We start from the raw sequence: 57671 nt of genomic DNA, 5'->3' as shown, positions 1-57671 counted from the left end.
TATCATCTCCATCAATAATGGCATGAGACATATGGCGTATATTCTGAACGACAGAGCGATATCGCTTGTTATCTTGCTCTCGAAAGGATCGTTCGTAATCGTCGCCTTCCTTTACGGTATAGCCATACAATTTGAGCTCTTCTTTCCAATTTATCATGTTTGTCATGGTAGCCCCCAAAAAAACTAATTGCATTATTTTAACACATTTCATGTTCTAAAACCAGACTCTCTGAGCGATAATTTAGTGAGTTGTAAGCCAACTTTACGAACTAAGGAAAATAACCCAAGACTATCTTTTGATAAGATCTTGAGTGGACTGTCTCTGTAGAGCTTGCAAAGACAAGCTTTTATGCATTAAATATTGGCTTTGACTGATTTAATTTGGTACAATAAGAGATAAATTTTATCTTTGTTGATTGCTCCTGGAGAAAAAAATGACCAATTCTGTATCAGGTGATGGTTCAGACAATACAAATAACGCACAAGGTATTGCTGCTGATCAAGGGTATAAAAATCTTATTGATATGCTATCCAGCCTGGAAAAAAGGGAGCAGCAATTTATTACTGCTAATTATTTGAGCCAAATTAAAGGAAGATTAGAGCGATTGCTGGCCTTTGTAAAACCAGAAAATAAACCGGCAGCAGAGCAAGCATTAGCTAAGTTCAAGGAAAAATATAATATTGTAGATCAAGCGCCTGAGGAGAAAAAAACCGAAGCAGAAGAGCCGGTAGCCAACAACCCGGAGCAACAACCTGCCGCTCAAGCTGAGGAAAAGAAAACACCACAGCCCATTATGCCAAATGCTCTGCCCAATGTTGAGCCAGAGCCTGATGAATCTTATAAAAATTTTCTTGCTATGATTGAGGTTTGTAAAAATCAGGATAAGGACTACATTCAACTGATTTATTCTCCCATACTCCAAAAAGTTCTGAATCAGGCACTTTCGAATGTAAGCGTACCTAATAGACCTACTGCGTTCAGAGCTTTGATTGACTTTAAACAAAGCATTCCCAGGCCATCCAGGAATGATGATATGGCTGCAGTCGCTGCTGACGAGCACAACGAACCTTCTTCAAATCAACAAGCTGAACCCTCAACTGAACAAACCCGGGCAGATAAGCAGCGCGTTTCTGAAACAGAGAATTTCTATACGGCAATATATAATATTTACACGACTTGTGAAATATTAAAAAATGAACCAACTGATTCTCTAAATGCAATAAGTCATGCTCGGGATGAATACATAAGCAGCCGCATTGGTTTCGATGAATTTTCAGCAAAGGTAAGTTCAGTTATTGGTAATTTAAAGCAGGATTTTATAACCGCTCATCAGCAAGGCAGCGATCGCCGCTTAACAGAATGGATTAAAAACATATTAGAAAATCCGGAATCGGGAAATATTATAAAGGATGCTTATGATGAGCACGCTGCAAAAACAATTGATTTTGCTGAATTTTTAGCAAAAATCAGACCAGCTATTGAGCAATATGAACAGGATCAATGGAACACATTAGATACCCAAATAGATAACCTTAAAGCTCATTTCAATATTATCAAAAATCCTGCTACCAATCGCTATGGTCAGGCAGCGCAAGACAGACGTTCAGATGAAATTATGGCTATTGTTGCTGACCTGAACACGGTCAAGGCAAATATCACCGACCAGGCGGTTATTAATCCTCTGGAAGATATTAATAATGAATATATTTCAGGCAATATCGATAGGGATCGTTATGCTGAGAGAGTCAGAGAGCTTGCGGTCAACCTGTCAGAGGCCGGGGTTGATGGTGCAGTTTCTCTTATTGAGCAAATCGATATCTTTAATAATCTTCAGGCCGCACAACAACAGGTGAGGGTGGAGGAAAATCCATTCGATGATGGCGCCGGAGTAGGCGGTTTTTTAGAAGATGACCTCGCAAGAGCAATTGAGTTAAGCCTTGAGGAAGGAACGCCGCCACGATCACAATTACCATCATTTTCTACTACGCCTGCTTACACTGAGCAACCAGTAATCCCTGTTGATGAGCCAAGAGCAGGACTGTATTCGTCCAAAAATCTGGGTAATATGATCCAGGAATTAATGAATAGAATAGCTAACAAAGAATCAGGCCGTAAGACTTCAGGGCTGAACTCCCCTAAGTGGAAGGCCTTCAATAGTATTAAAAATGCGGTAAACGCGCACCAGGGTGATTTCGATCCTGCTACCTTGCAGGGCTATTTATCCAATATTGAAGAATTGTGCACTGAAAAAAGGCATTTCTGGCATTTCTGGGCAGTACCTCATAGTGTTAATGACTTCACGGAACTGAAACAGCGGTATCACTATGATCAGCTGCCCCCGGCTGCGCCTTCGATTTAATTATAACTTTGTTATCCCCGCTTACCTAATGGAGTGTTGGGTTGTAAAGCCCATCACTCCATTCCTCAAGCGGAAAATGCACCAGGCCTCGATACAAGTATATAGCGCTTTTTCCCAATTCAGGTTACAATTTGCTGCTTTTACCGCCATAATTTATTAGGTCATGACAAGTCATACTCCAACCAAAACCCGCTTGCTATACTGGCGGCTCTTAAGCTATGTCAAGCCATTCTGGTCTGTTTTACTGCTTGGGATATTTGCCAACATTCTCTACTCCATGATTGACGCCGGTTTTACTTACATGATGCGTCCTTTTCTGGATAAGGGATTTATCGATATTGATATGGAGTTTGTCAAACGTATACCGGTAATTGTGTTAATCGGGATTACTATCCGCGGCCTGGTGAGTTCGATGGCCAGCTATTGCATGACCTGGGTTGCGCGGGCAGTGGTTAAAGTGCTGCGCCAGCGCGTGTTTGCCCATATTGTCAAATTGCCTTCGGATTATTACGATCAGGCGACTTCCGGTCAGTTGTTATCCAAAATTATCTATGATGTTGAACAGGTTGCTCAGGTCAGTGCTGACGCGTTGACTGATTTTGTGCAAAACCTGTGTCTGGTCATTGGCTTATTGTCAGTCATGATGATTATTTGCTGGCAGCTTTCGTTGATGTTTTTACTGACCATTCCCTTTGTCGGAATAATCGTTAACTATACCAACAAACGCGTGCGCCGGATTAGTCATAAGGTTCAGCACTCCATGGGGCAGGTGACCGAGATTGCCGCGGAAGCCATTGAAGGCTATCGGGTGGTGAGAATTTTCGGCGGTGAGCAGTATGAGATTGATAAATTTGATCAGGCTACTGAAACCTCACGCCTGAATGACATGAAGGTTGCGATCAGTAAAGCAATTAATGTGTCGGGCGTGCAATTTGTGATTGCCATCGGGATTGCGGTAATTATTTTTTCAGCGATTAAACTGTCTACTGTCATTACGATTACCGCAGGCTCTTTTCTCGCAATTATTGCAGCAATGCTGCAGCTGATTAAACCTATCAAGACCTTAACCACCCTGAACGCAGTTATCCAGCGCGGGCTTGCCGGTGCAGAAAGCGTGTTTAATCTGCTGGATATGCCGATAGAAGATAAACAGGGTAAAGCGCTTACCGGCAGAGTAAAAGGCCAGATTGCTTTTGAGAAAGTGAACTACGCTTACCGCCAGGGACAGCCAGTATTGCATGATGTCAGTTTTACGATTAATGCCGGTGAAACCGTGGCGCTGGTTGGTCACTCAGGCAGTGGAAAAACCACTATTGCAAGCCTGATTCCTCGGTTTTATGAAGTGCTAAGCGGACATATACGGCTTGATGGCAAACCGATTAACGCGATTGCACTTGACAGCCTTAGAGAGCAGATTGCTCTGGTTGGCCAGCAAGTGACATTATTTAACGATACCTTGGCCAATAATATTGCTTACGGACGTTTTGACATAAGCCGTGATCAAATTATCAGAGCTGCAGAGCAGGCTTTTGCCGATGAATTTATTGCCCGCCTGCCTAATGGTTATGACACCAAAGTAGGGGAAAACGGCATCTTGTTATCAGGCGGGCAGCGGCAGCGGTTGGCTATCGCCCGCGCTATTCTGAAAGACGCGCCGGTCCTGATTCTTGATGAAGCGACTTCCGCTTTGGATAGTGAATCTGAACGTTATATTCAGGCGGCGCTTGATCAGATTATGCAAAACAGGACAACCCTGGTTATTGCTCACCGTTTATCGACTATCAAAAAAGCCGATAAAATTATTGTGCTTAATCATGGACGAGTGGTAGAGCAGGGATCGCATCAGGCACTATTAAACCTTGATGGTTATTATGCGCAACTTTATAATGCGCAGAAGCTTGGTGTTGATGAAAGACAACCGCAAGAAGAAGTGATGGCGTGATGCAACGGGCAATACAAAAGCTGTGGTACAGCCAGAGCAATTGGCGCTGGCTGCTATGGCCTTTTGCTCGGGTTTATCAAAGCATTGTCGGTATACGCCGTGTTATCCTGGAGAAATATTACCAACAGCATTTTCCTGTTCCGGTAATTATTGTAGGTAATATTACTGTAGGCGGTGTGGGAAAAACGCCTCTGGTAATTGCTTTAGTACAAGCCTTGCAGCGCAAGGGAATCAGGGTAGGGGTAGTCAGCCGGGGTTATGGTTCCCGCGTTGCGCATTATCCTTATCTGGTAAAAAAAGAGGATGATGCCCGTAAAACCGGTGATGAACCGTTATTAATAGTCCAGAAAACCGGTTGTGATCTGGTAATTGCCCCAAAACGTGCTGTTGCGGTGCAATATTTATTGGATAACTGCCAAAGCCAGATTATTATTAGTGATGATGGCCTGCAACATTATGCGATGGGGCGGGCGATTGAAATTGCGGTTATCGATGGTCAAAGAGGTTTGGGTAATCAGCTATGTCTGCCGGCAGGGCCATTACGGGAACATAAAGCGCGGTTACGGCAGGTTGACTTTGTTGTAGTAAATAGCGGTAATTGGCCTGATGCTTATGCAATGCAATTAAAACCTGGCCCGATTACTCAATTAAAAACCGGCTATACTGTTAATACTGACAGCCTTGGCGGCTCAATCGCCGCTGTTGCTGCCATAGGTCATCCCCAGCGTTTTTATGCAACATTAAACACACTGGGAGTAAATTTTAAACCTTACTCGTTTGCTGATCATCATGCGTTTTGCCCAGATGATCTTGCTGTTGCCGAACAAACGGTAATTATGACGGAAAAGGATGCTGTTAAATGCCATAGTTTTGCCAAATCTTCCTGGTATTGTTTACCGGTTGAAGCGGAACTCGAACCTGCTTTCTGGCAGGCGCTATGGTCGCATGAACAATTAAAAGGTTTAGTTTGACATGAAGCAAATCTGGCTATCTCTCGTTTTGTTTTCTTCCCTGTTGGCTGGCGTTGGCCATGCAGAAACTGTTGATCCACAGGATAATGCTGAAATACCGCCATTGCAGAATATGCCCTCGTTACAGGCAGAGCAGGCAAACTGGGTATTTTCCGGTATGGTCAGCAATGAAAACAACGAAAAATATCATTATTATTTTCAGATTAACCATAATGGCAATCAGTATCATGGCATTGCTGCTTTATTTGATAGTCAGAACAAAGCGGTATTACTCTATGAAGAAAGCAATACCCTGATTGAAAATCCTGAGCAGACTCACTGGCAGGTTGGCAATCTGTTTTTACGCTTTAACCCGATTAATAATAGCTGGGTATTCGGAGTAAAAAACAAAGGGCAAAAAGGGTTTAACTTCAAAGTCGATATGCTGGGTTTAGCCGGAAACCCGCCTAAACAGCTGGATTTACGAAATGGCGTTGAATTACTGATAAGTCAGACTGGCCGGCTTAATGGTCATTTTCAGGCTGGCGATGGCGGCAAAGAGCAATTTGTAACCGCCAAAAAAGCCTGGTTCAAACAAATCTGGGTCAGCAAACCGCAACAGGCGAAGCATCCTTTAACGGCCGTTTTGTGTGAGTTTAATGACGGCAGCGCTTTTTATTCCGTGAATCTGGAAGAAGCCGACGCCTTGAGAGGCGCAATAGCCGGCTGGCGCGATACCAATGGCACACCGGTTTCGATGTCGCAGTTTGTTAATATCAAAGCGGAGCAGGACGGTATATGGCAAATCAAAATCCACTCGCCCAAAGTCACTTTATCATTACAGGACGCACTGGACAAAATCAACGACAACCACCAACTAATAGCCGGAACAATCAGCGGCGCCATGCCAGGCTTCTGCGCAATAAGCCAAAGCGAAATTTATCCCCCAATCTCCCAGGCAGAAGAAAAATCAACAGCACTAGCCTGATAACAAGAGTGGAGTGTTGGCTTGGAAATAAAAAAAACGTAGGTTGGGCTGTAAAGCCCAACACTCCTTAAAATATATTTGCAAACCCTCCAATAAACCGCTATAACCACCCTCAAAGGAAATAACCCAGTCCAACTTTATGTATTACAGAAGAGCCCTTATTCCGGGTGCAACCTATTTTTTTACTCTGACTTTAGAAAACAGAAACAGCGATCAATTAACCCGTCATCATGAGGCTTTAAAATTCGCATTCAAACATGTTCAAAGAAATCACCCCTTTCAAATCGATGCAATTGTAGTTTTGCCAGAGCATTGCCATTTGATAATGACCTTACCTGTAGATGATGCAGATTATTCAAGGCGGCTAAGCCTTATTAAAGGAACATTTTCAAGGCAGCTTAAAACTCATGAACCAATATCACTTTCCCGGCAAAAGAAACGTGAAAGAGGGATCTGGCAACGCAGGTTTTGGGAGCATATGATACGGAACCTCATTGATTACGAAAATCATGTTAATTATATTCATTACAATCCAGTGAAGCATGGTTATGTCAGTAAACCTTCAGACTGGCAATACTCGAGTATTCACAGGTTCATTAATAAGGGTATATTAACCCCAAATTGGGGGAGTGGTGTGGAAGTGGAGATGGGGAAGTATGGAGAGTAGAAAAGGAGTGTTGGGCTTTACAGCCCAACCTACGCGGAAATAAAAAAAACGTAGGTTGGGCTGTAAAGCCCAACACTTCTTTCACTCCTGCTTTTTCTCAGGTAAAGCCAGTGCCAACAGGCTTGCTACTACCAGCGCCGCCGGCACAGTGGTTAATGCCCACTGATAATCATATACACTATAACCCTGTCCGGGCTCCTTCAAATAATCAAGCAACAACCCAATCAGTGGTTGCATTAACGGTGCAGTGAGCATTGCCAGAGTATTGGTAAAGCCAGTGCAGGTTGAAACCGCGTCTGGCGGCGATAACTCATTGGCTACCGTATAGGTAAGCATATAAGCGCCGCAGCAAATACCCATGGCAAATAATATCAGCGCCATCATTTGGATGCTGCTAATCGTGGCAAACAAGGCAACCAGCATAAGCACAGCCGTTGATAGCGCTGAGCCGACCATTAAAGGGCGTCTTCTAAAATGATTGGTCAGATAACCATACGAAGGGCAACTGATAGCAGCGCCGCAAAATAACATCGCATCGACCAGACTGGCTTCTTTCAGGCTGCAGTTTAATTTCAACTGTAAAAAGGGAATTGCCCATAATGCACCAAACACAGTGATTATGGTAAAGCACAGGCCGACATATAACCCATTTGCCCACAGTCGGGCGGAGAGCGCTATTTGTTTAAGCTGCTGCAGTGTTGAATGAGAAACCGGTTTGGTATTTTTTTTGTTAGCAGGAATAACACAAAAACATAATATCGAAATGACGATCCCGGCTACTCCGGCACCATTTACAAATGATCTCCAGCCCAAGTGGCTAATAAAAGCGCCCAAGCCGATAATACCGGCTACTGTTATCATAAAGCCCAGAGTTTCCGAGAGGCCGAACATAAACGCAAAACGATTCAGCGGAAAATGTTCGCGCAGCAAATGAGAAAGGCCGACAAACGCAAATGAAGCGCCAGCGCCAATCAATAGCCGGGCAATAAAAAACAGTAGCACATTATGACTGTGCGCAAATAAAAAACAACCAAAGCTGCAAATCAGAGCCGTGCTGCCTAACAATAAACGAGTGCTTCGGCGATCAAACAAAATCCCGACCGGGATTTGCATAGTTGTGTAAACATAGTAAAAGGCACTGCTCAGCAAGCCGGCAACAAGCGCGGTGAGCTGCATTTCCCGCATAATGTAATCAAGCACTACTCCGGAGGATAACTGGATAAAAAACTGAAATAACACAAAAGAAACACCGGTTAGCCAGATGCTGACGGCAGAAAATGAGGCTTGATAGGGAATACTTGCAGAGGACATGGGGCTCATGGGCAAAAAGGGTGAATATATCCTTTTTACTGGCTGTGTTGCAAGTTTTGCGTCAAAGGAGTGTTGGGCTGCACTTTGTTTAGCCCAACATTCTGTTTCTAACCAGGTAGCCTACACATCCTCAGCCAATGCAAACCACTCCTCCTCGGCCTGATTTAACGCCTGCCGTAATTTTTCCTGTTCTTCAAGCAGACGCTTGAGTTTATCATGCTGGGTTTGCTCATATAAGGCAGAATCTGCCAGCGCGGACTCCAGGTCGGCGAGTTTTTTCTGGTGGCTGTCAATTATCTGCTCCAGTTTTTTCATCCGGTTTTGCTGGACTTTACGTTCTTTATAATTCACCGCATTAGCCGAACTGGCTTCGAGTTTTTCAGTTTGATTTTGCCTGGTCAGGAGCCAATTGTAGTAGTCGTTCAAATCACCGCTAAACGGTTGTACCTGCTGTTGATAAACCAGATAAAAATCATCGACGGTGGTACGCAGTAAATGCCTGTCGTGAGAAATCAGAATCAACGCGCCTTCATAGCTCTGTAAAGCGATTTCAATCGCTGCTCGCATTCCCAGATCCAGGTGGTTAGTCGGCTCGTCAAGTAAAAGTAAGTTCGGTTTTTGCCAGACCAGTTTAGCCAGCGCAAGTCTTGCTTTTTCACCACCTGAAAAATAGGTAATCGGATTAACCGCCATATCCCCGATAAAATTAAACCCGCCGAGATAATCGCGAATCGTCTGCTCGCGGGCGTCAGGCGAGAGAGCCTGTATAGTCTGCAGAGGGCTTAAGTTATTATCGAGTTCCTCCAGTTGATGCTGGGCATAATAGCCAATTTTCAAATGTGGCGAGCGGTGAATGATGCCTGAAATCGGCTTAATTGTTCCGGTCAGTGTTTTGATGAGGGTTGATTTACCTTCACCATTTGGACCCAACAAGGCCAGCCTGCTGCCAGGGTTTAAAACCAGATTCATTTTCTTTAATATGGGCTTGTCAGAATCATAACCGCAGAAAACCTGTTCACACTGAAGCAATGGATTACCGGCGCGAGGGCAGGGATAAAATTCAAATGAAAACGGCGAGTCAACCTGAGCCTGAGCTACCACCTCCATTCTGGCAATAGCCTTTAATCGGCTCTGTGCTTGCTTGGCTTTTGACGCTTTAGCGCTAAAGCGTTTGACAAAAGACATTAAATGACCAATTTTCTGCTGCTGCTTTTCATAGGTTGCCTGTTGCAAGGTCAGCTGTTGTGCACGTGCCAGTTCGAAGCGGGTATAATCACCGGTGTATAAATTCATTGACTGTTGTTCAATATGCAGAATATGGGTCACAAACGCGTCAAGAAACTCGCGGTCATGCGAAATCAGCAACACACTGGCTGGTGTTTGTTTTAACCATTTCTCCAGCCAGAAAATAGCTTCCATATCCAGATGGTTAGTCGGTTCGTCAAGCAGCAACAGATCAGCCGGTTTCATCAGACACCGAGCCAGACTTAACCGCATCCGCCAACCGCCTGAAAAACTGTTAACCGGATTAGTTTGCTGGGAGGCCTTAAAACCAAGACCGGACATAATCGTAGCCGCCAGAGCAGGTTTACTGTAACCGCCGGTTTGGTTTAAACGCTCATGGCACTGGACAACCAGTTCATGATTACCGTCCTGCTCCGCTTTGATCAAAGTCCGCTGCAGATGGGCATATTCGTCATCCCCTGCAAGTACAAAATCCAGTGCCGGTTCTTCGCTGTCTGGTAATTGCTGCGACAAATAACTGATGCGGAGCTGCGGGTTTAGCTGGCACTCGCCTGTATCGGCAATCAACTGTCCCAGGATTAAACCAAAAAGGCTGGATTTACCGCAGCCATTATGGCCGACCAATCCCACCTTTTGCTTTTCAAATAAAGTGACCGAGGCGTCTTTAAGGAGAACTTTATTACCACGGGAAAGCGTAATCTGGCGGAGGGTTAGCATGATGGTTACTGGCTGTTAAAAGCCGATATGATATCATAACGGCTTTTACCGGGCTACGTTAAATAGCGGGTATAAAATTTGCGAAATAGCCGTTATAATATCTGCAATTGATTAGCCAGGCTGTTTAATGAAGAAGCAAGATTTTTATTTCGATTTACCACAGGAATTAATTGCCCAATATCCTCTCGCTAACCGCAGCGATTCGCGTCTGTTAAGCTATAACCGCAAGACAGGGCAATATGGTCATTACCAATTCCGGCAATTGTCAGAATTGCTGGAGCCAAATGATTTGCTGGTTATGAACAACAGCAAAGTAATTCCTGCCCGGTTTTATGGTACCAAGCCCACTGGCGGTAAAGTGGAATTTCTGATTGAGCGGCTGCAGCAGAATAATACTTTTCTTGCCCACATCAAAGCCAGTAAAGCGCCAAAATCGGGGATGATTATCGATCTGGAGCAGGGCTGGCAGATTGAAGTGCTGGCGAAGCTGGATGATTTATATCATTGCCGCACTCTGGGCGATACGGAAGCCATGCTGGAAGACATTGGCCATATTCCATTACCCCTCTATATCGAGCGCGGTGATGAAACCAGCGATCATGAACGCTACCAGACTATCTATGCCATGCACAAAGGTTCGGTTGCCGCCCCCACCGCCGGCTTGCATTTTGATGATTTTGTGTTTGCTCAGCTGCAGGAAAAAGGGATTGGCATTGCCTATACCACCTTGCATGTTGGCGCAGGAACATTCAGGCCGGTGCGCTGCGACAATATTTTAGAACATAAAATGCACAAAGAGCAGTGCGTGGTCAGCCAGGCGTTATGTGATGCGGTTGCTGAAACTCGTAAGAAGGGGGGCAGAGTCATTGCAGTCGGTACTACCGCGATGCGGACACTTGAAAGCGCGGCAACAACCGATGGCCAATTAATTGCTGGAACTATGGATACTGATATCTTCATATATCCTGGCTACCAGTTTAAATTATGTGATGGCCTGCTTACCAACTTCCACCTGCCGGAATCAACGCTGCTAATGCTGGTTTCAGCGTTTATAGGCCATCCGGAAGCAATGGCCCTGTATCAGGAAGCCATTACCCGGCGTTACCGATTCTTCAGTTATGGCGATGCCAGTCTGTTGCTTTAAGGATATCTATGTCACAACATAAACAAAATCAAATTGCTGTACCGGTTTCTACCACAGCGGGAAGCTGCCTGACCTGGGATAATTTGGCTCAGGCAAAGGCTGAAACCATAGTACTGGCTCTGGATGAAATGCTGATGAAGCCCGGTATTGATGTATTGAAACAGCTGGTCAGTCTGAAAGATTATTACCATTGGCAGGGCAGGGTAGTGATTGACGCCTCATTGCTGCCATTGCCAAACCGGGAAGGGGTTTACTCTATCAAATCCCGTTATGAAGGGAATGTGATCCGGATTGCAACCGAAGATTTATGCCGGTTACTGCGCTCTCTGGCGCCGGATATCCTGATTTTACCTGCCAGTAAAAATAGTATGACGCTAAAAATCTGGCAGGATTTGCCGGAAACAATTTCCTGCTACACCACTGATGGCAACTATGAATTAAGCGGTAATTTTGCAGGATATTGCCTGTATTTTGATGATCAGCAAAGCGGATTTACCGATTTTGTGGAAACAATTAACTTAAGCGCCAGCCCCCTTTACCTCAAAGGCAATTTCACCTCAGAGCAATTGGCCCAGGTAGTGGAGTCTGGTCATATCGTTGAATCCAACCGGCCTGCAGAAGATGGCATGTCCGGAATTATTTATACTGCAGAAGGCGACTGCAATATCCTGGATAGCACCAGAGCCAATGAGCATACCCTGCTCGACAAGTCTTGCACCTGTCCCGTATGCAGCCAGCAATTAACCCGTGCGTATTTTCATCATTTGCTGCAGCAAACACCATTACTTGCCCAACGCTTTTTGATTTTACACAACCTTTTTTACAGCCTGAACCACTCTGTTCATTTACGTAAGCCTTAAATGTCGCTATGATGTGACGCTTTATGATAAAACAGCGGATTTAGGAGAGTAGGTATGAGTTTTTTTATAAATAGCGCTATGGCTGCCACAACAACAGCGGCTCCAGCTGCACAGGCTGATGGTACAATTTCGCTGGTGATGATCGTTGCCATTTTCGTTGTGTTTTATTTCATGCTGATAAGACCACAGAACAAACGGGCCAAAGAGCACAAAGAATTAATGAATAATCTGAAAAAAGGTGATGAGGTTCTGACAGCAGGCGGTATTTTAGCCAAAATTGTTAATCTGGATGAACAATTCATCAAAGTAGCCGTTGCTGAAGGCGTTGAGTTGAGTGTACAGCGCAGCGCTGTCAGTGCAGTTCTACCCAAAGGCACTTTAAAATCCCTTTAAGTCTGATTTAGAGACATGGAAAATGCATAATAAATATCCGATGTGGAAAAATGTGGCCCTTATCCTCCTTGCGGTGGTAGGGCTTATCTACGCGCTTCCTAACCTTTATAGTGAAGATCCGGCAATCCAGATATCTTCTGAGAAACCAATTGATATCAATCAACTGTCTGAGCAGGTCGGCACTCTGCTCGATGACGACGGCATAAACTACGATTCAATACAGACTGCCAAAGAAAGCGTCGAAATCCGTTTTGCATCGACAGATACTCAGCTTAAGGCTCAGGATGTGCTTAAAAACGGCCTGGGGCAAGGCTATACTGTTGCGTTGAATCTCGCTCCCGCTACACCGTCCTGGTTTAGCAAAATTGGCGCCGAGCCGATGAAACAGGGGTTGGATTTGCGCGGAGGCGTTCATTTCCTGCTGGAAGTAGATGTTGACAGCGTAATCAACCGCCGTTATGAAGGATTGATGAAAGGGATAGGCCAGAACTTGCGTGAAGAGGGTATTCGCTATGCCGGTATCCGTTTTCTGAATGACAAGGGGATTAACATCCGTTTCCGCAGCGGTGATGAAATGGACAAGGCTGCTGAAAAAATTCAGGAAAATTATCCTAATCTGGTAATTGCTAAAACCGCAGAAAGCAATTCATTAACAGCAACGCTTTCGCCTGTCGAACTCAATAGCATTCGTCAGACTACTATTGAACAGACCATGAGCATTTTGCGTAATCGAGTTAATGAATTGGGTGTAGGCGAAGCCGTTGTTCAGCAACAGGGCGCTACCCGGGTTGCGGTTGATTTGCCCGGTATACAGGATGCGGCGCGCGCCAAACAAATCCTTGGCGGTACTGCGACTCTGCAATTCTATCTGGTTGACCAGGAGAGTGATCCGGTATTGGCAAAACAAACTGGCGCAGTACCGGTAAACAGCAAATTATACATGATGGAAGGTCAGCCTATCCTGCTTAAACGCCAAATCGTTTTAAGCGGTGATTCCATTACCAGTGCTGTTTCAAGTTTTGATCAGCAGACTGCAACGCCTGCAGTGCAGGTTCAGCTTGGCGGAGGCGGTGAGGCTTTGTTTACCAAAGTAACCCGTGAAAACATCGGCAAGCGTATGGCCATCGTTTTTGTAGAAACCAAATCGTACCTGCAAACAGCTGGCGATGAAACGAAACGTGTGACTAAACGTGAAGAACGCGTTATCAGTGCGCCCGTGATTCAGAATGCCCTGGGTAACAACTTCCAGATTACTGGTTTGTCTGACAGTAAGGAAGCCGGCAACCTGGCGTTATTGTTACGCGCCGGTGCGTTGCCTGCGGTGATCTACCCGGTTGAAGAACGGACTGTCGGGCCTTCGCTTGGTAAAGAGAATATCCATCGCGGTATCGTTTCGCTTGAAGTCGGTATGGGTTTAATTCTGATCCTGATGCTGGTCTATTATCGTTTCTTTGGTCTGGTTGCCAATATCGCGCTGTTCCTGAACCTGATTTTATTAAGCGCCTTGTTGTCGATCATAGGTACAACACTGACTTTACCGGGTATAGCGGGTTTCGTACTGACCGTTGGTATGGCGGTTGACGCGAACGTGTTGATTTATGAACGGATACGGGAAGAGCTCCGAGCAGGCATGCCGCCCCAATCTGCAATTTATGCCGGTTATGATCGCGCATTTGCGACAATTCTTGATGCTAACATAACAACGTTAATTGTCGGTATTGTCCTGTTTGCAGTAGGAACCGGTCCGGTTCGCGGGTTTGCGGTTATTCTGTCCCTTGGACTGATTACCTCCATGTTGACCAGCGTTACTTACACGCGTGCGATTGTAAACTGGTACTATGGCGGCAGAACCGTTAAAAAACTCTCTATTGGTATTTAAAACGAGGCTGAGATGGAATTTTTTAATCCAAATTCTAAAATTGATTTCATGGGGGCAAGGAGATGGACTGCCATATTCTCAGCCCTGATATTTATTATTTCCATAGCGGCGCTCTGTGTTAATGGCCTGAAATGGGGGCTTGATTTTACGGGAGGTACCCAAATCGAGGTATCTTTTCCGCAAGCTGCGGATCTCGATAAAATCCGGGAAAATCTCTATAACGTGGGTTTTAAAGAGGCTCAGGTAATCAGCTACGGTACTTCCAGAGATGTATTGATTAGCATTGCGCCGCATGATGATATAGAGCAAGGGGTATTGGTTGACAAAGTAATGTCGCAGCTGCCTGGTGCGCAGAAACAGCGAGTCGATTTTGTCGGGCCGCAGGTGGGCGAGGAGCTGGCAACCAAAGGTGCGCTTGCTATCATTGTATCACTGTTGGCTACCATGATTTATATTGCCATGCGTTTTGAATACCGCCTTGCTGTCAGTTCGGCGGTGGCTCTGATTCACGACCCGGTATTAATTCTTGGTATATTTGCCATGTTCGGCATTGAGTTTGACTTGAAAGCATTGGCTGGCCTGCTGGCTGTTATCGGGTATTCGCTTAACGATACCATCGTAGTATTCGACCGCGTTCGTGAGAACTTCGTTAAAATAAGAAGAGCCACTCCGCTGGAAATCATGAATACCTCGATTAACCAGACTTTATCAAGAACCATCATGACGTCAGTACTGACTCTGTTTGTAGTTGTTGCCTTGTTTGTATATGGCGGTGAAACAATCCGTGGTTTCTCGTTAGCGTTGATTATCGGTATCGTAATAGGTACCTATTCGTCAATCTATGTTGCCGGTGCGTTAGCTGTAGTTATGGGACTGGATAGAAAAGACTTCCTGCCATCGCAACGCAAAGAGATCGACGAACGTCCCTGAAAATCTCATTCATGTAGTTGGGCTGTAAAGCCCAACATTTCGATTATAAATCAAACCATACACTGTTGAAATTCGTGTAAGCAACGTCCCTGGAGTTTTTTTAAACAAGATTTAATTTTGAATTGAGATAGATTTTTCAATCTCACTTCGATATGCCCCCTCTCCCGCGTAGAAGCTTTGATAGTATGCTGATACCTTTCGTGGGAGAGGGTTGGGGAGAGGGAATGTCACAGATGGTCATTGATGATGAAGTACGGCCTCACTGACTCGAATATTAGAATAGTGTTTTTAAAGCAGGCAAACAATGTGAATTCTCCTTGCTGCCTGAGCAGAAAAACTAATTTATAAAATTCCGAATTAACGTACATTTACGAAGAAAATGCTTTCCTAAAAACATTAAAAATAATTGAGCTAAACTGTCAGCTTGTTCTCCAATTAAAAAGCCATTTCCATTACAAATTTCACGGAGTTTTTTTACTGGTACATCTAGCATTGAAGCAAGTTGATTAATATCCATGTCGCTATACTTGGCCAAAACATCAATTAAAATTTTCTGTTTATTTCCTTTACTACAAAAGTCAATTTTTACTGATGATTCTGGGAATTCTAATGTACAACTCATTTAGCTGTTCTCCTCAATTCAAGTTAATTTATTTTTGCAAAACCCTACCTGATTAAATTGACGTGGTCTAATAGAAGCGACCAACCCAGTTAAGCTATAATGACTTAACTGGAGAAGAAAATGGCTTAATGGCCATGACAATGTACTCAGCTTTATATTCAAGCGATTCGATGTTATGAAAAATCTGGGTTTGAACAAGCAGATTATAGTGAAAATGAAGCCTACTGTATCATGCTAAAGAGCATGGAAAAGAGATGATTTATGGATATTAAAATAGTTTATTTAAAAGAGCACCCTGAAGTAATTCCAACACTTGCAAAAATTTGGCATGAAGTCTTAGGAAGGATTTGGGTTCCTGATATTTCCATTGAGCGGGTTGAGCAACGATTTCATGATCATTTAAACGATAATTTACTACCACTTACCTTTGTCGCATTAAAAGGTACCCAAGCAATTGGGGCTGTATCTTTACGAGACAATGATGGAATAAGACCTGATCTAAAACCGTGGCTAGGATCGCTCATTGTCGATAAGGTCTATCAAAATCAAGGTGTAGGGAAAATATTAGTCGAGAAAATAAGACAAAAAGCGCTTGATTTGAATTTTAAAAAACTTTACCTTTTTACATTCGATCCAGCTCTTCCCGACTACTATGAAAAGCTAGGTTTTAAAATCATTGGATTAGATACGTTCAAAGATCATAATGTTACTGTGATGGAAACATGTTTATGAATCTACCTATAGATTTTTTAGATCAGCCATTAGCAATCACATGGGCAATAAATCACCTTAGAGAAAATGGCTATGAATTAGAAGGTACCTTTATACCTGTCAGAATTATGCCGTGGTCACAAGTTTATTGTATTACTACATCGCAGGGAACAATATATTTAAAACAAACAACTGCCGTTTTTTCTATTGAAGTGGGTTTACTATCCTACCTGACTATATCGTTTCCTCAAATATTGCCCAAGTTAATAGGTTGTAACAATAATTTACATTGTCTCTTGATGTGTGATGGCGGGACTCCTCTTAGAAATTTTTTACAAACCACCTATCAACCGGAGCTTGCAAATAAAGGGCTCAATATTTACTGTAAACTTCAGCAAGAAACTTCGAATAAAATAGACACACTTCTAGCTTTAGGCGTTCCTGACTGGAGGTTAAAACTACTTCCCTCGCTTTATTTAAAATTACTAAGTGAAGGGACTTTCTTAAAAAATGACGGCTTAAAGCAAATTGAAATAGATAATCTAAAAAAACTGTATTCACAAGTTCAGGAACTCTGTCATAGCTTATCTCAATATTCTATTCCAGAAACCATTGAACATGGTGATTTTCATGACAATAATATGTTGCTTAATAATGAGAATACTCTAATTATTAATGATTGGGGTGATACTGTAATAACGCATCCCTTTTTTTCAATGACTTCTTTTTTAGATAGCCTTTCTCGTAATCATAATATTAATGCCGATGATCCTGTAGCGCAAAATTTAACCGAAAATTACTTAAATTTCTGGCTGAAATACGAATCAATATCAAATTTGAAAATAGCGTTTGAACTTGCCAGGCGGTTAAATAATATTAAATTTGCATTGAGTTTTTTTCGCATAGCCCAATGTCCAGGGATGGAAGATTTAGGTCAATATAAAGGTATGATTGCTAAAGCGTTAATTGAGTTTGGACAAAATGAGCGGAATCAATGAATTATCTCCTATCGCATTCTAGTCTAATAAATTCAAAAAAATTACTGTCTCGATAACAACCCGTTTTTGATAGAAAAATATCAGTATTCATCGGTGTTTAAAAACACGCCCTAGCTTGTTGATGATTATTTATCTATTAGAAACCCATATTTTAATCATACTATTAAAAATTCAATAACAATTAAGGTAATTAAGAAATATCAAATTTAAAAAACTATTTAAGTTGCAGTTTGTGATATCGTTGAGCCGTTATTACAGACAGTATCTTCATCGATAACGAGATCAAAAAAGCCAACTCTAACAGCTTTATTTTTTTCGTCTGTTTTTTCCAATGCTCTTTGGGCGACAAAGGCGTTAATCAATTCCAGTCCTATGAAATTATTAGCCAATTTAGCTGCTGCTTTTGCTTGCTCCAAAACATCGTCGAGTATTGTAGGCATCCGTATAAATAAAATGTTACATAATAATATTCTGGTCAATTCAATTTGATTGGGTTGTGCTGCGGAATTAATTAAGGCCTCTTGATAATTACAGGTATCAAGAATTTCCTGTTTTATTTTTCTATCAATGCAATCCAAAGTTTCTATAAGACTGTCTATGCAGTGCAACTGAAGGTGCTGAAAGAGGAAAGAGTCGTTAAGCTCCCGCAAAATCCATTTTTGCTCAGAAATACTAACTTTGGATGTAAAATTAAAAGGATTATTAGTTTTGCTTATCCCATTTGGAAAAATTTTATTTTGCCAGGGATCAGCAACAATAATTGCTTCATTATCTAAAAATAATTCGGCATCGACAGTTATAGCATCTAAGTCGATATCGAAGATATCGCTTTGAAGTAATTTATTGAGACGTGGAATAATAAGCACAAACCCATGATTAACCAGTTCGCTTTCAAACGCTGCATAGAAAACTCTATAGCGTTTAGCTAAGTAAGGTGTATTGGCTAGCAGAGCAGATAAATAAGTTGCTTGATCCCCACAGTCGCCAATGCGATATTGGAGCATTAAACGAATGCAAGCGTATGAGTCTTGTTGGGAGGCAAAAGCCTCAATTGTATTGTATATTAAATTTTGCTTATTTCCCATTTTTTTATAGAGACCAAATTCACCTCTATCAATATTATTCAAAGTGCCACTTACAGAATAATCTATTTGTGATGCGATGAATCTGCAATAAAGTTCCACATAAAATAAAGCTCCGTTTTTCATTTAATTTCCTTTTTTTAGAAAAGAATATTGCCTAAATAGCTATGGAATAACTATCCAGTTCCTATGGAAGGAGAGCCAAGCTGGGAGGTTTATCTTGGCGTTTGGGCATTTGTTCCATTCAACCCTATTAAGCGGCATTATCAATATCAACTACCAAACGTAATCCTTCTCGGTTAAGCATATCTTGCAAACATAGGCGCACAAATTGTTTTTCAGAGTATCCTAATTTACTTGCAAATAAAGCAGCCATCTTAGGACTTATAAATCGTCTATTGCGTTCAATGTCACATAAGTTATGGCGGGAAATACCAAGCAATTTAGCAAAGTCAACTTGGGTCATCTCTTCACCTTGACGTATCGCTAATAAGTAATCCCCTAGCGTTGGCTTTTTCCCCAATAAAGACTCTAAAAAATCTAATGCTTCTTTTGATTGATTAGTAATCATGTTTATTTACCTCAATAATTTCGACAATTTCCATATTGCCTCTTTGTTCATTTCATAAATTGCCCGATAGCCTTTACTTAAACGAATAGAGCGCTGTCCTTTCTTTTTCCTTGAAGGGGCTCATCATGAAAGCCCGGAATTTTTCTAACCTCTAATAAACCATCATGGGTTACTGCTTCAATCCACTCATATAATTTAATGGCAATGTAAGGAGGCACCTTCATTAAATCTTTTTGCGCACCCTTTTGAATAACCACTTTATATTTATTCATTGCTTATTATTATTTTACTTTATACATATATTGTACTCAATCGTTGGGAACATTTCAAGTTTGTGAAGGGAATAACGAAAACGAGAAGTTTATATACTCCCTGAATGGTCGCCTAATAACTGGTTTTACTGTATAATATAAAACCACAAGCTTCGTGGAATAAATTATGTTTACAGAGCAACAAATTAAAATGGCTAAAAAAGCAGGCATTGAATTTCCAACAGCAAAACCGTTATTTGATGTAGCTCCCATTAGTGGAAATCAGCAAAGGTGGTTAGAAAAACATAATAATGCGCCTATAAGGCAATCTATTGCTAAAAAAATAATTGATAATATTAACTATATTTCCTTTGCTACCTTTCTCGAACAATTAAAAAAAGTAGTTGCTGCGTTTAATTCAACCTGTAATGAACCCTATGTTTTATGGATTGGGGGAGGGTACCAAAAAATACAAGAAGGATGTAGTAATTTATGGGTTACAAGTTTAGCGCTTGAACATTGTCAGTTACGTTGGCCTGAGGCAATTTTGGCCGGTACGCCTGCTTTACTTACCTATTTAAAAGCTAACCCTAAGGCTCATATTTTATATTTGGATGATGCTTCTTATACTGGCACCCAACTGAAAAACAATTTTTTTGATTTACTGTCATTAGTAAAAGATGAAAACCAATATCAACTGAATCTATATCTAGGCATACCTTATCTATCGTCAATAGCAATTGCCAGTATTGAATCTATAAAATCCAGACTTAATTATTTTTTAGATAACAGTATCACTTTATTGCCTCATGAAAATATTCCCTTAATGATGCAGCTGTTCACGGACGAAGAAAAAAATTACCTTACAGAACATCAATATTTCCGAGCGAATGATATTAGCCTAAGCTATTTTCAGCATAGATTTCCAGATGAAGTTTCCACCTTCCAAAATCTTATCACCGGTAGCAAAATAGAAGAAAGAGGGGCTGTTAGTATGCCTGACAATGCGCTTCCGTTAGTACCGCCTTATATTATCTCTCCCTATAAATTTCATACTTGCTCTGCAAAAAGCAAGCTAGCTTCGCTACCGCATCGGCCAGACTTTTTTGGAAAACGTAACGATGAGTTCATACCAGAACGTTACCCCGAAATAAAAGATTTAACCGATGCGTTTAAAATTTTACTAGATACTATTGCTAAGGAAGATTGGAAGTTGGGTTATTTTTGTGGCTTTTTTACCGGTTTAGGTGGAAAGAATGTGACTATTAATAACAAACAAATTAAAGTGCCTCATCGTATTGCTGATATCATTGAGTATGTTCAAAATGCTATTGCCACGGGCGAAAACGATAAAGCTCAAATTTGGCAGAAAGTTCATGAAATTAGAAATCAGGCTTTATCAATAAAAACTTATAGTCGCAGTAAAGATACTCAGACATTTTATAAAGAGCGAATAAATAGCCTTTCTCAGTGGAGTATTTAATGTAAAATAGGATAGTTTTGTAATTATTATGGCCAACATTAAGATAGATCAGTCATTTGCTTGCCGATTGGGCTCAAAAGCACCAAATAACACTATTGTTTACCCAGACGGGCAATCCACAACAAAATGCTTATGTTGAGCGATATAACCGAACAGTAAGGTACGACTGGCTTAATCAGTATTTATTTAGTACGACTGCTGAAGTGCAGGAGTTTGCCACTCGATGGCTTTGGTCTTATAATGATGAAAGACCCGATATGGCTATCGGTGGTATTACACCACAGCAGAAACTGGCTTTAATAGCTGCTTAATTCTCTATTTTTGATGTCAGTTAAAAATGGGGGATTACCGATTATTGTCAATTTTATAATTTTCTTTTTCGCCATTGTATAAGGATATTTTCTATGAGGTTGTTTGCTATATTTCGTTGTGTTATTTTTATTATCAATTTCATGGGATTTATGGCTATAGCCCAAGCTGGAATTCCTGTGTGGGAATTCGTAACCAATCCGGTTTTCCCACCTCAAGTTACAGTCAACCATAATGCAACAGTTACTGTCCAATACACACTGATTAACCATTCTAAAAAGCCTCACCGTCTGCTAATGCAGCCGATAACTGGCATTTACCAGCTCTACCCATGCGTAGCCCAAGGGGGAGGGACCTGCGAATTGGTTTTAAATATCGTTGGTAGTGAATTACCTGCTACAGGCTGGGCAGGAGGCCCCGTTCTCTGCGAAGCAGGTGATACCACTACCCCAAATGCCAACCAGTGTTATCAGCCAAGCCCTGATAATAGCTTACTAATTACAGTTGCAACTGAGCCGCCGGTTGTATTAGCTTCTATTACAGTCTCTGGTTCACCTTTAAGTATGTATATTGGCTATCCCTCAGTTAGTGCACCTGCAAGGTCTTTAACTATTACTAATACATCGTTTAGTAGCGACTGCTTTAAATGTAACAGCAACATTACCTGCCGATTGGTCTGATGTTATCCAGGATTCTTCTCAGTGCTTAAGCTTACCGCCAGGGGCCAGTTGCCAGTTATTGTTTACCGCTGGCAGTACCGCACATGAGTATACAGCTGTGCCTATTTCTGGCAGTAATACTAATACAATAAATGCAAATCTGGCAGTAACCAACTCTTGGATAGCTGATCCTAGTGATGTACAGATAATTGTGCCAGATTTAGATAATAATCTGATTTATTTAGGCGGCAATTTTACATATATTGGCCCTAACAATGGATCAGCCGTTACCTTAAATGACACAACCGGGGAAGCGATCGTAGGTACGCCAAGATTTAATGGAACCACTTCGGTTGTAATTCCAGACGGGGCTGGAGGATGGTATGCAGGCGGAACTTTTACCAGGGCTGGTAGTGTGGCACGTAATCGCATTGCTCATATTTTAGCTGATGGCTCTTTAGACCTTAATTTTAATCCAAATCCTAATAATACTGTCTCAACTTTGGTTTTAAGTGGTAGTACTCTTTATGTTGGCGGTAGTTTTACTAACATTAGTGGCCAAGCTCGCAATAATATTGCTGCGCTTGATGCAGCCACAGGCGTAGCAACTAGCTGGAATCCGAATGCTACTGGGGGTGTCGTTAATACCCTGGCAGTATCTAGTGGAGTAATCTATGCTGGCGGTACGTTTACTCAAGTTAATGGACAAGTGCGCAATCGCATTGCGGCTATTGATGCGGTAAGCGGCGCGCCTACTGCCTGGAATCCTAATGCTACCAGTGGTGCTGTCAATACTATTGTAGTTGCTGGAAGCACTATTTACGCAGGTGGAACCTTTACTAATATTGGTGGACAACCCCGAAATCGTATAGCAGCTTTAAATAATACTACAGGGGCGGCGACTGGCTGGAGCTCCAATATTGGTAATAATGCAGTAAACGCTTTAGCAGTTGATGGCAATACAGTATATGCTGGGGGAACTTTTACGTTAGTTAATGCTCAAGCGCGCAACCGTATTGCAGCAATTGACGCAACAAGCGGAGCACCTACTGCCTGGAATCCGAATGCTACGAGTGGTGCAGTTAACACAATAGCTGTTGCAGGTGGAACTATTTATGTTGGTGGTTCTTTTATCGACATCGGTGGTCAGCCTCGCAACCGAATAGCTGCCCTCAATGCAGGAACAGGCTTGGCAACTAGCTGGAACCCAAATGCAATTAATACTGTTAATTCACTATCTATTGATAATAATACAATTTTAACTGGGGGTGCGTTTGGCAGTATAGGTGGCCAAACACGCAATCGAATAGCTTCTCTTAATGCATCTACAGGAGCAGTTACTAGCTGGAACCCTAATGCTAATAATACGGTATATGGTATTGCGCTATCAAGTAATGTTGTTTATGTCGGTGGCAGTTTCACCAACATTGGTGGTTCGGCACGTAATCGGCTCGCGGCGATTGATACTACTACAGGTAGTGCAGTGCCTGGCTGGGCGCCCTCTGCCAGTGGTAGTGTATATACTGTGACTTTAGATAATGGCCTGGTCTATGTTGGTGGAAACTTTAATACGATTGATGGGCTTGCTCTTCCCCGCATCACTGCTATTAATTCCACGACCGGCGTACCAACCGGATGGAACCCTAATGTTAATGGTGCTGTATTAACCCTTAAAATAAGTGGTAATGTAGTATATTTTGGTGGTAGTTTTACCACAGTCAATGGCGCAGCTCGCAGTAAACTTGCAGCAGTAGATAAAACAAGCGGATTACTTTCTGGTTGGAATCCAAACGCAGGCCCTTCTGGCGCTAACGTTAATTATATACTGCTCACGAATGGCGTTGTCTATGCAGGCGGAAGTTTTACAAGCATTGGTGGGGCATCACCACGCAATCGCTTGGCCGCTTTAGATGCGACAACTGGCTTAGCTACCGCCTGGAACCCCAACCCTAATGGCACTAATATTTATGCTTTAGCTTTAACCGGAAATACACTTTATGTAGGTGGCGACTTTACTACTATAAACGCCACAGGCCGGAATCGGCTAGCGGCATTTAATACGGTTAGTGGTTCGCTAACGGCCTGGAATCCTAATCTTAATAATACGGCCTATTACTTGGCTTTAACGACAGGAACTGTTTACATAGGTGGTAATTTTACTTCTATAGGTGGCGAGCCGACACCATTGTTTGGCATAGTGTCACAATAATACTGGTAAGAGGCGTTACGCCGAATTGATAAATAATTATCAACTAATTATCGCCTTTTGCAAAAAATAATCCTGTATAAAGGGTCTTGATTGGCCTGGGACTAAAGATCGTCTTGCTAACTTTAAGGGAACGTATAACGCGTTACCTGATTGCAGTCAAGAACAGTAATAAAACAGCAAGCGCCACTGAGACATGAAAGACTTGATGAAAATTAACATTGTGCACTTATCATTTTAATATCTTCATTAAGCCTTGCCAATTCTTCAGCCCTTTGTTTTTCCGGAAGGCATTGCGGCTTGAAAAAATTGTCGCGGTTATGAGCAATTTTTAAGGTAATTTCCCGGGCATTATTGGGGTTCTGTGGTTTGGGAACAGTGATAATTGTTTTAATCTCGTTAACTATTCGCGTTATACAGCGATGAATGGCCTTATGTTCCTGCTGCTCAAGCGCTACCAGCTTTTTATAAGCATTATCCCCATTTTCTTTCAGCCGGCGCTGAATAACTTGCGAAACTTCATCATACCCCATGTTTATGTTGCTATGAATGTCATACCATTCGAGATTTAACTGGTGTCTTAATTTGGTATTATCCTGACGCTGCTTTAACTTTTCGGCTTTCAGCTGTCCTGTCTTATGTGAGCTGGCGAATTGAGCTTCTATGTCATCGCATTTTTGTATTGCTTCAATATACAGGTTACGTACACGTATGGCATTCGCTTCACCAAGGGCTCTTTCCATTCGCATATTAATCTGAAATTCAGGAATTTCAAATTTTCCTCCGTAATACCATTGGCGGATTGACTGAGCGATAGCATCCTTTCTGGAAATGTAAAAGCTTGTAACCATAAGTCCAATAATGAGTGCCGGAATAAATACCGCAACAAAGGCCAGTTCTGGTAACGCTAAAGGAGTCAAGGCGACTGATATGGCTATAATTACGCCAACGGTGATCAGAACAGGGACAAGACTTCTGAACGCTTTGCGGTAAGGATTTCGTTCTTTTAACGCGATATCACGATATTCATCATATATCGGCATAAATGGGCTAAGCAGACCTGCGAAAATTGATTTGGTTTCAGAAATATTAGCGGCAAAGCGATAATAGTTATATAGGTCAAGTATAGCCAGGAACGAGTTTTCATTCTGCGTAGAAAAACTGGTTGCCTGAATAAAGGCGTGAGCATCCGCAAGTTTATCAACAAAACTGGTGGTTTCATTGACCAGTTTATTATTCCAGAACAAATAAGAAACCGAATTCATCAAACCTTTCGCTTCGCCAAGCTCGGAACAGTGCCAGGTTTGGTTATTAATTAGCTTAAGCCGGGCATCGACAATAGCGTGTAATTCAGCTTCATAGTCCTCAAGCCACTCAGCCAGCTTCAAAGTCTGATTGTTTTGTATAGCGTCAAGAATTTTTTTAGCAAGCCGCTTAGCCTGTTCTTCATTAAAATGATCGAGGTTTACCATATTCATGGTTGAACGATGGACTTCACTAAAAACAGAGAGAAAAATCTTCGTCAAAGAGCGTACTTCATAGTCGATGCTATTTGCCCATTCCTGTGGTGATGATTTTTGAAAGTGATAATACAGATTATCAATAAAGGTTATATCATTATCAATAAAAGTTATATCAGGCGATTTTTCAAAGCGATAATTTAACAGCGGTAACTCAGATGCCAGCTTATCTAAATGATTATAAAGGTTGGCAGTAAGTTGTTCTTCTTTTTTGTAGTTGATCTTTTGATGAAAATGATTAAATTCAGTTGCTGTTTTAAATGCCTCCATCCATTGGTTTAATGCTGCAGTTTTATCGCTTAAATAATTGACGAGACTGAAACCAAACCAGCTGTTTTCATTTATTACTTCTTCAATGTTTGTAAATACATCGCTTTCGGAAAGCGCCTTGCTAAATGGCGCTTGCGCCAGCTGAGCTATTTCCTCAGGATCCAGAGCGCTTAAATCATCGATTTCTTTCGTCAGGATGCTGATAATAATGTCTTTTTTTAGCGCCAAATAGTCAGGATTCGTTTGATAATCCTCAAGGTAGCTGCTTTTTTGCCTGTTTATAAGTTGTTGGAGCAAGAGTGTGGTATCGTCATTCAGCCACGAAGTAAGCGTTCGAGTAATAAAACCCGATTTTTCACTTTTTTTTAATTGTTCCTTTTTTAATTTTTCATACTGTTCACTGATTGAAACGGCAATATGATTAACTAACATATTACCAGCCTCTGTTTCCCGAAACTGCTCACGTCTTTCTTCGGATAAATAATTATAGCCGGGAATAATTTTAGTGATAATTTCAAAAGGTGTCATAAGCGATTTTCAGTATGCAAGATGGAGATATTTTTACCATAGAAAGCTTAACGTTTTATTAATTTAGGGTTGTAAGTGTTGAGAAATGGAGTGTTGGGCTTTACAGCCCAACACTCCATTAGTTGGATGATTAATTACAGTGCAGGTTGGGTTGGAAAGCCCAGCACTCCACCTATAATGTTTCAATTGTCGCACGATTATGCAACAGCTTTTCCCGTGCAATTTGTGCCAGACTCAGCTTTTCTTTTTCTTTGGCTATAATCTCTTCCGGTGCGTTTTCAGCAAATTTGGGATTATTTAATTTACCTTCAGCCAAAGCGATATCCTTGTTCAGTTTACTGATTTCCTTATCAAGACGCGCAAGCTCCGCGTCTTTGTTAATTAATCCCGCCATCGGGATTAATAACTCCATTTCACCGACAACAGCTGAGGCAGAGACTGGCACGGCTTCATTACTCTCCAGGAAATGAATATGCATCAATTTACTCAGCGCTATTAAGGTCACATGGTATTTTTCAAAAAGCGCACGTTCTTCGCTGGTGGCATTTTTAACCTGTAACGGAATCAGCTTGCCAGGTGAAATCGACATTTCGCTGCGGATGGTACGCAGTGACTGGATGACTTCCTTAACCCAGTTCATTTCCGCTTCAAGCTCATTATCAATGAATTCTTCCCGGACATGGGGGAAAGAGGTCAGCATGATGCTTTCACCATTCTGGCTGGTAAGCTTGTTGGTACGCTGCCATATTTCCTCGGTAATAAACGGCATAATCGGGTGAAGCAACTTTAATATCTGATCTAACACATGAATTAAAGTGCGGCGAGTTCCACGCTTCATAGGCGCTAAGGCATGCTCATCGTAAAGTACCGGTTTGGAGAGCTCAAGATACCAGTCGCAGTACTCATACCAGACAAATTCATAAAGCGTATTGGCAAGCAAATCAAAGCGGTAAGTGCTTAAATAATGATGAGTGCTGGCAATGGTATGTTGCAGGCGGGAGAGTATCCATTGATCGGCCGGGCTATATTGAAAAGCGCCATCCTCCAGATCTGCCTGCTCAACATCTGTATTCAGCAATACATAGCGCGCCGCGTTCCACAGCTTGTTACAGAAATTACGATATCCTTCAACACGCCCCATATCAAAACGGACGTTTCTGCCAGTTGATGCCAGTGAACAGAAGGTAAAACGCAAAGCATCAGTACCATAGGCTGCAATGCCGTCCGGGAATTCCTTGCGTGTAGCTTTGGCAATACGCTCCTTGACTGAGGTAAGTACCAGATTCGATGTTCGTTTGGCTACCAGATCATTGATATCAATGCCATCGATAATATCGATAGGATCAAGCACATTTCCTTTCGATTTCGACATCTTATGGCCTTCGCTGTCACGAATCAGCCCAGTTATAATCACATCTTTAAACGGAACTTTACCGGTAAATTTAAGCCCCATCATAATCATCCGGGCAACCCAGAAGAAAATAATGTCAAACCCGGTTATCAAAACTGAAGTTGGATAAAACGTTTCAAACTCAGGCGTACGCTCAGGCCAGCCCAAGGTTGAAAAAGGCCATAAGGCAGAGGAGAACCAGGTATCGAGAACGTCCTCATCTTGCCGTAACGCTACAGAATCCTCGAGGTGATATTTAAACCGGACATCATTTTCGCTATAGCCGACATAGACATTGCCCTGATTGTCATACCAGGCAGGAATACGGTGTCCCCACCATAATTGCCGGCTGATACACCAGTCTTCAATATTCTCCATCCACTGGTAATAGGTTTTATTCCAGTTTTCCGGTATAAAACGGATTTCGCCTTTTTTAACCGCATCAATTGCCGGCTCGGCCAAAGGTTTAATTTTTACGTACCACTGATCAGTCAGTAACGGCTCTATCACAACGCCTGACTTTTCACCACGGGGCACTTTTAATTTATGCGGTTCAATTTTAATTAGAAGGCCTGCTTCTTTTAAATCGTTTACAATTTGCTCGCGTGCAACGAAACGATCCATGCCCTGATAGGCAATCGGCGCGTTTTTGTTGATAGTCGCTTTTTTAGTCAAGATATTAATCGCAGGCAGATCATGGCGTTTGCCCATCTCATGGTCGTTAAAATCGTGGGCTGGTGTTATTTTAACGCAGCCAGTGCCAAATTCCGGATCGACATATTCATCGGCGATAATGGGAATCAGGCGATCGCAAAGCGGTAATTGCAGTTGTTTGCCAATAAGGTGTTGAAAGCGGGTATCATCGGGGTGGACAGCAACCGCTGTATCGCCAAGCAGGGTTTCAGGACGGGTGGTGGCAACGATAAGCGATTCATCAGAATCGGCAACCTGATAACGGATATGCCACATAAAACCGTCTTCTTCTTCGGATAGCACTTCCAGATCAGAGACTGCCGTACCTAATTTCGGATCCCAGTTAACCAGACGTGTGCCGCGATAAATTAATCCTTCGTCATAGAGTTGAACAAAGACTTTTTGTACTGCTGCCGACAAACCCTCATCCATCGTGAAGCGTTCACGCGACCAGTCTACGGAAGAACCAATACGGCGCATCTGGCTGGTAATTTGGTTGCCTGATTCTTCTTTCCAACGCCAGACATGTTCAAGAAACTCATCCCGAGTCATATCTTTACGCGACATGCCTTTGGCTTCCAATTGCCGTTCTACTACTAACTGGGTTGAGATTCCGGCATGATCAGTGCCTGGCTGCCAGAGCGCTCTCGCACCCTGCATTCGCTGATAGCGGGTCAGAAGATCCATTAACGTATGCTGGAAGCCGTGTCCCATATGCAGACTGCCAGTGACATTTGGCGGGGGAAGCATAATGCAGAAGTTACTGCCCTCACCACGCGGTTCAAAAAAGTGGTGGTTTTCCCAATTCTCATAACACGATTGCTCGATGTTTTTGGGAGAATAAGTCTTATCCATGGGGTTTGCCTGTTGTAATAAAAGCGGCAATTTTAACATGTCTTGGCTTCTGGTTGAAGCGGTAAAAGTCAGGAGGCTATCCTCATCTTTTTTAATATACACGTTGGGCTGTAAAGCCCAACATTTCAGATACTGCGAGATAACGGATCTTATTCCTGAGCCTCATCTTTGTCATGGCGATGATCGGCTGCCAGGTAAGTATACATAGTTGGAACAACAAACAGAGTAAAGCAAGTACCAACCAGCAAACCGGTTGAAATAACCAGGCCGATATCAAAACGGCTGACAGCGCCGGCGCCATTTGCCATTAATAATGGGATTACGCCGAATACCATCGCGGCTGTTGTCATCAGGATAGGGCGCAACCTTATGGATGCGGCCTCTTCTACAGCCGCTCGTTTATCCAGTTTTTTCTCCCTTTGTAACTGGTTGGCAAAGTCAACAATCAGAATACCGTGTTTACTGATCAGGCCGATGAGGGTGATCAAGCCAACCTGAGTATAGATATTAATTGTTGCCAGTCCAAGATTAAGCGGTATCAGCGCACCGCAAATAGACATGGGTACACTGATCAAAACAATTAACGGATCACGGAAACTTTCATACTGGGCTGACAAAACCAGGAAAATTACGATAATTGCGAGGAAAAAGGCAAAAATAAGCGCTGAACCTTCCTGGATAAACTGTCTTGATTGCCCGCCGTAATCATAGGTAAACCCTTTCGGTAAAGTAGTTTTGGCCGCTTCCTGCAGGTACGTAAGTCCCTGGCCAAGTGTTGTTCCTGGCATCATCACGCCCTGGATGGTCGCCGAATTCAATTGCTGGAAGTGGCTGACCGCGTTGGGCTGAGTTTTAGGTTTGGGTGTAACGACAGTTGATAAAGGTACCATTGTGCCTTTGGAACTGCGTACATAAATTTTGCCCAATTGTTCCGGGTTAAGTCTGAAACGGCGATCCAGTTGCGGGATAACCTGATAACTTCTGCCTTGCAGATTAAAATAGTTAACATAATTACCAGACAAGGCACTGGTCAAACTACTGCCAATGTCTTGCATATCAAGGCCAAGATCGGCTGCTTTGGAACGGTTAATTTCAAACTCAACTTCTGGCTGATTGAATTTAAGGCTATTATCCAGATAAATAAACAAACCGCTTTGCTGGGCTTTAGTCAGCAACTGGTTGGAAACCTCAAAAAGAGTCTGAAAATCATTGGTGGTTTTAATAACAAACTGAATCGGCGTCCCATTACCGCCGCCTGGCAGGGGAGGGGGAATGACGGCAAATGCTTTTAATCCGGCTACGGTGTTAAGCTTTTGCTGCAGCGGCTCTTTCATTTCAAACTGACTGCGTGTGCGTTTGTCCCAGGGCTTTAATACCATACCTGACATGGGTGTGCTGGCATTGATATTAAAATAGTATTCGCTTTCAGGGAAACTACGGTAAATTTCGTCAAATGAACGGGTGTACGCTTCAATGTAATTCACGGTCGCATACTGCGGTGCTGTAGCGACCACAAAGAAAAATCCCTGATCTTCTTCCGGAGCGGTTTCGCCGGCGGTTGTGCTGTATAAATAAGGCAGCATCAGAAGAACTACGGCAGCAAACACCAGCATAATAGCGCGGGTATCAAGCAGGCTATGCAGCATTTTTTTATAGCGATCTTTCAGCGAATTAAATTTTCTATCGAGGAATTTAACGAATTGTCCGCTGCTGGCTTCTTTCGATAAGATTTTAGAACACATCATAGGCGATAAAGTCAGCGCAATCAGACCTGAGATCACTACGGCGCTGGCAAGGGTAAACGCAAACTCTTTAAAGAGTGCGCCTGTTAATCCACCCATAAAACCAATTGGGGCATATACTGCCGCCAGTGTGATGGTCATGGCAATAACCGGTACGGCAATTTCGCGAGCGCCGATAATCGCCGCCTGGAACGGGGTTTTACCTTCCTCCAGATGGCGATGCACGTTTTCTACAACGACAATGGCATCATCCACAACAAGGCCGATTGCCAGTACAAACGCCAGCAACGTAAGCAGGTTGATCGAATACCCCAGAAACAGCATAAGGGTACAGACGCCGATCAGCGACAGTGGGATGGTGACAACCGGAATAATAACCGAACGGATGGAGCCTAAAAACAAAAAGATAACCACAATAACGATTGCTGCGGCCTCAACAATGGTATGGATTACTTCGCTAATCGATGCCCGGATAAAATCAGTAGCATCATACACTATGGTGCCGGTCAGGGAAGGAGGGAATTCATGCTGGATCGAGGGAAATAATTTGCGGGCTGCGCTGATTACTGTAAGCGGATTGGCTGAGGGTGTTGGCGTCAGGGCAAGGAAAACTGCTTTTTTGCCGTTAAAGGTCACGGTTGTATTATAATCCTGCGAGCCTAATTCGATTTTGGCGATATCACGCAAGCGAATAATTGCATTGTTGCTGCTGCGTACAATCAGTCTGCTGAATTCTTCTGCGTTATTCAAATCGGTTTTGGCCGTCATATTGATTGCGACGTATTCGCCTTTGGTACTGCCTGCCGCTGTTAAAAAGTTATTTCGTGCCAGGACATTGGTTACGTCGGCAGGAGAGACGTTAAATCCGGCCATTTTAATAGGATCAAGAAATATCCGCATGGAATAGGTCGCGCCGCCCAGAATATCTGCTTTGGCAACGCCGTCTACGGTCTGAAACTGCGGTTGAACCACCCGAACCGCATAATCGGTAATTTGCTGCGGCGTCATTTCATTACTGTCAAGACTGACATACATCAGCGGAGTTGCTGTATCAGAGCTTTTGACGATCACAGGGCGCTGAGCCTGCGGCGGCATCTGGTTAAGCGTTTGCTGTACTTTACTCATGACATCAGTAAAGGCGACCTGGGCATCAAAATTAAGTTTGATGGTTAACGTAATGGTACTCAGCCCCTGAACGCTTGTTGAGGTCATGTAGTCAATGCCTTCGGCACTGGCAACAGCTGCTTCAAGCGGCGTTGTAATAAAACCTGCAATCAAGTCGGCATCTGCTCCAGGATAGGCTGTGGTAACGGTAATTACGGTGTTTTCCATGCGGGGGAACTGACGTATCTGCATGGTGGAAATGGAATTCAGGCCAAACAGGAAAATTAACAGGCTGACAACTGTCGCAAGAACCGGGCGCTTAATAAAAATATCGGTAAAATTCATGATTTGTCCCACAGATTGGGCCATGCCGGCCCAATTTTATAGTTTACTGTCCTAAACTGTCAGGGTCGCTGACATCTTTGAGTAACACGCTGTTGTTAATAACAACACGTGCCCCATTCTGAAGTTTGATTTCACCAGAGCTGACTACTGTCTGACCCGCAGTGATACCTTTTTCAATGATTGTGTAATTGCCCTGTTGATCGCCGGTGGTTACAAAAACCCGATTAACGCGCAAAACAGGATTGCCTTGTTCATCTTTTTTGCCATCCTTGTCAGGCTCGATAACAAAGACAGAATTACCATACAAACTGTATGAAATTGCAGTAGAAGGCAGTACTACGACATCTTTAATAGCAGGTTGTTCCACCGAGATTGAAGCAAACATTCCAGGAATAAAGATAAATTTATCGACCTGATTTTTGGCATTTAATTCACTATCGCACATGACGATGGTTTTATTGCTGCCAGGTTGTTTGCTGACTTTAACGAGTGGAGACTTAGTCAGATCCTGATTGACGATTGCCGGACAATTCGGCAGACTGGCTTGAATCAGGACGTTGTGGGTGTTGGTATCAATTTTTGAGTTAATCGCGGTAATTTTCCCGGCAAAGACCGTATTTGGTATTTCTTCAACGCTTAATTCGATTTTCTGACCGGAGCGGATTTTTTTAAACAATTGTTCCGGCAGATTAAATTCAATATACAAGGGATCAAGCGATTGCAGGGTAACTATAGAAGTTTGGCCAGGGGTTATATATTGACCAAGGTTAACCTGACGGATGCCTAATTGGCCTGAAAAGGGCGCAGTGATATGTTTTTGCCTGATCTGGGCTTCGATACGCTCAACATTAGCCTGTGCCTGTTCGAGATTAGCTTTGGCTTCATCTACGCTGGAGCTTGAGGTCGCATTGCGTTTAAGCAAGTCAGCCTGGCGCCGGTAGTTGATATCTTTCAACGCCATGTCGGCCTGATTAAACTTAAGATTAGCCTGTTCCACGCTGTCGTCAATATCAATCAAAGGCTGATCTTTTTCAATATATTGGCCGGATTCAAAATGGATGCTTACTACGTTCCCCGTTGCCTGTGAGTTAACCTCCACGCCATTGATGGCGACAAAATCGCCGACTGCATGGATTTTGGGTTCCCAATCCTGCCTTGTGGCTTTTACGGAAGAGACCGTAACCGGCGGTGGTTCATAGTGGGCAAAAAACTGCTTAATCATAAATCCTTTAAACAGGTTAAACGCGATAATTCCACCAAAGACGATTACCAGCAGGATCATCATGATTGTCATACGTTTTTTCATTTTTTTCCTTCCAGGGAGAGGGCTGTAAAGGACTAATTACGAAATTAAGTGCAGTTGAGCCGGCACAAAGGCCCTACTTAACCCATAATTCTGGTCACAAAACCTTGAGCTGCATAAAAAAGAAGTTACTATATCAAAATTGATAAATAGTTCAATGTATTAACAGAAAAATATCTGGCTATAAAAAAAACCTGTTGACTAAATTAATACCTTTGTTACCATGCCATTTCCTTCTTTATATTTAAGGACTATCATGAAATTAAAATCGTTGTTGTTTGTCTGCTTGTTCAGCATGTTAAGCTCGGTATTTGCTGACAGCCGTCACGTTCATCCTAAAGCTGATGCAGGGGAGAACAAATCTGCTGCAGTTAAAAATGCATTTTTACCTGGTTACTGTGAAATTGAAATTGCTAACTATAGCGAAAGAAACGTAACTGTATACGGAACTTTTGATGATAACTCCACTATGACGCCATTCAATATTTACAGTGGCGAAACCCCGCATTACATCAGTCTGTATTATTATGGTTACTGCCATGCCAGCATGTGGCTTGATATCTACACATTCCGTGGTCAACGCGTTTATGCCGGCTACACAGGCCCAGGCCAAACAGTTACAATCTACGATTTGCTGGGTAATGCCAAAAGCTCTGTTAAAACAAAATAGTCCATAGATTGGGTCTTTTTGATCCGACATTATCGATATTCAAGGCACTTAAGAATGAGTGCCTTTATTTATTTGGGGAGTTGTTATGAAACGAATGTATATGTCATTACTGTTTTTACCATTACTGGGCGCCTGCACTGTAGGTAACAGCTATTACGGCTATGATAACCGCTATCCTTATGCCAGCGGCTACACCACTCATTATCATGAGACGCCGGTGCAAAACCATGCATTAAATGATCAACGCACCGTGGTCAGAAAACCCGAGCGCCATACACAGCGCGCAGTACGAGCTGAGCAGCGCGGATCAAATGAGGTAACCCGCCATAATGACGTGGCCAGACGTTCACAAAGTCATGCCCATGACTAATGATTGATTCCATGATATGATTCCCGGCATTTGGCTGATTTGCCGGAAATAGTCCATTATTAAGAAACAGGCACGGATTGGGAGAAGAGCGCTGATGTTTAACAAAAACCAGAATACAATTGCTGGCTTTGATGAGCAGCTATGGCAGGCTATACAAGCTGAAAACAAACGTCAGGAAGAGCATATTGAATTAATTGCTTCTGAAAACTATGCCAGTCCACGTGTACTGGAAGCTCAAGGTTCAGTGCTGACCAACAAATATGCCGAAGGTTATCCTGGCAAACGATATTATGGCGGTTGTGAGTTTGTCGATATCGCCGAGTCGCTGGCAATCGAGCGGGCAAAAAAACTGTTTGGCGCTGATTATGCCAATGTCCAGCCCCATTCAGGTTCTCAGGCAAATGCGGCTGTTATGATGGCTTTATTGTCCCCCGGCGATGTCATTCTTGGCATGGCATTACCTCATGGCGGTCATTTAACTCATGGCTCCAAAGTTAATTTTTCTGGAAAACTGTACCATTCCATCGAATACGGACTTGATCCCGAGACTGGTATTATCGATTACGATGCACTGCAGGCACTGGCTCTGCAGCATAAGCCTAAAATGATTATTGCAGGGTTTTCAGCCTATTCCCAGCAGCTGGACTGGCCGCGTTTCAGGGAAATTGCCGATTCAGTGAACGCTTATCTGGTTGCTGATATTGCCCATGTTGCCGGCCTGATTGTGACAGGGCTTTACCCGTCGCCGGTACCTTATGCAGACGTGGTAACAACTACTACCCACAAAACCTTGCGAGGACCTCGAGGCGGGATGATTCTTGCCAGAGCGAATGAGGACATTGAGAAAAAATTAAATTCCGCTGTTTTCCCCGGTACTCAGGGCGGCCCTTTAATGCATGTGATCGCAGCGAAAGCGGTTGCTTTTCAGGAAGCGTTACAGCCTGAATTCAAACAGTATCAGCAACAGGTATTATTGAACGCAAAAATGATGGCGGATACTTTGATTACGCGAGGCTACTCGATTGTATCTGGCGGAACACAAAACCATCTTGTGCTACTGAGCCTGATTGATAAAAACATTACCGGAAAAGAAGCTGACGCCACGTTGGGAAGAGCTAACATTACCGTGAATAAAAATTCAGTGCCTAATGATCCGCGCTCGCCTTTTGTGACTAGTGGGTTAAGGCTTGGTACGCCCGCGGTGACTACCCGGGGCTTTAAAGAAAAAGAAGTCAAAATTCTTTCGGAATGGATATGTGATATACTCGACGATATCCAAAACGAAGCGGTTATAGCGCTGGTAAAACGCCAGGTTATGCAATTGTGCCATGATTTTCCGGTTTATCGCTGATTATGTATTGCCCATTTTGTCACGCAGAAGAAACTAAAGTATTGGATTCGCGCCTTGTTTCCGAAGGCGCGCAGGTTAAGCGCAGGCGACAGTGTCTTGTTTGCCATGAGCGTTTTACCACCTTTGAAACCGCAGAACTGATTATGCCAGTGATAATCAAACGCGATGGCCGGCGTGAGCCGTTCAGTGAGGAGAATTTGCGCTCAGGGATGTTGCGGGCACTGGAAAAAAGGCCGGTGAGTGTTGATACACTTGAACAGACACTGGTAAAAATCATGCAGGAAATTCGCAGTACCGGCGAGCGGGAAATTGATTCCCGTCAGGTTGGTGAATTAGTCATGAAACATTTATTCAATCTTGATCATGTCGCATATGTACGATTTGCATCAGTCTATAAACGATTTAAAGATGTCAGTGATTTCAGGCAAACGCTTGATGAAATGAAAGACGACATTAATTCATGAGGTAAGTGTGGAAAAAGAGTTAATTAAAGGTAAGCGGCGCGCCCGTAAACTTGCTTTGCAAGCGTTGTATCAATGGTTAATGACTAATCATGAATTATATGAAATAGAAACCCAGTTCAGGGTAGCGAATGATATGGCTAAGGTTGATGCGGATTATTTTTGCCGTATCCTGTACGGCGTTCCAGCTAATTTGAATCAAATCGAAGAAGCGATTAGCCCTTTTCTGGACAGGCAGTTGACCAGCGTTAATCCAGTTGAGTTAAGTATATTACGATTGGGTGCGTTTGAATTATTTTTCTGCCCGGAGATTCCCTATAAAGTTGTGCTTGATGAAGCAATCACTTTGGCCAAGGATTTTGGCGCACAGGAAGGATACCGCTATGTCAATGGCGTCTTAAACAGCGTGGCCAAACAAACCCGTTCGGTTGAAATCGACCTTAATCATGAATGAATTTTCGATTATCGGAAATTTTTTCAATCAGTCTATAGTCAAACGTGATGATGTAGTGTTTGGCATTGGCGATGATGCAGCCTGCCTTAAAGTTCCGGCAGGCCAGGAGTTGCTAATCAGTACAGATACTCTGGTCGAAGGCGTACATTTTCTCACTGAGTGGGATGCGTATGATATTGCCTGGCGTTCCGTTATGGTGAATGTCAGCGATATGGCGGCAATGGCGGCAAAACCTTGCTGGATAAGCCTGGCTCTTACTATCCCGCACTCTGATACAGCGTGGTTGAGCCGATTCGCTCAGGGTATTCATGATGCCCTTGCCTTATATCAGATTGCCCTGATTGGCGGTGATACTACCCACGGCCCGTTAACGATTACCCTTACTATCCATGGTCTGGCGGATGAAGGCAAAGCCGTTCGCCGTTCAACCGCAAACCCCGGCGATTCAATCTGGGTTTCTGGCGAGTTGGGAGCCGCGGCGCTGGCTGTCAAGCTGCTAAAAAATCAACAAATTGTCAGTGAGTCTGATAAAGCACAAGCGTTTGCCAGATTAATCAGGCCGGAACCGCGGCTTGATCTGCAACCTTTGCTTACTGAGTATGCCAGCGCGGCAGTTGATATTTCAGACGGTTTAAGCGCTGATCTGAATCACATTTGTCAGACCAGCGGTACCGGCGCTCTGATTGTGAAAGAGCAAATCCCTGTTCATCCGCTGCTAAAAAAATACCAGCTTTCAAATGCTATGGAGCTGGCTATCTCTGGCGGTGATGATTATGAGCTCTGCTTTACAATTCCTGAATCAAAAAAAAGGTTATTTATCGAACAGGTTAATATTGCCGGAATTCGCTGTGCCGAGATTGGAGTTATTGAAAAAAAAGCTGGATTACGAATGGCTGATCAGGATAAAGTGATTACTTTGACCCCAAGGGGTTATAGCCATTTTTGAGGGAACTATGAGCGATCAGCACAGTCTGTCTGCAAAAGTCTGGCAAGAGCCAGCTTATTTTATTTCGTTTGGTTTTGGCACAGGTTTAATGCCGACTGCGCCTGGAACCTGGGGCACGTTAGCCGCCATCCCCATTTATTTACTGTTGGCGCACTGCTCATTTGCCGTATACCTTGTACTGGTTCTGTTAATGCTTGCTATTGGCGTATGGCTGGTAGGCAAGGTTTCAAATGATTTGGGTGTGCATGATCATCCGGGTATTGTATGGGATGAGGTTATCGGTTACCTCCTGACCATGGCTACTGCTCCGGTCGGGCTTGGATGGATGGTTTGCGGTTTTCTCCTGTTTCGGCTTTTTGATATCTGGAAGCCCTGGCCGATATCCTACGTTGATCAGGAAATTAAAGGCAGCTTCGGTATTATGCTGGATGACATTATGGCCGCTATTCCTGCCTGGTTTATTTTGCAGCTCCTGGTCTGGATGTTTGCCTGATGAATGAAAATCATAAAGAACTGATCAGCATTGCCCTGACTGTTGCAATCGTTGTTTTATCCTTATTTATTGTGCATCGGTTTATTCCGTCAATGGTTTGGGCAGCCATTATTGTTATCGCAACTTATCCCCCTTACAAGCGCTGGCGCAGGCTCTTTGGCAGCTATCAAAATCTATCAGCGCTGTTGTTTACCACTTTACTGTCATTATTGATTTTACTGCCGTTAAGCTGGCTTATCAGTATTTTGATCAACGAACTCCAGCTATTTATTAATTTTTTGCAGGATACTAACCGTAATGGCGGCCAATTACCTGATTTTATTAAACAACTGCCAGTTATAGGCGATGAAATTGAACGATACTGGGATGCCAATATCGGACAACCAGGGAAAGTCAGGGTGTTTTTGTCCAATCTTCATTTGACATTAACACCGGCCAGCTATTATATCAAACAGGTGGGCGCTAATGTCGTGCATCGTGGATTTCAGTTGGGTTTTACTCTATTGTCATTGTTTTTCTTCTACCGTGACAGCGATAAATTATCGAGTCAGGTCAATCACATTGGCGAGTATTGTCTGGGACAGCGTTGGTTCCGCTATGCTGATCGCTTGCCGTCTGCGTTGCGAGCCACAGTAAACGGAACAATCGTTGTTGGCCTGGGTGTCGGCCTGCTGATGGGGATATGCTATGAACTGGTCGGATTTCCGGCGCCGGCATTAACCGGTTTTATAACCGCCTTTGCTGCGATGATTCCATTTGTGGTTCCAATTGTATTTACTATCGTTGCGCTTATTTTATTTTCCGCAGGTAATTTAATTTCAGCTATTATTGTTCTGGCCTGGGGAACGCTGGTCATGTTTGTTGCCGATCATTTTGTTAAACCGGTTCTCATTGGCGGGGCAATTGAATTGCCTTTCCTGGCCGTTTTATTTGGTATTTTAGGTGGTGTTGAAACCATGGGAATTTTGGGTTTGTTTATTGGACCTATGGTGATGGTCTTGTTTGTCACCTTGTGGCAAGAGCCGCAACGCAAAGCGTTTAGCCACTAACTACCCAACCTATTTTGTTTAATATTTGTTCTTTGTATTGAATAAAAGTACATAATATGGCAATATAGACGATGTAGCAGTTGAAATTTTAAAAATTGACCCAACGTGCGATTAACCAGTTTGATTATGACCCGCAGTCATGAAGTTAAGGGGGTGCTTATGAACAACAGTTGGCCTACTAGAGAACAAGACATGCACGCAGCCAAGCAAATCATTGAAGAATATGCAAACAGTAATGAATGCGACACCCTTGGTTTGTTTGAGATTGTTGTCAATAAGGAAGAAAAATGCATGAATTTCAAGCTTTCCCGTTGGGTTTTAACGTTAGCAGAATATTTTAAAACCCAATACGGTGCTAATCAGGGGGATTTTGTAACGCGTAAAGTGATTAGCCGATGTCTGACAGAAGGGAATACTGTTCATTAACCAATTAATGTGGTGTTGGGCTTTACAGCCCAACACTCTGATTCCTCTAAAACGAAGACAAATACTTGTCATAATTGGACCTATACATCTCGCTCTTCTCATACTGCTGTATTGCCTGATTCAATTCAGCTAATAATGTGGTATTTCCCTTGTTAACCGCAATACCAAAACCATAACCATAAGTAAATTGCTCGCCAATAACAGCAAGCTTATCTGAGGATTGCGATTGCCAGTAAAGAGCGGTTGGTCCATCCAGTAAGGCAAAATCAATATTACCATTGTATAGCTCTTCAATAATGGTTTCCTCATTTTTATATTCCACAATCTGCGGATTGATGATTCCCATCGTTTTTATCGCTAATGGAAAAGCGCTGCCTTCTTCAACGCCAATTTTTTTATTATCCATCATGCTGTAACTAAATGGTTGCGTCGCTGCAGCGGCAGAAGTGATGAAGCGGGCATGGCTTAACATATAGGGTAACGTAAAATTCACAAGCTGCGCCCGTTGTGCGGTAATAGTAATTGCACCGATCGCGGCTTCAGCCTGGTTATTTGCCACCGCCTCCAGCAATTTGGAGAAGGCCATTGGTTGATACCGACATGTGCGTTTCACCAGGCGGCATAACTCTTCCATTGTTGCAATGTCAAAACCATAAAACTGTTGATTGGCACGCAATACAAAAGGCGGGGCAAAGTTGTCCACTGCCACAACAAGCGGCGGTCCTTCAGCATGGCTTGTCAGGTTAAAGGTAAGTAATGCCGTTATAAGAATAACTTTTTTTATCATAAAATTCTCTTTATTATCAGTTATCTGATATTGAGTATAGTAGGAAATCTGGAATAATGTGTCGGAACTTTGATGCTATAGTGCAGGCAGGTAATTTGTGCGATGAATTTTTTCCCTCTCCCTAACCCTCTCCCGATACGGGAGAGGGGACTTCTCTCCACCATCGGGAGAAGTGTTTCTGTATGGCTCCCTCTCCCGTATCGGGAGAGGGTTGGGGAGAGGGGAACTATGTTGGTTGTTTTAAATAAGCAGCAATATCTTTAGCAAAATAACTGATAATCAAATCAGCTCCTGCACGCTTAATCGCCAGCAGGCTTTCCAGCATTGCCTGTTGCTCATTAATCAAGCCCTGACTGGCTGCGTATTTGAGCATCGAATATTCACCGCTGACCTGATAAGCACAGAGTGGCGCTTCAGGATAAAGGTTTTTTAATTTGTAGATAATATCCAGATAATTCATAGCTGGTTTGACCATCAGCATATCTGCGCCTTCCTCTAAATCCAGGGCAGCTTCGCGGATAGCTTCATCGCTGTTGGCTGGATTCAGCTGGTAAGTTTTACGATCGCCAAACTGTGGCGCTCCCATGGCTGCTTCACGAAATGGGCCGTAAAAGCTTGAGCAATATTTGACCGCATAACTGAGAATCGCAGTCTGCTGAAAACCGGCATTATCCAACGCCTGTCTGATTGCCATTACCATGCCATCCGCCATTCCACTTGGCGCTATCCAGTCAGCGCCCGCATCAGCATGGCTAACTGCCTGCTTGCCCAGCAGTTCTAATGTTTTATCGTTATCAATCATATCATTGTGCAATACGCCGCAATGACCATGATCGGTATATTCACAGAAACAAAGATCGGTAATAACCAACATGGCCGGATTAATTTCCCGAATCGTTTTAATTGCCTGCTGAATAATACCGTCTGGCAATAATGCTGCACTGCCTGTGGCATCTTTATAGGTTGGCAGACCAAAGAGCAATACGGCTTTAATCCCCAACCGGGTTAACTGATTAATTTCCTCAGCGAGATCGGCCAACGTTAATTGAAACTGTCCGGGCATGCTTTGAATTTCCCGTTTTTCGGTTAAACTGGCGCTAATAAACAGGGGAGCGATAAATTGATCCGGATGCAGGCGGGTTTCTTGTAACAGTGCACGTACCGCGCTGTTTTTACGCAGGCGCTTTAAGCGTAATGGAAGTGGATAGCAATCACTCATAATTAATCCTTCTGACGGGTATAAAGCACATCAAGGCCGCTTCCAGTCATGCTGGCAGTTACCTGTATGCTAAAAAACTTGTTTAACAAATAACGCAAGGTAAAAACATTGCTGTCAGTTTGTGAAATGCCGATATTATAACTTGCATAGATGCGTTTTGATAAGGATTTGCCAACAACAAGCGCTGTACTGTCTGTGCTCTGGTTGGTTTTCTGATTGTATTGCTGATTATTTTGCAGATTCAAATCGATGCCAAGGCTTTGCTTTAACTGACCCAGTAATTGGGTGCCATTAGAGCCTGAATCGAGATTAAGTGCAGAAACCGCCGCCAATAATAACTGGCCGCCTGCCTGATTAGCCTGACTGGCTGGTTTGCCTAGCAGCAACATCGATAGAATGTCGGCCTGAGACAAAGTAGGGGGCATGGAAAATAATTTGACTTTTGGCGCCCGTAAACGGCCAGTTACTTCAATGCCGACCGTAGTCTTATCGCCAAAATCAATCGTTTGCAGGTTAGATGAGTGGAAGTCGAATAACTGTTCTGAGCCGCTGAAGCTGGTCGTGGTGTTATTAAATTGCCGGGTCGCGCGGACATGAATGCCCGGATTGGTAACAAGCCCGCCGGTAAACAGCAGTTGCCCTTCGGTGATCGTCAAATCCTGACCATAAGCCTGATATTTGCCTTCACGGACATTCAATTCTCCGCTGGCATTGAGCGGACCGCCTGGAAGTTGTCGCAGCTGCAGACCGCCAATCAGCGCGCCTTGCAGTCCTTTAACCGCAAGCAAGACATCGTTACCCATTTCAACGTGAATGTCAGTGTCGATATTCAAAGGATTATCAGTTTGTTCATTAGTATTGTTGCTGGTATAGACAACATCATCCGTCATACTGACTGAACTGGTAAATGTCTGTGGTTTAATCAGCGCTTTGGGAACAATAATATTGCCTCGGGCTTTTAATAAGCCGGGCTCAAATTCCAAGGTCAGATCCGGTGAAATATACAAGCTGTATTCGGGTGTATTACTGACTGGAATACTGACGCCCCGGACAGTCAATGTTCCTTTTACAATGGGAAAAAAGGAGCCTTGCCCATTAATCGTGAGTTTCTGGCCATTCGAACTGACGCTGCCATCTGCCTGCCATTGTTTGTCCTGGCTATGCAGGGTAAATTGCACCGGGTTTAAATTAATACCTGCTCTTGGTATCGAAAGGGCGGCATTAACAAGCTCAATTGAACCCATCAATACTGGTTTGGCCAATGTTCCTGTGGCTGACAGATTGAGATGAAGCTTGCCTTGCGCCTGATTAATTAAATCATTAAGTTGCTGGACAAAGGCTAATGAATCGATGGATAAATCAATCGTACCCTCTATCTTCTGGTGAGCCGCTGTCGGGTTGCTTAACTGAAAATCGGGTAATTTGATCGTTGCGGTGAGTTTTTTCGTGCTATCGATCGTAAGATTCGCCGTAGCCGTGAGCAAGTTAGCGCGCAGGTTAGCGTTTAGTTTGCCGCCCTCAAAAGTCAGTGCCGGATGCTCAGGCAGTTTAAAACTGCCTTTGCTAATGCTGAGATTCAGATTGCCTTGTTGCCGAGCCTGATTAAAACGGCCGTCAGCGGTGATAGTGGTCTGTAATTCTTTGAGTGCCGGTACAAACAATCGCAATGTCGGCAAGTTTGCTTTCAGCGTCAGTACGTTATCAGGTGAACCCGTTATTTCAAGATGATTGTTACCTAAAGAAGCCTGTATATTCAGCTCGGGCTTTGGTACGTGATTAAATCCAGCCTGCAGCATAACTTTACCCTGCGGTAAATTAATCCGGGATTTCATTTGTATCCCATTGCTGCTAGTTTGGGCATTCAATTGCCAGTCAGTTACAACCGGTGTTGATAAGGCTCCGCTAAAATTGATGGTCAGATCAGGAAGCGTGCCGTTAATATCAAGCTGGCCCTGTTTACTATTGATTTCCTCTTTGTTGGCAAGCGGCCAGTGCAGCTGATTCCATTCGGCATGAGCGGCCAATTGCGAGCCATTGTTTAGTTCGCCATCAAGTACCAGGTTATGGGGGGTAGCAAGTTTACCATGCCATTGATAATGCAGATAATTACCTTCTGCGGTTAGCTGGCCGGTCATTGCCGGTTGGCGGTCAGAAAATGGCTTAATATCCAGTTGTGCCTGCAATTGAAAAGGAAAGGCTGGTTGCAGATTCACTTTAAGATCAAGCAATTGGTTGAAAGCCGCAAGCTTAAGATGCTCGATTTGCCAATTCTTGTTGGTTAGCAGGGCAGCCAAGCTGACATTGTTAACTATTATCGGTGACTGATTATAAATCATTGCCAATTCGTTGATTTGAGTTTGGCTAATCACGATCTTGACCGGCAAATGAGGAAGTTGGGATGATTCACTTTCACCGCCGCTGCCTGCAAGCTGCAAATGGATTTTTTGGGCGGTTACCCTATTTATTTCCAGTTGTTTATGCAGCAGAGCCCGAATGTTCCAATTGAGCGCAAAATCATTTAGTTCAAGCTCAATCGTTTTATCGCGATAGGTAAGATGCTTGATTGCTATCTGATTAATTAACCGCCCCTGCAAGGCAGTTATTTCGAGTTTTCCAGGTAGAAAATGTTTGGCCACCCTGACGGCAGTATTCATTCCGCTGGTTGTTGCTAACAGAAAAAAAGCGCTGCTCACGGCCAAAAGCAGCAGGAGCAGGGCGGCAAAGCCAAGCGAGCGAAGGATAGAAAGGAGAATACGCATCATAAATCCGGCCCCATACTGATGACAAGCTTGGGTTTGTTACTCTGGAAATGATTAAAATGAGAACCCACAGCCTGTGCTACTCCAACCTTAATTGGCCCAATCGGTGAAACCCACATCAGTCCAAGTCCAACATCATTTTTCATTTCTCTTACCGTCGGTTTATAGACATCGCCGCTGTCCAGAAAACCTACCAGGTACCATTTGTCGCGTGTTTCTTTCTGAATTTCAATGCCGCCATAGGTCATGAGTTTACCAGGACCGATTGAGTTGAAACTGTAAGCTTTCAAATTATCCGCACCGCCTAATAACATCGCGATTGAAAGCGGCAAATGGTTAATGTCATTAATCTGGGTTACGCCCTGCAGGGTATGAAAATAAAGTCGGGTACGCAATGACTTCAGGGTTAAGGCTGCTTTGGCGTCAAACGTTGCCTGCGCGAAACTGATATCCGATAAAATTGCCCGATCGGCAGCCAGGCCATTGACTACGACTTTATAACCGGTCGGGGTAAATAATTTATCGTTATCTTTTTCAACCCAGCTAAGCGTTGCCCGGGGAAAAACTGTTTTTGCCTCGGTTTTGGGTTGATAATCGTAATTGAAACGCTCATACAGGCCATTAATCGATAGCACACGTTGAAAATTAGTCAGATTATGCCGCTGTGCCGCAGATAACAGGATCGAGTTGCTATAGCCACTGCTGTAATTGAGCGTACCGGCATTGCCGATTATTTCATATTGATCAATAGTCGGGTTTTTGCCCGGAATGATGTATTGCCCTTGTACAGCATTCTGTTTTAACGAACCAATCGCAAGCGCGTTAAATTTATGGCCCCAGCGATTGACTGGAATCACATGCAAGGCGGCACGGCCTCTGGGACCCGTATCGGTTCCATAACCTACGCCTAATGAGTAACTGTAATGAGGTACTGGCTGCAGATGGACATCAACTGGAATGGAGCGGGCGCCATCAAGTTGCGGCTGAACGGTGACTGATTTGAAGTAGCCGCTGGCTGCCAGATAATTATTAAAGGTCAGGATTTTTTCGGTAGAGTACGATTCGCCATATTGAAAGGGTATATAACGATGTAACAACTCGGGTGTAATTCGGGCCGGATCAAAACGAACCTGGCCAAAATAGTATTGTGGACCCGTATTGAAGATCAAAATTACATTGGCGGTATAGCGCACTTTATCAATCAGGATTTCCGCTTTGTCAAAAGAGGCATGGAGGTAACCTTCATGCTCAGCGGCATTCATTAAGGCCTGCTTGGAATCTTCATATTTAATACTGTTAAACGCTACGCCCGGTTTAATCAGCAAATCATGGGAAACTTTATTTATTTCGGGATTGTTACGGCCTTCGCCAACAATTGATACCGTCACCTGCGTGAAGTGCAGGCGGGGGCCGGCATTAATTTGTATTTTCAGGTTATTACCCGCAAGTCTGGTCAAATGAATAATCGGTTTTAAATAACCGTAGGGGGCCATTGCCTGAGCGATATGCTGTTTGAGTTCCTCATCACTTTCATCTGAAAATGATTTGCTTTGAGCAAGTTCCTGGAGGCGGATCTGAATATTCTTCTGTACTTTGCTTTTTGTGCCGCCAACCTGGATATCGGGGGCTGGTTTGGCAGCGAGCAGCGCAGGCAGGCAAAAAGCCAATAATATAATGCGAATTTGCCGGCCTTTTGCTAACCATTTACTCAACGGCATAACTCTTTTCCAGGCTTTTCAGGCGGTACACCAGATCAAGCGCTTCACGGGCTGTCAAATTATCGGCATCAACCCGGGCAAGTTCTGCCAGTACGGCTGATTGTTTCAGATCTGACATCATTGGCGTTACAGCAGTTGATTGCGTTACTGCGGGTTGCGGCATCTGATCGAGGTGTTCGCCAGCAAGTTTCAGAACCTCTGCTGGAATGCCTGCCAGTTGAGCAACTTCCAGACCGTAACTGCGATTGGCACAGCCCTGATCGATCTGATAGAGAAAGACGATTTTGTCTTGCGCCAGTGTTGCCTGAACATGGACATTGCGGATGCATGGGAAGGTTTCAGGTAAGCGGGTCAGCTCAAAATAATGGGTGGAAAACAGGGTATACGCTTTGACTTTATCAGCCAGATAGGCACAGGCGGCATAAGCCAGCGCCATGCCGTCATGAGTACTGGTGCCGCGGCCGATTTCATCAATCAGTACCAGGCTGTGGCGGGTTGCCTGTCGTAAAATATTGGCGGTTTCAGTCATTTCCACCATAAAGGTCGAACGGCCGGAAGCCAGATCGTCACTGGCGCCAATCCGGGTAAAAATCTTGTCAATATGGCCAATACGGGCAGATTGTGCTGGTACATAGCTGCCGGTATGTGCGAGCAATACAATTAATGCGTTTTGGCGCATATAGGTCGATTTTCCGCCCATATTCGGCCCGGTTATCAGCAAAATATTTTCCTCACTGGCAAGTTGCAGCGAGTTGGCAATAAACTGATCTTTGACCACCTGCTCAATGACCGGATGTCGGCCTGCGGTAATCTGAATCTCATCGGCTTCGGTCATTTCGGGACAGCACCACTTCAGGCTGTGGGCGCGTTCAGCAAAATTGGCCAGGACATCTAGTTTGGCGATTGCGCAGGCAATATTAGTCAAGGCAGGTAAATATTGCAATATTTCGGCAAGCAGGTTTTCATACAGCCATTTCTCGCGCGCCAATGCTTTAACCTGGGCTGACAAGACTTTTTCTTCAAAGACTTTTAATTCCGGGGTGATATAGCGTTCAACGTTTTTCAGCGTCTGTTTGCGGTGGTAATCGGCCGGCGCTTTTTCAGCCTGGCTTTTGGCCAATTCAATATAAAAGCCCTGTACCCGGTTGTAGCCAAATTTCAGCGACGAAAGGCCGGTACGCCTTTTTTCATTTTCCTCCAGCTCATTGAGTTTGCCAGTCGCATTTTCACTTAAGGCCCGTAATTCATCCAGTTCATCATCAAATCCGGCAGCAATAACACCGCCATCTCTGATCAGCATCGGCGGGTTTTCAACCAGAGCCTGGGTTAATAACGCCAGCAGCACTGGTTGCGGTACCAGTTGTTCAAGCAATTGTTTAAGCTCGGGAGCTTGATTTTTGTGTAATATTTGATCAATTTCGGGTAATAAAGCCAGGGCATGGCGCAAATTGGTTAAATCACGCGGACGGGCGGATCCGAGCGCAACCCGTGAGCAAATTCGCTCGATGTCGCAGATTTGTCTCAACAAAGGTTGTAATTCGCTATCCTGGCGGTTGGTGAACAGTTCAGTAATTGCCTGTTGGCGCATGCGAATGGCGCTGCGCTGCCTCAACGGTCTGCCTAACCAGCGTTTCAATAAACGGCTTCCCATTGGGTTGACGGTATTGTCGAGTACAGCCAGCAGGGTATTTTCTTTTCTGCCCTGATAATTCTCAAATAATTCGAGATGTTTTTGGGTGGAAGCATCGATTTGCAGGTAGTCATCGTCTTTTTCAAGGGTAATCTGTTGCAAATGAGGCAGGCTGTGGCGTTGGGTAGTATTCAGATAGAACAGCAGACAACCGGCAGCGGGAAAAGAGGCAGTGTATTCCTGTTCGCCCAGGCCTTGTAAGTTACTGACAGCAAATTGCTCACACAGCATCTGGCGCGCGCGTTGGGGATCAAATTCCCAGGCTGGCCTGATTTTAATATTAAAATCGTTTTGGTAACCGGCAATGGGTAGGGGCTCTTTAATCAGAATTTCAGCCGGTTGTAAGCGGTTTATGGCCGCCGTTAACTGGTTTTGATCATCGACTTGTAAGAGATGAAAGCGGCCTCCGCTCAAATCAACCCAGGCCAGGCCATAGCGTTTTTGATCAGCATGAATGGCCAGTAACAGGTTGTCCTGCCGCGAATCCAGGAGAGCTTCATCGGTAACAGTGCCGGGAGTAATAATACGGGTCACCTGACGTTCAACCGGTCCTTTACTGGCGGCTGGGTCGCCTACCTGTTCGCAAATCGCAACGGATTCGCCTTTTTTTATCAGCCGGGCAAGATAGTTTTCCAGCGCGTGGTATGGAACGCCAGCCATAGGAATTGGCTTGCCGGCTGACTGACCGCGATGGGTAAGGGTTAAATCAAGTAACTGCGCTGCCCGTTTGGCATCGTCATAAAATAACTCGTAAAAGTCTCCCATGCGGTAGAGAAGCAGCATATCCGGGTATTCGGATTTGATTCGGAGGTATTGCTGCATCATTGGTGTGTGTGTAACAGACATAGTGTTTTTTTAAGAAAAAATTTGCCTGATTCTAGCAAAGGATTAGCTTCAAGTCAGCCATTGCAGGTTGGCTGTAAAGCTCAACACTCCATTCTGCGCTTGCCATAACACTTCTTGCTTGCAAATTCAGTGCGGGTAAGCCCTTTCATTTAAAGGTTTTTTGCAAACACGCATAAAGTCATCCTGACGCTCCCAGATGCCATCCCTGGCATCTGAGGGTTTGCAAAAAACCTTTAAATGAAAGGGCTTACTGCAGAGATTGAAAATATATCGACTTTTCATGCTATATCAAGGGGAGTAATTGGGTGTTGGGCTGTAGAGTCCCGCAAATTTATTGCTTTTAGCATTTATTTGAGTCGGTTAATAAGAATCCACTTCACTAATGTTAATTTTTTGCTAGACTACACAAGATGTTAATAAAAAATATAAAACACTACGGAGATACATTTATGAAACGTTTAGCGCTTTTAGCGTCAACTGCTGCCCTGGCGTTATTATTGGCTGCATGCGGTGATAATGCTGAGAAGAAAGTCGAAGATCAGGCTACAGTAGTAGAAGACACTCAAACCAAACAGGGTGAGCCTAACGCTAATACTGGTGCGGCTGAAAGCACTCAAGGCCAGGAAAATGCAGCGCCTGCTGACAATACAGCGGCTCCTGCTGCAACTGATGCCAAAACAGAAGCTGGCGATGAGCCTAAAGCTGCTGAATAATCAGCGCAGGAATAAACTAAAAACCCGCTTTATGGCGGGTTTTTAGTTTCCAGAAGAAATAGCTGGAGTAACATATGATTGAATTGGAAAGCATTTTGTTTGCGTTAACAGAAGAGTTAAAACGCCAGGGTTTAACCATTGCAACAGCCGAATCGTGCACAGGCGGTATGGTAGCCGCTTTTCTCACTGAAAAACCGGGAAGCTCGGTCTGGTTTGAGCGTGGATTTGTTACCTACAGCAACCTGGCAAAACAGGAAATGCTTGGGGTTGATGAGCAATTAATCAAAAACCATGGCGCCGTGAGCATCCAGGTTGCCGAAGCTATGGCTATCGGCGCATTAAATCACAGTACCGCGGATGTCGCCCTGTCAGTAACCGGGATTGCCGGGCCTGATGGCGGTAGCGCTGAAAAACCGGTAGGCACGGTTTGTTTTGGTTATATCAAACGCGGAATGCCTGTGACCAGCGAGTGCTGTCTGTTTACCCCGGCTACTCGTGATCAAGTGCGGCACGAAGCCTGTAAAAATGCTTTAAATAAGGTTTTGGCGTTGATTAGCAGATAGAGAGGAACGCATTTTCCTGCAGGGGCTGTGGCAGAGAAAATTATGATGAAAATTAATGGCGCTTTAAAACTTCATCTGGATATAGATTAATCGCAGATTCAAACATGGTATTTTCACGTTTATGGGGTATAATCTGCTTTTAGTATACTAATCGGGTGATATGATGGAAGACAATAAACAGAAAGCATTGAGTGCCGCGCTTGCGCAAATTGAGCGTCAGTTTGGCAAAGGCTCGGTTATGCGTATGGGTGATAATACCTCCTCGCATGATATCGAAGCAATTTCCACCGGTTCATTGGGGCTTGATATCGCGTTAGGTATAGGCGGTTTACCCAAAGGCCGGATTGTCGAAATTTATGGACCTGAATCTTCTGGTAAAACAACCCTTACTCTGCAAGTAATCGCTGAATGCCAAAAAGCAGGCGGTACGGCTGCATTTGTCGATGCTGAACATGCCCTTGATCCCGGTTATGCCGCCAAACTGGGCGTTAATGTGAATGACCTGCTGGTTTCTCAACCTGATACGGGTGAGCAGGCGCTTGAAATTACCGATATGCTGGTTCGTTCAGCGGCTGTTGACGTAATCGTTGTTGACTCGGTAGCGGCGCTGACGCCAAAAGCAGAAATTGAAGGCGAAATGGGAGATTCCCATGTTGGTTTACAGGCACGCCTTATGTCGCAGGCGCTGCGAAAGCTGACTGCTAACATCAAACGTTCCAATACGCTGGTTATCTTTATTAACCAAATTCGAATGAAGATTGGCGTAATGTTTGGTAACCCGGAGACAACTACTGGCGGTAACGCACTGAAATTCTACGCGTCGGTTCGCCTGGATATTCGCCGTGTTGGCGCAATCAAAAAAGGCGACGAGGTGTTAGGCAGCGAAACGCGCGTGAAAGTAGTTAAAAACAAAGTCGCACCGCCCTTCAGAACAACTGATTTTGATATTCTGTACGGTGAAGGTATTTCACGCGAAAGTGAAGTGATCAATCTGGCGACCCAATTAGGACTGATTGAAAAATCAGGTGCCTGGTATAGTTATAAACAGGAAAAGATTGGCCAGGGTAAAGAAAATGTCCGTATTTACCTGAAAGAGCATCCTGAGGTTGCTGCAACCCTTGAACAGCAAATTCGTTCCGAGATGCTTTCTAAAAATTCATTCTCTATCCCCAGCGACGAAGAAGAGTTTGCTGAAACCAGTGATGAGTAATGCGTTTGACTGTGCTGTGCGCCTGCTTGCCAGGCGCGATTACAGTGTTTATGAGTTAACTGGCAAAATTCTCCAGAAAGGCTATAGTCAAGAAGATACCGAATCCGCAATTGCTGAATGCCAGCGGCTGGGCCTGCAAAGTGACTCACGTTTTGCAGAAATGATTTGCAACGCACGGGTACGTCAGGGCTATGGGCCTTTACGGATTGTTCAGGAACTGCAAGGCAAGCAGGTAAGCCGTGATATAATTAATGCTGCACTTGCCGAGTATGAAAGCCAATGGCAGGATTATGCCTGTGCCGTCTGGCGAAAAAAGTTTAAACAGCCAATTAATTTTGCCGAACAGCAAAAGCAGCAACGATTTTTGTTGTATCGCGGTTTTTCTGCGGATATTATTGCTGGATTGTTCAAAGAATATTGCTAATACTTGGAATTTGTAAAGCATGAAAAGTTCAGAAATCAGACAGGCATTTTTCGATTATTTTACTTCCCGCGGTCACCAGTTGGTCGAGTCGAGTCCATTGGTACCAGGAAATGACCCAACCTTATTGTTTACCAATGCGGGGATGGTGCAATTTAAAGAAACTTTCCTCGGTCTTGAACCGCGCTCTTATAATCGCGCTGTCAGCTCGCAACGTTGCGTTCGTGCCGGCGGTAAACATAATGACCTGGATAATGTTGGCTATACGGCCAGACATCACACCTTTTTTGAAATGCTTGGCAATTTCAGTTTTGGCGATTATTTTAAGCGTGAAGCAATACAATATGCCTGGGAGTTTTTAACTCAGGTATTAAAATTATCGCCCGAAAAATTATGGGTTACTGTTTATCAGGACGACGATGAAGCGGCTGATATCTGGTTAAAAGAAATCGGTGTATCTGCCGAACGTTTCTCCCGCTGTGGTGAAAAGGACAATTTCTGGTCTATGGGTGATACCGGCCCTTGCGGACCCTGTACCGAAATCTTTTATGATCACGGCCCAAAAATAGCTGGCGGTCCGCCAGGCAGCCCGGATGAAGACGGCGACCGTTATATTGAAATCTGGAATCTGGTATTTATGCAATATAACCGTGATAAATCCGGTACATTGCATCCGTTACCCAAACCCTCTGTTGACACAGGTATGGGGCTTGAGCGTATCGCTGCTGTTGTTCAGGGCGTACACAATAATTATGAAATTGACAGTTTCCAGTATCTGATCGAAGCAATTATGGCCTTGGCTCCTGGCCTTGATCATAGCAATCCATCATTAAAAGTTATTGCTGATCATATCCGCGCCTGTTCATTCCTGATTGCGGACGGTGTCATGCCCGGCAATGAAGGACGGGGATATGTATTACGCCGGATTATCCGGCGTGCTGTCAGACATGGTAATAAACTCGGCTTGCCATCGCCATTTTTCTATAAACTGGTAACACCGTTAATTGCAGTGATGGGCGATGCTTATCCTGAGCTTGCCGCTAACAAGGCTCAGATTGAGCGTATCCTGGAACAAGAAGAAAACCAGTTTGGACGAACGCTGGAGCAGGGGTTGCGCTTATTACAGGAACAGATCAAGCTGCTGAATAACAACCAGATTTCTGGTGAAGTTGCGTTTAAATTATATGATACTTATGGTTTTCCGCTTGATTTAACCCAGGATATTGCCCGTGAGCAAGGGCTGGAAGTCGATTTGTCAGCTTTTAACCAGGCTATGCAACAGCAGCGTGAGCAATCGCAGTCAGCAAGTCAGTTTGCGGTTGATTACTCAACTGCCGTAGTACATGACGAAGCGTCGGTATTTCATGGTTATCATGCGGATACTGTCACTGGCCGGATTACGGCTATTGTGCACGATGGTCAAAAGGTTGAGCAGCTGAAAGCGGGTACTCAGGCCATTATTATCCTTGATAATACGCCATTTTACGCTGAGAGTGGCGGTCAGGTTGGCGATAAGGGACAGTTGATCGCGGGCAATGCTGTTTTCAAAGTCAATGATACCCGAAAATCCGGCCAGGCAATCACCCATTATGGCGAGCTGGTCAGTGGTGAGCTGAAAATTAATCAGGAAGTAGAAGCCCAGATTGATGCGGTCAGAAGAGACGCCATTCGTCTTAACCATACAGCTACTCATTTGCTGCATGCCGCCTTGAAACAAATTGTCGGGCCTCATGTCCAGCAGAAAGGGTCTTTGGTTGATGCGGAAAGGGCGCGTTTTGACTTTGCCCATTTTGAGACGCTGACGGCACAGCAAATTGCTGCTATAGAAAAGCTGGTAAACGAGCAAATCCGGGCTAACCATGAGGTGATTACTGCCGAAATGGCTTTGGAAGACGCGAAAAAAAGCGGTGCGGTTGCTTTATTCGGCGAGAAATACAGTGAAGCTGTTCGGGTGCTGAGCCTGGGCGAGTTTTCAAAAGAATTATGCGGCGGTACTCACGCAAGACGGACTGGTGATATTGGTCTGTTTAAAATTGCTGCAGAATATGGCGTTGCCAGTGGTGTGCGCCGTATTGAAATGGTAACAGGCGGCTATGCGCTTGATTGGGTGAATCAGCAGCTGGCGGTTTTACAACAGGTAGCAGATAAACTAAAAACCAATTCCACCAATGCAGTAGAGAAATTAGGCCAGCTGCTAACTGATACCAAAGCAGTTGAAAAAGAGTTAGCCCGTCTGCAAGCTAAACTTGCGGCCAAATCCGGCAGTGATTTGCTGGCGCAGGTTGAAAAAATCGGTGACGTGAATGTGCTGATTAAGCAGCTGGATGGAGTAGACAATCAGGCGCTTCGTACCACGCTCGATCAGCTCAAAGGCAGTCTGGACAATGTGGTGATCGTATTATTCACCACTGACGGAGATAAAATGAATGTCGTTGCCGGAATCAGTAAAAATCTGATTGGCAAAGTACCGGCGGCAGGTGTTTACGTCAAGCATCTCTGTGGTAAAGGCGGCGGCCGTGATGATATGGCTCAGGGCGGAGGAAGTTTGCCCGCTGATTTAAACGGCAAGATTAGTGAAATCAAAGCGATGATTAACAAATAGCCGCTGCAGGTTGGGTCAAACGACACAACCTGCAAATTGTCCTATACTATAACTACAGCAACATACGTTTAAGGATAGACGATGGCCGAAATATTAAATCTGTTAGCGATAATTATCGTATTTGGCGTATTAATGTGGCTGATTAATGTTTTTGTTCCTATGCCAGCCGCAATTAAGAGCCTGCTGAATATTGTAGTGCTGTTAATATTAATTATTTATGTTCTGCAATTTTTTGGCGTGATTAAACCGATATTGCCTACCATAACGTTGTTCCGTTAAACTAAGTCTGGATATCGATGGATTGTAGCCTGGGTGCAACAAAGTGAAACCCGGGTTACGGTCCTGCAGACCTGCACCCAGGCTACGCTTTGCTTACAGACAACTTGCTTTGATAATTTAAAAGGAATTAAATTGCCTGAATATGACATTGCTATTGTTGGGTCTGTCTGCTCAGGCAAGACGGCTTTAATTCAATGCTTACAAGGTAAGTCGTTTTCTTCTCGCGGTTATTTTCCTACACTTCACAAACAAGAATATGAAATCAGGCTGGGTTCCCAGACTTTATGGGCGCTTGATTGTCCGGCAACCGAACGGCCAAATTCCGAAGACAAGATTAGACTTCCGATAGTCTGCTTTAATCTGGCAAGCCAATTTGATCAGTTGAGGGTATTTGAATTGCTCAAATATTATCAACAGCAGGATATACTTGTCGTTGCCATGAAGGTGGATGAAGCCATTTATAGTGAAAAGGAATTTTATCAATTTTGCCAGTCTTATGCGGTGCCGATAGAAAATACGCTGATGTTTTCTGCCAAAACGGGATTAAACGGTGAACTGCTGAAAAAAACGCTACTGGAGAAGGTACGGCAAAAGCAAAAGCCTATTGATGTGATTAAGCATGAGTTGAATCGTAATCATTTATTTTATAAAAAACTCCTGATCATTGAAAACCAGGTTGAACAGACGTTTTATCAGTTTGACACCTATGCCAGATTATCCCATCATGACTTAATCAAAAATGCTCTGGCCTATTATCTGTCGCAATTTCATCCGCTCTATCAACAAAGATCTGATAGTGAACATACCCGCCTAAGAGAACAGTTTTTGGCTTTTTATGATTATCTATGGGCAAAATACAATCCAATGCAACCTGCAAAATGGTATACCGAAGCGTTACAGGTCATTGAGTTTAAGAATTGGACAATTCCTGCTTTAATTAGTGTGTTTACCGGGATAATTGTTGCCTATATGGTAGTGAGTATAATGCTTATCTTTAATCCGCTGTCGTCGTTGTTATGGTTACCGTTAGTCGTAGCGCCTTTCGCAAGTACCCTGACAGCGGTTTGTGGTTTGACTGCCAGGGAGTTGCGTCATGCCAAAAAGGCATGTAACAACCCTGACCAGTTAAAGCAAAATCATTTGAAAGAGGATTTGATCGAAATTCTTGAATATACGGCCAATAGGGAAGAAAGGGATGCGCTATTTAGCGTAAATCCCTTGTAGCATTGAAGCGCGCAGCAGATTCAGTTGATAACTCAACCAAAGTTTTCTTGATAAACTTCTCCCAGCGCACTGATATAATGAGCACGTTTGCCCTCAATATAAACCACATAATTCACCACGCCATTTTTACATATTTGCATAAGAAACTCAGGATAATTAATCTTGCCGCCTTGAATTGCTCTCAGAGCAGCAATAACGCCTGATTCATTATAATGCTCGTTTATCGCATATTTTTTAATGCAGGCTGCATGGGTATAAGTTGAACCATCGTTGTGATAATAAATTTTATTGCCGGTGACCAGATCAACATAATAACGGGTAATGCCTGCTTCATGTAATTGCTGAATAACCTCCGGGAAAGATAATTGCGCGTCACTATCATCAATAGGTGCAGAAAGGCGGTGAATCAGGTTGATAATCTCTTGTTTCATGGTAACTCCATCAGGGTTTTTGAGCAGCCGGGCCGGCCAGTCCTGTTCAACAGTGATGCCTTGGGCTGCCAGTAGTATTGATAACAGGGTTTTATAGGTGATTAATTCTGTAACAGATAATATGGAAAAGTAGTCATAATCATTTCTGTCCGCCTCATCGGTCAGCAAGGGTATTAATTTCCTTCCTTTTTCAGTCAGGTTAATACAAGTCGCACGGGCATCTTGCTCATGGCGGTTCTTGATTACCAATTCTTTAATAACAAGTCTGTCAATAAGGCGGGTGATTGCACCATTATCAATTCCCAAATGATGCGCCACCTCTGACATTGTTTTTGCCTGTTGATGATAAAGAATAATCAAGACACACCATTGCGACACCGTAACTCCATGCTGATGCAGCTTTTGTTCGAAACTTAAGCCGACACTCTGCCCAAAACGGTTATGCCAATAACCTATATGTTCTTTCAGATCGCTAATCATAATAAAACCAATTTATTTGTCATGACAATTAATTATGTGATTGTCATGACAACAAAGTCAAGTGGTTTTGCTAATAATCAAGTTCTATATCGCTGCAGAGATTGGAATTGCACCTCTCCCGTATCGGGGAGGGCTTTGTTGAATAAATAGAGAGTAGCCTTGATGCAGCGAAGCGTAATCAAGGTTTTTATCGCGCGCTTAGTCACGCATGCCTTGCAAGATCAGAGCGGGTAAGCCCTTTCCTTTAAAGACTTTTTGCAAACACGCATAAAGTCATCCTGACGCTCCCAGATGCCATCCCTGGCATCTGAGGGTTTGCAAAAAGTCTTTAAAGGAAAGGACTTACTGTAGAGATTGGAATTGCACCCTTTCCCGTATCGAGAGGGTAAAATTACGTTGCATCAAAGCTTTTTTCTTTGTGCCGGACAAAAAATGGAAGCAGTGAGTTTTTTTAAGGAATAACTCGCTGAAACATAACGTT

Annotated in this window: 48 protein-coding genes and 1 pseudogene (1 of these 49 running past the window's edge); 32 read left to right on the top strand and 17 right to left on the bottom strand. The window is 43.7% G+C overall.

What is annotated here, in order from left to right:
- Window positions 1-166, bottom strand: partial view of a hypothetical protein gene (locus ACFORL_RS06600; protein ID WP_382342308.1) — the beginning only. The gene continues 1742 nt to the left of window position 1, outside the view; the window shows 166 of its 1908 coding nt (coding positions 1-166); the start codon lies at window positions 164-166; its stop codon lies beyond the left edge, outside the window.
- Between the two features lie 268 nt (window positions 167-434).
- Here ACFORL_RS06600 and ACFORL_RS06595 point away from each other — a divergent pair, with 268 nt between their 5' ends.
- The 5 genes from ACFORL_RS06595 to ACFORL_RS06575 all read left to right on the top strand — a co-directional run bounded on the left by ACFORL_RS06595 (window position 435) and on the right by ACFORL_RS06575 (window position 6907).
- Complete coding sequence (locus ACFORL_RS06595) at window positions 435-2360, top strand: hypothetical protein (protein ID WP_382342306.1); 1926 nt, start codon at window positions 435-437, stop codon at window positions 2358-2360.
- A gap of 163 nt (window positions 2361-2523) precedes the next feature.
- On the top strand, window positions 2524-4302 hold the full coding sequence (msbA, locus tag ACFORL_RS06590; RefSeq protein ID WP_382342304.1) for a lipid A export permease/ATP-binding protein MsbA: 1779 nt from the start codon (window positions 2524-2526) through the stop codon (window positions 4300-4302).
- The gene (gene lpxK / locus ACFORL_RS06585; protein WP_382342315.1) at window positions 4302-5273 is read left to right on the top strand and encodes a tetraacyldisaccharide 4'-kinase; all 972 of its coding nucleotides are present in this window, start codon (window positions 4302-4304) and stop codon (window positions 5271-5273) included. Before msbA ends, lpxK begins: the two co-directional genes overlap by 1 nt.
- Before the next feature lies 1 nt (window position 5274).
- On the top strand, window positions 5275-6240 hold the full coding sequence (locus ACFORL_RS06580; protein ID WP_382342302.1) for a hypothetical protein: 966 nt from the start codon (window positions 5275-5277) through the stop codon (window positions 6238-6240).
- Between the two features lie 139 nt (window positions 6241-6379).
- Entirely contained in the window at window positions 6380-6907 is a 528-nt protein-coding gene (locus tag ACFORL_RS06575; RefSeq protein WP_382342300.1) for an REP-associated tyrosine transposase, read from the top strand.
- 81 nt (window positions 6908-6988) lie between these two features.
- Here ACFORL_RS06575 and ACFORL_RS06570 read toward each other — a convergent pair whose 3' ends face one another.
- On the bottom strand, window positions 6989-8218 hold the full coding sequence (locus ACFORL_RS06570; protein ID WP_382342298.1) for an MFS transporter: 1230 nt from the start codon (window positions 8216-8218) through the stop codon (window positions 6989-6991).
- Window positions 8219-8338: 120 nt separating this feature from the next.
- Window positions 8339-10180: an ABC-F family ATP-binding cassette domain-containing protein gene (locus ACFORL_RS06565; RefSeq protein WP_382342296.1), complete on the bottom strand. Its 1842-nt coding sequence runs from the start codon at window positions 10178-10180 to the stop codon at window positions 8339-8341.
- A gap of 127 nt (window positions 10181-10307) precedes the next feature.
- Between ACFORL_RS06565 and queA the strand changes: the two genes are divergently transcribed.
- Genes queA through secF form a run of 5 tightly spaced genes read left to right on the top strand, consistent with a single transcriptional unit; the run spans window position 10308 to window position 15386 of the window.
- A complete protein-coding gene (queA, locus tag ACFORL_RS06560) occupies window positions 10308-11324 on the top strand; it encodes a tRNA preQ1(34) S-adenosylmethionine ribosyltransferase-isomerase QueA (RefSeq protein WP_382342294.1) in 1017 nt (338 codons plus the stop codon).
- Between the two features lie 8 nt (window positions 11325-11332).
- A complete protein-coding gene (locus ACFORL_RS06555) occupies window positions 11333-12184 on the top strand; it encodes a hypothetical protein (RefSeq protein WP_382342292.1) in 852 nt (283 codons plus the stop codon).
- A 54-nt stretch (window positions 12185-12238) separates the two neighbouring features.
- Window positions 12239-12577, top strand: a complete 339-nt coding sequence (gene yajC / locus ACFORL_RS06550; protein ID WP_382342290.1) for a preprotein translocase subunit YajC — start codon at window positions 12239-12241, stop codon at window positions 12575-12577.
- 22 nt (window positions 12578-12599) lie between these two features.
- The gene (gene secD, locus ACFORL_RS06545; protein WP_382342288.1) at window positions 12600-14456 is read left to right on the top strand and encodes a protein translocase subunit SecD; all 1857 of its coding nucleotides are present in this window, start codon (window positions 12600-12602) and stop codon (window positions 14454-14456) included.
- 12 nt (window positions 14457-14468) lie between these two features.
- Window positions 14469-15386 carry a protein translocase subunit SecF gene (secF, locus tag ACFORL_RS06540; RefSeq protein ID WP_382342286.1) on the top strand — a complete coding sequence of 306 codons (918 nt, stop codon included), beginning with the start codon at window positions 14469-14471 and terminating at the stop codon, window positions 15384-15386.
- 337 nt (window positions 15387-15723) lie between these two features.
- Here secF and ACFORL_RS06535 read toward each other — a convergent pair whose 3' ends face one another.
- Window positions 15724-16008 carry a hypothetical protein gene (locus ACFORL_RS06535; RefSeq protein ID WP_382342284.1) on the bottom strand — a complete coding sequence of 95 codons (285 nt, stop codon included), beginning with the start codon at window positions 16006-16008 and terminating at the stop codon, window positions 15724-15726.
- A 261-nt stretch (window positions 16009-16269) separates the two neighbouring features.
- On the opposite strand from ACFORL_RS06535, the gene ACFORL_RS06530 reads away from it, so the two are divergent.
- Window positions 16270-16740, top strand: a complete 471-nt coding sequence (locus ACFORL_RS06530) for a GNAT family N-acetyltransferase (RefSeq protein ID WP_382342282.1) — start codon at window positions 16270-16272, stop codon at window positions 16738-16740.
- Window positions 16737-17717, top strand: coding sequence for a phosphotransferase (locus ACFORL_RS06525; RefSeq protein WP_382342280.1), 981 nt, complete (start codon window positions 16737-16739; stop codon window positions 17715-17717). The genes ACFORL_RS06530 and ACFORL_RS06525 overlap by 4 nt, the downstream gene beginning before the upstream one ends.
- A 218-nt stretch (window positions 17718-17935) precedes the next feature.
- Here ACFORL_RS06525 and ACFORL_RS06520 read toward each other — a convergent pair whose 3' ends face one another.
- The 3 genes from ACFORL_RS06520 to ACFORL_RS06510 form a co-directional block, all read right to left on the bottom strand.
- Window positions 17936-18925: a hypothetical protein gene (locus ACFORL_RS06520; protein ID WP_382342278.1), complete on the bottom strand. Its 990-nt coding sequence runs from the start codon at window positions 18923-18925 to the stop codon at window positions 17936-17938.
- Between the two features lie 127 nt (window positions 18926-19052).
- Window positions 19053-19370: a helix-turn-helix transcriptional regulator gene (locus tag ACFORL_RS06515; protein ID WP_382342276.1), complete on the bottom strand. Its 318-nt coding sequence runs from the start codon at window positions 19368-19370 to the stop codon at window positions 19053-19055.
- 77 nt (window positions 19371-19447) lie between these two features.
- Window positions 19448-19642, bottom strand: coding sequence for a type II toxin-antitoxin system RelE family toxin (locus tag ACFORL_RS06510; RefSeq protein ID WP_382342274.1), 195 nt, complete (start codon window positions 19640-19642; stop codon window positions 19448-19450).
- A 166-nt stretch (window positions 19643-19808) separates the two neighbouring features.
- Between ACFORL_RS06510 and ACFORL_RS06505 the strand changes: the two genes are divergently transcribed.
- The 4 genes and pseudogenes from ACFORL_RS06505 (at window position 19809) to ACFORL_RS06490 (ending at window position 24281) form a co-directional block, all read left to right on the top strand.
- Window positions 19809-21104, top strand: a complete 1296-nt coding sequence (locus ACFORL_RS06505; RefSeq protein ID WP_382342272.1) for a hypothetical protein — start codon at window positions 19809-19811, stop codon at window positions 21102-21104.
- A gap of 47 nt (window positions 21105-21151) precedes the next feature.
- A pseudogene (locus ACFORL_RS06500) lies at window positions 21152-21415 on the top strand (integrase core domain-containing protein); the annotation flags it as partial.
- 93 nt (window positions 21416-21508) lie between these two features.
- Entirely contained in the window at window positions 21509-22093 is a 585-nt protein-coding gene (locus ACFORL_RS06495; protein ID WP_382342269.1) for a hypothetical protein, read from the top strand.
- Between the two features lie 97 nt (window positions 22094-22190).
- Window positions 22191-24281, top strand: coding sequence for a beta strand repeat-containing protein (locus tag ACFORL_RS06490; protein WP_382342267.1), 2091 nt, complete (start codon window positions 22191-22193; stop codon window positions 24279-24281).
- Window positions 24282-24493: 212 nt separating this feature from the next.
- Here ACFORL_RS06490 and ACFORL_RS06485 read toward each other — a convergent pair whose 3' ends face one another.
- The 4 genes from ACFORL_RS06485 to ACFORL_RS06470 form a co-directional block, all read right to left on the bottom strand.
- Entirely contained in the window at window positions 24494-26596 is a 2103-nt protein-coding gene (locus ACFORL_RS06485) for a hypothetical protein (RefSeq protein WP_382342265.1), read from the bottom strand.
- A gap of 172 nt (window positions 26597-26768) precedes the next feature.
- Window positions 26769-29534 (bottom strand): valine--tRNA ligase, encoded by a 2766-nt coding sequence (locus ACFORL_RS06480; protein WP_382342313.1) that lies wholly within the window; start codon window positions 29532-29534, stop codon window positions 26769-26771.
- Window positions 29535-29683: 149 nt separating this feature from the next.
- On the bottom strand, window positions 29684-32725 hold the full coding sequence (locus ACFORL_RS06475; protein WP_382342263.1) for an efflux RND transporter permease subunit: 3042 nt from the start codon (window positions 32723-32725) through the stop codon (window positions 29684-29686).
- Window positions 32726-32768: 43 nt separating this feature from the next.
- On the bottom strand, window positions 32769-34031 hold the full coding sequence (locus ACFORL_RS06470; protein WP_382342261.1) for an efflux RND transporter periplasmic adaptor subunit: 1263 nt from the start codon (window positions 34029-34031) through the stop codon (window positions 32769-32771).
- Window positions 34032-34284: 253 nt separating this feature from the next.
- Here ACFORL_RS06470 and ACFORL_RS06465 point away from each other — a divergent pair, with 253 nt between their 5' ends.
- From ACFORL_RS06465 to ACFORL_RS06425, 9 genes are all read left to right on the top strand, one after another.
- A complete protein-coding gene (locus tag ACFORL_RS06465) occupies window positions 34285-34698 on the top strand; it encodes a hypothetical protein (protein ID WP_382342259.1) in 414 nt (137 codons plus the stop codon).
- An 85-nt stretch (window positions 34699-34783) separates the two neighbouring features.
- Entirely contained in the window at window positions 34784-35068 is a 285-nt protein-coding gene (locus ACFORL_RS06460; RefSeq protein WP_382342257.1) for a hypothetical protein, read from the top strand.
- A 94-nt stretch (window positions 35069-35162) separates the two neighbouring features.
- On the top strand, window positions 35163-36419 hold the full coding sequence (glyA, locus tag ACFORL_RS06455) for a serine hydroxymethyltransferase (RefSeq protein WP_382342255.1): 1257 nt from the start codon (window positions 35163-35165) through the stop codon (window positions 36417-36419).
- A gap of 2 nt (window positions 36420-36421) precedes the next feature.
- Complete coding sequence (gene nrdR, locus ACFORL_RS06450; RefSeq protein WP_382342253.1) at window positions 36422-36883, top strand: transcriptional regulator NrdR; 462 nt, start codon at window positions 36422-36424, stop codon at window positions 36881-36883.
- Window positions 36884-36890: 7 nt separating this feature from the next.
- On the top strand, window positions 36891-37334 hold the full coding sequence (gene nusB, locus ACFORL_RS06445; protein WP_382342251.1) for a transcription antitermination factor NusB: 444 nt from the start codon (window positions 36891-36893) through the stop codon (window positions 37332-37334).
- Entirely contained in the window at window positions 37327-38280 is a 954-nt protein-coding gene (thiL, locus tag ACFORL_RS06440; protein WP_382342249.1) for a thiamine-phosphate kinase, read from the top strand. The genes nusB and thiL overlap by 8 nt, the downstream gene beginning before the upstream one ends.
- Before the next feature lie 7 nt (window positions 38281-38287).
- Window positions 38288-38773: a phosphatidylglycerophosphatase A family protein gene (locus ACFORL_RS06435; protein WP_382342248.1), complete on the top strand. Its 486-nt coding sequence runs from the start codon at window positions 38288-38290 to the stop codon at window positions 38771-38773.
- A complete protein-coding gene (locus ACFORL_RS06430) occupies window positions 38773-39822 on the top strand; it encodes an AI-2E family transporter (protein ID WP_382342246.1) in 1050 nt (349 codons plus the stop codon). The genes ACFORL_RS06435 and ACFORL_RS06430 overlap by 1 nt, the downstream gene beginning before the upstream one ends.
- Before the next feature lie 159 nt (window positions 39823-39981).
- A complete protein-coding gene (locus ACFORL_RS06425) occupies window positions 39982-40248 on the top strand; it encodes a hypothetical protein (RefSeq protein ID WP_382342244.1) in 267 nt (88 codons plus the stop codon).
- Window positions 40249-40294: 46 nt separating this feature from the next.
- Here the strand turns inward: ACFORL_RS06425 and ACFORL_RS06420 are convergent, their stop codons facing one another.
- The 5 genes from ACFORL_RS06420 to mutS all read right to left on the bottom strand — a co-directional run bounded on the left by ACFORL_RS06420 (window position 40295) and on the right by mutS (window position 49267).
- Window positions 40295-41035 (bottom strand): transporter substrate-binding domain-containing protein, encoded by a 741-nt coding sequence (locus ACFORL_RS06420; protein WP_382342242.1) that lies wholly within the window; start codon window positions 41033-41035, stop codon window positions 40295-40297.
- A gap of 226 nt (window positions 41036-41261) precedes the next feature.
- Complete coding sequence (hemB, locus tag ACFORL_RS06415) at window positions 41262-42254, bottom strand: porphobilinogen synthase (protein WP_382342240.1); 993 nt, start codon at window positions 42252-42254, stop codon at window positions 41262-41264.
- 2 nt (window positions 42255-42256) lie between these two features.
- A complete protein-coding gene (locus tag ACFORL_RS06410; RefSeq protein ID WP_382342238.1) occupies window positions 42257-45016 on the bottom strand; it encodes a translocation/assembly module TamB domain-containing protein in 2760 nt (919 codons plus the stop codon).
- The gene (locus ACFORL_RS06405) at window positions 45013-46731 is read right to left on the bottom strand and encodes an autotransporter assembly complex protein TamA (RefSeq protein ID WP_382342236.1); all 1719 of its coding nucleotides are present in this window, start codon (window positions 46729-46731) and stop codon (window positions 45013-45015) included. The genes ACFORL_RS06410 and ACFORL_RS06405 overlap by 4 nt, the downstream gene beginning before the upstream one ends.
- Entirely contained in the window at window positions 46718-49267 is a 2550-nt protein-coding gene (gene mutS / locus ACFORL_RS06400) for a DNA mismatch repair protein MutS (RefSeq protein WP_382342234.1), read from the bottom strand. The genes ACFORL_RS06405 and mutS overlap by 14 nt, the downstream gene beginning before the upstream one ends.
- Window positions 49268-49716: 449 nt before the next feature.
- On the opposite strand from mutS, the gene ACFORL_RS06395 reads away from it, so the two are divergent.
- The 7 genes from ACFORL_RS06395 to ACFORL_RS06365 all read left to right on the top strand — a co-directional run bounded on the left by ACFORL_RS06395 (window position 49717) and on the right by ACFORL_RS06365 (window position 56279).
- On the top strand, window positions 49717-49980 hold the full coding sequence (locus tag ACFORL_RS06395) for a hypothetical protein (RefSeq protein WP_382342232.1): 264 nt from the start codon (window positions 49717-49719) through the stop codon (window positions 49978-49980).
- 74 nt (window positions 49981-50054) lie between these two features.
- Entirely contained in the window at window positions 50055-50543 is a 489-nt protein-coding gene (locus ACFORL_RS06390) for a CinA family protein (protein ID WP_382342231.1), read from the top strand.
- A gap of 163 nt (window positions 50544-50706) precedes the next feature.
- Window positions 50707-51753 carry a recombinase RecA gene (gene recA / locus ACFORL_RS06385; RefSeq protein ID WP_382342229.1) on the top strand — a complete coding sequence of 349 codons (1047 nt, stop codon included), beginning with the start codon at window positions 50707-50709 and terminating at the stop codon, window positions 51751-51753.
- Window positions 51746-52177 (top strand): recombination regulator RecX, encoded by a 432-nt coding sequence (gene recX, locus ACFORL_RS06380; RefSeq protein ID WP_382342228.1) that lies wholly within the window; start codon window positions 51746-51748, stop codon window positions 52175-52177. The genes recA and recX overlap by 8 nt, the downstream gene beginning before the upstream one ends.
- Window positions 52178-52196: 19 nt before the next feature.
- Window positions 52197-54776: an alanine--tRNA ligase gene (gene alaS / locus ACFORL_RS06375; protein ID WP_382342226.1), complete on the top strand. Its 2580-nt coding sequence runs from the start codon at window positions 52197-52199 to the stop codon at window positions 54774-54776.
- Between the two features lie 81 nt (window positions 54777-54857).
- Complete coding sequence (locus ACFORL_RS06370; RefSeq protein WP_382342224.1) at window positions 54858-55055, top strand: Thivi_2564 family membrane protein; 198 nt, start codon at window positions 54858-54860, stop codon at window positions 55053-55055.
- Window positions 55056-55088: 33 nt separating this feature from the next.
- Window positions 55089-56279: a GTPase domain-containing protein gene (locus ACFORL_RS06365; protein WP_382342222.1), complete on the top strand. Its 1191-nt coding sequence runs from the start codon at window positions 55089-55091 to the stop codon at window positions 56277-56279.
- 32 nt (window positions 56280-56311) lie between these two features.
- On the opposite strand, the gene ACFORL_RS06360 is transcribed toward ACFORL_RS06365, so the two are convergent.
- The gene (locus ACFORL_RS06360; protein WP_382342220.1) at window positions 56312-57190 is read right to left on the bottom strand and encodes a transcriptional regulator, SarA/Rot family; all 879 of its coding nucleotides are present in this window, start codon (window positions 57188-57190) and stop codon (window positions 56312-56314) included.
- Between the last annotated feature and the right edge of the window lie 481 nt (window positions 57191-57671).

The sequence above is a fragment of the Legionella dresdenensis genome (genome assembly GCF_042649825.1).
Taxonomy (GTDB): Bacteria; Pseudomonadota; Gammaproteobacteria; order Legionellales; family Legionellaceae; genus Legionella_C; species Legionella_C dresdenensis.
This window is presented reverse-complemented; position numbering and strand designations above follow the sequence as displayed.

Excerpts from the sequence above, each read along its gene's own strand:
- ACFORL_RS06595 (WP_382342306.1), top strand. The coding sequence starts at position 435 with ATGACCAATTCTGTATCAGGTGATGGTTCAGACAATACAAATAACGCA.
- msbA (WP_382342304.1), top strand. The coding sequence starts at position 2,524 with ATGACAAGTCATACTCCAACCAAAACCCGCTTGCTATACTGGCGGCTC.
- lpxK (WP_382342315.1), top strand. The coding sequence starts at position 4,302 with ATGCAACGGGCAATACAAAAGCTGTGGTACAGCCAGAGCAATTGGCGC.
- ACFORL_RS06580 (WP_382342302.1), top strand. The coding sequence starts at position 5,275 with ATGAAGCAAATCTGGCTATCTCTCGTTTTGTTTTCTTCCCTGTTGGCT.
- ACFORL_RS06575 (WP_382342300.1), top strand. The coding sequence starts at position 6,380 with ATGTATTACAGAAGAGCCCTTATTCCGGGTGCAACCTATTTTTTTACT.
- ACFORL_RS06570 (WP_382342298.1), bottom strand. The coding sequence starts at position 8,218 with ATGTCCTCTGCAAGTATTCCCTATCAAGCCTCATTTTCTGCCGTCAGC.
- ACFORL_RS06565 (WP_382342296.1), bottom strand. The coding sequence starts at position 10,180 with ATGCTAACCCTCCGCCAGATTACGCTTTCCCGTGGTAATAAAGTTCTC.
- queA (WP_382342294.1), top strand. The coding sequence starts at position 10,308 with ATGAAGAAGCAAGATTTTTATTTCGATTTACCACAGGAATTAATTGCC.
- ACFORL_RS06555 (WP_382342292.1), top strand. The coding sequence starts at position 11,333 with ATGTCACAACATAAACAAAATCAAATTGCTGTACCGGTTTCTACCACA.
- yajC (WP_382342290.1), top strand. The coding sequence starts at position 12,239 with ATGAGTTTTTTTATAAATAGCGCTATGGCTGCCACAACAACAGCGGCT.
- secD (WP_382342288.1), top strand. The coding sequence starts at position 12,600 with ATGCATAATAAATATCCGATGTGGAAAAATGTGGCCCTTATCCTCCTT.
- secF (WP_382342286.1), top strand. The coding sequence starts at position 14,469 with ATGGAATTTTTTAATCCAAATTCTAAAATTGATTTCATGGGGGCAAGG.
- ACFORL_RS06535 (WP_382342284.1), bottom strand. The coding sequence starts at position 16,008 with ATGAGTTGTACATTAGAATTCCCAGAATCATCAGTAAAAATTGACTTT.
- ACFORL_RS06530 (WP_382342282.1), top strand. The coding sequence starts at position 16,270 with ATGGATATTAAAATAGTTTATTTAAAAGAGCACCCTGAAGTAATTCCA.
- ACFORL_RS06525 (WP_382342280.1), top strand. The coding sequence starts at position 16,737 with ATGAATCTACCTATAGATTTTTTAGATCAGCCATTAGCAATCACATGG.
- ACFORL_RS06520 (WP_382342278.1), bottom strand. The coding sequence starts at position 18,925 with ATGAAAAACGGAGCTTTATTTTATGTGGAACTTTATTGCAGATTCATC.
- ACFORL_RS06515 (WP_382342276.1), bottom strand. The coding sequence starts at position 19,370 with ATGATTACTAATCAATCAAAAGAAGCATTAGATTTTTTAGAGTCTTTA.
- ACFORL_RS06510 (WP_382342274.1), bottom strand. The coding sequence starts at position 19,642 with ATGAATAAATATAAAGTGGTTATTCAAAAGGGTGCGCAAAAAGATTTA.
- ACFORL_RS06505 (WP_382342272.1), top strand. The coding sequence starts at position 19,809 with ATGTTTACAGAGCAACAAATTAAAATGGCTAAAAAAGCAGGCATTGAA.
- ACFORL_RS06495 (WP_382342269.1), top strand. The coding sequence starts at position 21,509 with ATGAGGTTGTTTGCTATATTTCGTTGTGTTATTTTTATTATCAATTTC.
- ACFORL_RS06485 (WP_382342265.1), bottom strand. The coding sequence starts at position 26,596 with ATGACACCTTTTGAAATTATCACTAAAATTATTCCCGGCTATAATTAT.
- ACFORL_RS06480 (WP_382342313.1), bottom strand. The coding sequence starts at position 29,534 with ATGGATAAGACTTATTCTCCCAAAAACATCGAGCAATCGTGTTATGAG.
- ACFORL_RS06475 (WP_382342263.1), bottom strand. The coding sequence starts at position 32,725 with ATGAATTTTACCGATATTTTTATTAAGCGCCCGGTTCTTGCGACAGTT.
- ACFORL_RS06470 (WP_382342261.1), bottom strand. The coding sequence starts at position 34,031 with ATGAAAAAACGTATGACAATCATGATGATCCTGCTGGTAATCGTCTTT.
- ACFORL_RS06465 (WP_382342259.1), top strand. The coding sequence starts at position 34,285 with ATGAAATTAAAATCGTTGTTGTTTGTCTGCTTGTTCAGCATGTTAAGC.
- ACFORL_RS06460 (WP_382342257.1), top strand. The coding sequence starts at position 34,784 with ATGAAACGAATGTATATGTCATTACTGTTTTTACCATTACTGGGCGCC.
- glyA (WP_382342255.1), top strand. The coding sequence starts at position 35,163 with ATGTTTAACAAAAACCAGAATACAATTGCTGGCTTTGATGAGCAGCTA.
- nrdR (WP_382342253.1), top strand. The coding sequence starts at position 36,422 with ATGTATTGCCCATTTTGTCACGCAGAAGAAACTAAAGTATTGGATTCG.
- thiL (WP_382342249.1), top strand. The coding sequence starts at position 37,327 with ATGAATGAATTTTCGATTATCGGAAATTTTTTCAATCAGTCTATAGTC.
- ACFORL_RS06435 (WP_382342248.1), top strand. The coding sequence starts at position 38,288 with ATGAGCGATCAGCACAGTCTGTCTGCAAAAGTCTGGCAAGAGCCAGCT.
- ACFORL_RS06430 (WP_382342246.1), top strand. The coding sequence starts at position 38,773 with ATGAATGAAAATCATAAAGAACTGATCAGCATTGCCCTGACTGTTGCA.
- ACFORL_RS06425 (WP_382342244.1), top strand. The coding sequence starts at position 39,982 with ATGAACAACAGTTGGCCTACTAGAGAACAAGACATGCACGCAGCCAAG.
- ACFORL_RS06420 (WP_382342242.1), bottom strand. The coding sequence starts at position 41,035 with ATGATAAAAAAAGTTATTCTTATAACGGCATTACTTACCTTTAACCTG.
- hemB (WP_382342240.1), bottom strand. The coding sequence starts at position 42,254 with ATGAGTGATTGCTATCCACTTCCATTACGCTTAAAGCGCCTGCGTAAA.
- ACFORL_RS06410 (WP_382342238.1), bottom strand. The coding sequence starts at position 45,016 with ATGATGCGTATTCTCCTTTCTATCCTTCGCTCGCTTGGCTTTGCCGCC.
- ACFORL_RS06405 (WP_382342236.1), bottom strand. The coding sequence starts at position 46,731 with ATGCCGTTGAGTAAATGGTTAGCAAAAGGCCGGCAAATTCGCATTATA.
- mutS (WP_382342234.1), bottom strand. The coding sequence starts at position 49,267 with ATGTCTGTTACACACACACCAATGATGCAGCAATACCTCCGAATCAAA.
- ACFORL_RS06395 (WP_382342232.1), top strand. The coding sequence starts at position 49,717 with ATGAAACGTTTAGCGCTTTTAGCGTCAACTGCTGCCCTGGCGTTATTA.
- ACFORL_RS06390 (WP_382342231.1), top strand. The coding sequence starts at position 50,055 with ATGATTGAATTGGAAAGCATTTTGTTTGCGTTAACAGAAGAGTTAAAA.
- recA (WP_382342229.1), top strand. The coding sequence starts at position 50,707 with ATGGAAGACAATAAACAGAAAGCATTGAGTGCCGCGCTTGCGCAAATT.
- recX (WP_382342228.1), top strand. The coding sequence starts at position 51,746 with ATGAGTAATGCGTTTGACTGTGCTGTGCGCCTGCTTGCCAGGCGCGAT.
- alaS (WP_382342226.1), top strand. The coding sequence starts at position 52,197 with ATGAAAAGTTCAGAAATCAGACAGGCATTTTTCGATTATTTTACTTCC.
- ACFORL_RS06370 (WP_382342224.1), top strand. The coding sequence starts at position 54,858 with ATGGCCGAAATATTAAATCTGTTAGCGATAATTATCGTATTTGGCGTA.
- ACFORL_RS06360 (WP_382342220.1), bottom strand. The coding sequence starts at position 57,190 with ATGATTAGCGATCTGAAAGAACATATAGGTTATTGGCATAACCGTTTT.